Consider the following 57,671-nt stretch of genomic DNA (forward strand, 5'->3'; position numbering starts at 1 on the left):
GCTCAACTGGGAATGGATACGGCTCTTTCTTTTTGCGCGGTTTCTTGGTGGTCATCGTGTCGATCATGGAGCATCCCTTTCGGTATTATTTCATGACCCCGTTTCACACAGAAATTCTTACAGGCTCGGCCAGCATGGCGCAGCTGGAAGCCTGGGCCGACGTCCTGCCGGAGGCGCAGTCGTTGAAAGAGTTCTTCAGCACTTGAATGTGATGGCCTGGTGCAGGATGATTGCGCTATCAACTTCGACTGTCGCATAAAAACCGCGAAACTATAACTTTCAGAATGAAATAAGTGCACGCGCAGAGAGGCTGTTTTTCCCGCATTTTCACTCTGTAACGTAGTGTTGCGCCGCAATCTCCGATATCGCTATAGATATCGGTGTCTATAAATATGTTATTGGCATCAAAATAACGAATCCCCTAAATTCCTAACATCCGCCGACCAAAATGGTTGCGCATCTCATTTTGAGGGGAATCACGCCAATAGACACACTTCAGGGTAGTACCGTCCAGCAGCACTAACGACGCGCCGCAGGCGCGCGAATAAACGGCCACAGAGGCCAATAACAGGAGACATGGATGAACAAGCATATTGATGGGGCGCCTAGCCTCGGGACCGGCCGTGGACGTAACGTTCTGGCACTGACGGTTATGGCGGGCATGATTTCCGCCGCTTGGGCACAGGAGCAGGCGCCGGCACCAGCGCCGGCCGGCCCGCAACCGGCTGCCACCGACGCCGCTTCCACACCGGAAAACGCGCCGCTGGTCAAGAGCGTGACGGTCAGCGGCTACCGCAGCTCGCTGGCCTTGTCCGCCAACGAAAAGCGCGACAACATCGGCCTGAGCGACACCGTCTTTTCCGAGGACATGGGCAAATTCCCCGACCCGAACATCGCCGATGCGCTGGCCCGCGTGCCTGGCGTGCAGGTCACCCGCGGCTCCATCGACGGCGAGGGCCTGAATATTTCGATCCGCGGCATGGGGCCGGCCTTTACCCGTGTGCTGCTGAACGGCGCACCGATGGCGTCGGCGTCGGCCGGCAGTTGGGGGGGCAGCATCAGCGCCAACCGCGAAGTGGACATGGATTTCCTGCCGTCCGAGCTGTTCCGCAGCGCCAGCGTCTACAAGAGCCAGCAGGCCAGCCTGATCGAGGGCGGTATCGCCGGCACGGTCAACATGCGCAGCGTGCGGCCGTTCGACAAGAGCGGCTTCCGCACCGCGTTCACGCTGAGCGGCAACTACCGCGACCAGAATGGCCAGTGGGGCAATACCGGCTCGGCGCTGATCAGCAACACCTGGAACAGTGAGCGCTTCGGCAAGTTCGGTGTGCTGGCGGGCGCCGCCTGGGGCGACACCAAGTACAAGACCGACGCCTTCCAGACGGTGGACATGCGCAACCTGCAGCTGAAATCGTTCCAGGGCCAGCCTGGCTACGCGCTGAACAGCACCGGCGGCGGTTCGCAATCGACGCCGGACACGGTGCCGTCCGGCCTGCCGATGTCCAGCCTGCCGAGCTATGTGCAGTCGGTGCTGGTGCCCGGCAAGCAGATCGACGCCGCGATGTTGCTGGCGCTCAACCCGGGCGCGACCTTGCAGCAGATCGACAATGGCCTGATGGGCCGCCTCGGGCGCCACATCGTGTATCAAGGCGAACGCAAGCGCGCCGGCGAGGTGCTGAGCTTCCAGTGGCAGCCCAACGATCAGTGGGATTTCTATCTCGACACGCTGTTCGCGCAAAAGAAAAACGACATGCTGCAGGAAGGCATGAACGTCGGCACCCGCGCCAACACGGTGATTCCGATCGGCCTGGAATTCGACCGCAGCGACTGCTCGACCGGTTGCACCATCACCAAGGGCACGCTGGCCAACACCTTCTGGGCGCTGGAATTCCGGCCGATGAAGGAGAAGACCCTGTTCCGCAGCTTCAACCCGGGCTTCGAGTTCCGTCCGGCCGACAAGTGGACCATCGACGGTCACGTCAACTACACCAAGAGCACCTTCTACCGCGACATGCCGACGGTGCTGCTTGCGACGCCATCAGCCAACTCGGTCATCCAGTACTACAACACCACGCCGAGCAAGACGCCGGTTTACACCGGCAACCTGGACATCAACAATCCGTCCAACTTCGGCTGGAATCAGGTCGGGCAGGGCTTGTCCGGCATGCGCATGGACCTGTATGAGCGCACCAACACCACCAAGGGCTCGCGCCTGAACCTGAACTGGGGCGACAGCGATTTTGCGATCAAGTTCGGCGGATCGTATGACGATATCGAGCGCCGCTATCGCTCCTACTCAACGGCCGACGCGTGGATGAACGTTGCCTGCGGCAACAACATGAACGTGCGCTTCTTCCAGCCTAACACGCAGCTGCGCACTTGCGACGGCCGCAACGCGCCGGGACCGATGACCGACGCCGCCACCTTCTATCCGGGCTACGGCACCGGCTCGACCGCCGGCGCCACCACGCCGCTGGCCTACCTCGGCTCGGCGATTCCCAACGCGGCGGTGCCCAACTATGCCCATGGCAGCGACCACGGTTTCATCACGGTCGACTGGAACAAGTTCGCCAAGGATACCGATTACCAGTATTTCCGCGACAATATCTACCGCGGCTTCGGCAATTCCAGCGGCGGCTACATCCGCGAGGTGGTCAGCGCCGCTTATACCGAAGTCAATGGCAGCGCCGACTTGTTCGGCCGCAAGTTGCGCTACAACGCCGGCATCCGCTACGCGCGCACCAAGCAGACCATCGGCAACCTGTCGATACAGGCCGATCCGCGTAACGCCACGCTGCAGAACGGCGGCCGCTTCGACGATATCGGCGTCTGGGCGTATGAGAGCACGCAGTACAGCAATACCCTGCCGTCGGCGACGCTGGCCTACAACCTGACGCCGTCGCTGATCATGCGGGCGTCGGCGTCGAAGTCGGTCAACCGCGCCAATCCGGCCGACCTGCGGCAGACCTCGCTGACTTTGGGCGACCAGGGCGCGCGCCAGGGCAGCATCACCAATCCGAAGCTGAAGCCGTTCCAGGCCAATAACTTCGATCTGGGGCTGGAGTACTACTTCACGCGTGAGGCTTATGTGGCGCTGAGTGGCTTTGCCAAGGACCTGGTCAGCCGTCCTGGCTCGCGCATCGTCACCTATTCGCTGGCGCAGCTCGATACGATGTTCGGCACGGTCGGCCTGACGGATGCGCAGACGCAGGCGGTGGCCGCCAGCGGCGGGCGCGACAAGCATCTGGTGGAGATCACCGAGCCGTTCAACATCGACACCAAGCTCAAGGTGCGTGGCGCGGAGTTTACCTGGCAGCAGCCGCTGGACATGCTGCCGGTCAAAGGCTTCGGCTTCACCGGCAACTTCACCTACGCCAAGCAGACCGATGAGGCGCGCAACGCACCGCCGGTATCCGGCGTGCCGCCACGCACCAACAACTTCACGCTGTACTACGAGCGCAATGGCCTGAACGCGCGCGTGTCGCGCCAGTACACGGCGCGCCACGTGGTCAATACCAGCACCGGTCTGAACGTGCCGGGTGGCGCCTATGCCTACACCACCGAGCGCACCCAGGTGGACTTGTCGGTCGGCGCCAACCTGAAAAAGCTGTTCAACTCGTATGATGTGGATCTGACGCTGAGCGTGTGGAACCTGAACAACGCCATCAGCCAGACTTATACGCAGTACAGCAACGCGATCTTTGACGAGTACAAGCCGGGCCGCAGCTACACGCTGTCCGCGCGCACCTCGTTCTGATCTTGTCGTCTCCCGCTTGACAGTCTCGCCTCGGCGAGTTGGCGGCCTCTCGGGGCCGCCTTTTTTTATTTTAGTGGGCGGCGTTCAGCGGTTTGACCGGGGCCTCCACCACCACCTTGCTGCGCACCTTGCGCGCGTCTTCAAACTCTAGCGTCAGCGGCACTTTGTCGCCATCCTTCAGCGGCTGTTTCAGGCCCAGCAGCATCAGATGGTAGCCGCCGGGCGCCAGCTTGACGGCCTGGCCCGCAGGCAGATCCAGCGCCTGCAACTGGCGCATGCGCATCATGTCGTTGTCCATTTTCATTTCATGCACTTCGACCGCGCCTGCGGCCGGCGAGCTGGCGCCGACCAGTTTGGTGGTCTGCGTCGCGGTCAGCGTCATGAAGGCGCCGGTGGCTTGTTGCGCGGCCACGGTGGCGCGCACCCATGGTTCGCCGACGGTCACCTGGGCCAGCGCTGGCAGGGCGGCCATCAGCAGCAGGGAAAGTAGTTTTTTCATTTGAATAGTCCTTTGAGGAAGCTGGTTTCTTTCTTGGGGTTCATCAGCAGGCGCAGGTCGGCTGCGCACTCCTGTGCGGTTTGCGCGTGTTTAAACGCCAGGCGGATCTTGCCGCTGGTGTCGAACACGTAGGTCAGGGCGGTGTGGTCCATGGTGTAGGAACTGCCGCTCGGCACCTTGCGGTAAAAGATCTTGAAGTCCTTGGCGGCCTTGGCGGTCTGCTCCAGGTTGCCGCGCACGGCGACGAAGCTCGGATCGAAGGCGCGCATGTATTCGGTCAACAGCGGCGCGGTGTCGCGTTCCGGATCGATGGTGACGAACACCACTTGCAGCTTGGCGCCGTCGGCGCCCAGCAGGCGCTTGACTTCGACCGCGCGCGCCAGCGCGGTCGGGCAGACGTCCGGGCATTGGGTGAAGCCGAAGAACAGCATCACCAGCTTGCCCTTGAAGTCGCGCAGCGAGGCGGGCTTGCCGTCGGTGTAGAGCAGCTGGTAGTCGGGGCCGATGCTGGCGCCGGTGATGTCGATGGCGGTGAAGCCGGCGGCATGCGCCGATCCGGCCACGAGCGGCAGGGCGGCCAACGACGAGATAAAGGTACGACGTTGCATAATCTATCCTGTGAAACGGATGGTCGGGCACGGCCGCGCGAGGGCGCGGCGGTGCGGTGGGCGGCAAATCAGGCGCTGGCGGGCGGGCCGCGCGGCTGGGCGGCGGACCAGTGGTGATGCGGCCACGGCGTCACCGGGCGCGGCGCCGGGTAGGCGTCGTGGCCTTCCAGCACCGTCAGCAGGCCGGCCGCGATGGGCGGCGGCGCGCCGTGGCTGGCGTGGACGGGGCACAGCATGCAATGCTTGAGCCCGTGGGCGGGAAGGCCGCCCGGCGCGCGTGTTCCGGCGGCCGTATTGACGGCGAGCGGCGTGGCGCGGCAAATCTCGGTGGCCAGCGGGTCGGCGAGCCGCGTGGCCACCGTCTGGCCCAGCGCCGGCGCGAACAGATTCAGCAGGATCGCCAGGGAGACGATCAGGCTGGTCAAGCGCCGGGGCTGAAAAAGAGTGAGCATCCGGCAATTATAAAATAAAAAAGCCGCCATCGTTTTCACGAGGCGGCTCGGGCTGGCCGTTGGACGGCTTATTTCAGTGCCAGATGGCGGCCTTGGCTGATCGCGGGCTGGCCGGCGTTGCTGCCCAGCTTGAAGAGCTGCACCACTTCCTCCAGCTCGTGCGCCTGGTCCTGCAGCGCTTGCGCGGCGGCGGCGGCTTCCTCGACCAGCGCGGCGTTCTGCTGGGTCACCTGGTCCATCTGAGTCACGGCTTCGTGCACCTGGCCGATGCCGACGCGCTGCTCCTCGCTGGCGCTGCTGATCTCGGCCATGATGTCGGTCACGCGGCGCACGCTGTCGACCACTTCCTGCATGGTGGTGCCGGCCTGTTCAACCTGTTTGCTGCCGACTTCGACCTTGGCGACCGAGTCGTCGATCAATTCCTTGATTTCCTTGGCGGCGGTGGCCGAGCGCTGCGCCAGCGTGCGCACTTCCGAGGCCACCACGGCGAAGCCGCGGCCCTGTTCGCCGGCGCGGGCCGCTTCGACCGCCGCGTTCAGCGCCAGGATATTGGTCTGGAAGGCGATGCCATCGATGACCGAGATGATGTCGGCGATCTTGCGCGACGAGTCGGTGATCGAGCCCATGGTGTCGACCACCTGCGCCACCACCGCGCCGCCCTTGACGGCGATGCCCGAGGCGGCTTGCGCCATCTGGTTGGCTTGCGCGGCGTTGTCGGCGTTCTGGCTCACGGCGCTGCTCAGCTGCTCCATTGAGGCGGCGGTTTCCTCCAGACTGGAGGCCTGTTCCTCGGTGCGCTGCGACAGGTCGAGGTTGCCCTGGGCGATTTCGCGCGACGCGGCGGTGATCTGCTCGGCGCCGCGGCGTACCTGGCCGACCACGCCGGACAGCTTGTGGCTGATGTTGTTCAGCGAGTGCAGCACCAGGCCGATTTCATCTTTGCTGTCGATCTGCAGATGCACGTCGAGGTCGCCGGAGGCGATGCGCTCGGCCGCTTCCTCGGCGCGCGCCAGCGGCCGCGACACGATGGCGCGTACCAGCAGGAACAGCGCGGCGGCGAACACCGCCAGCGCGACCAGGCCCAGCAAGGCGTAGCGGTTGCGCAGCTGCGCCGCCTCGCGCGTGATCTCGTCGGTGTAGGTGCCGCCGACGATCATCCAGTTCCATGGTTTGAAGGTGTGGAACTCGACCATTTTTTCGCGTGGCGCGGCGCCGTCCTTGTCGCTCCAGTCATACGTCATGCTGCCTTCCTTCTGCGCCAGCATCTCTTTGATGAAGAGGCGGCCATCGCTGCTCTTGTAGTCCAGCAGGTTGCTGCCTTCCTTGCGCGGATGGACCAGCGCCTCGCCCTGGGTCTTGCCCTCGGCGGCGTTGATCACATAGATGTAGCCGGTCTCGCCGATCTTGATGGCCTTGATCTTTTCCTTCAGCACGGCCATGTTCTTGGCGATGTCGAGGCCGATGAACAGCACGCCGATGGTCTTGCCGCTGCTGTCCTTGATCGGGTCGTACTGGGTGATGAAGGGCTTGCCGAACAGGTTGGCCAGGCCGATGTAGCTGTTACCGGAACGCAGTACCGGATAGCTTGGGTGGGCGCGGTCGAGCTGGGTGCCGACGGCGCGGTCGCCGTTTTCCTTGCGCACGGTGGTGGTCACGCGCACGAAGTCGTCGCCGGTGGCGGCGAAGATGGTGACGATGACGCCGGTGTTGGCGGTGAACTTGTCCGGGATGCTGAAGTCCATGTTCAGCGGCTTGCCGGCGAATTTCAGCGTCGGCGTGGGCTTGCCGCCGATATCGACGGTGCTGGCCGGGTCCAGCGTGAAATCGCCGCCTTTGAATTCGGCCGCGAACAGGCGGGCGAAAGCCGAGGCTTCGTTCATCATCGCCGAGTTGAACACGTCCACCGTGTTGCTGATGCCGTTCAGGTTGAACGCGACGTTGGCGCGCGCGCGTTCCTTCAGCATGGCCGAAGTGTTCAGGCTAATCAGGGTCAGCAGGATCGCCAGAATGGCGCTCATCAAGCCAAAGGTAAAAACGGTAATTTTCGTACCGACACCCCAGTTACGGGGATTCATCGTTATTGTTTTCATTGATCTCTTTAGAGAAAAAAGGTGCTGCGGTTTGAGGTGGCTCGGAATCGAGCTGCTCCGGGGGATGGAGCGCACTGCGTGCGGCTAGGGCGCCGCCGTGAGTGCTGCCTGGCGGGCCGTCAACATGAAACTAAGACCATCATGATATACACTTTTTTGCTTTCGGGCAATCAATTCGAATGAGTTCTCGAAAGATTTCTATTTATAAAACAATGACTTGTGTAGAAAATTGCATTTCAGTAAGTATTTTTACTTAGTGAAAAAGAGGTAAATACTGTTTCGTTTCAGTCATCTTTAAGCTTAGGCGGAGAAACTGCGAAATACCAGACCCGTGTGCGTCCGCCTCCCTGTAGAATGGAATCGCACACATTTACGCAACAAACTCATCTATAAATATGTTTCGGAGTAAGCCGATGAAGAAGCAAATGCTGTTGGTGGCCGTGCTCGCGGCCCTGTCAGTTCAGGCCGGTATAGCCGCGCCGGAGAAGGCGGCCGACACCCCCCTCAAGCCGCTGCCAGGCCAGACGATGGCGGCCCGTTTTGCCGCCGTGGTGCTGAACAAGGCGCACTACAAGCCGCTGCCGCTGGACGATGCGATGTCGGAAAAAATCTTTGACCGCTATTTCAAGTCGCTGGACGCCGAGAAGATGTTCTTCACCCAGGTCGACCTCGACCAGTACGCCATCGTCCGCACGCGGCTGGACGACGCCATCAACAATGAAAACCTCAGTGTCCCGTTTGCCATCTTCAATCTCTACCAGCAGCGCTTCAACGAGCGCATCGCCTATGCGCGTGAGCTGGTCAAACAGGGCAAGTTCGAGTTCGGCAGCGACGAGACCTACCAGTATGACCGCGAAAAGGCCGACTGGGCCAAGAGCGACGCCGAGATCAGGGACCTGTGGCGCAAGCGCGTCAAGAACGAATGGCTGCGCCTGAAACTGGCCGGCAAGGATGACAAGGCGATTCGCGAGACGCTGGACAAGCGCTACGAGGGCTACCTGAGCCCGTCGCGCAAGCTGACCAGCGAGGACGTATTCCAGATCTTCATGAACGCCTATGCGATGTCGATCGAGCCGCACACCAACTACCTCGGCCCGCGGGCGGCGGAAAACTTCGACATCGCCATGCGCCTGTCGCTGGAAGGTATCGGCTGCGTGCTGCAATCGCGCGACGACTACACGGTGGTGCGCGAGGTCGTGACCGGCAGCCCGGCCGGCCTGTCCGGCAAGATCAAGGTCGGCGACAAGATCGTCGGCGTGGCCAAGGACGAGAAAACCCCGATGACCGAGGTGCTGGGCTGGCGCCTGGACGACGTGGTGGCGCTGATCCGCGGACCCAAGGACTCGACGGTCAAGCTGGAAATCATTCCGGTCGACGCCGGGCCGGACGGCAAGCACCAGTTCGTGACGCTGGTGCGCCAGAAGATCAGCATGGAAGAGCAATCGGCCAAGAAGGCCGTCTATGAGGTCAAGGATGGCAACGCCAAGCGCCGCGTCGGCGTGATTTCGCTGCCGACCTTCTACATGGACTTCGAGGCGCGCCGCAAGGGCGACAAGGACTTCAAGAGCGCCACCCGCGACGTCAAGCGCCTGCTGGTCGAGCTGAAGAAGGAAAAGGTCGACAACGTGCTGATCGACCTGCGCAACAACGGCGGCGGCTCGCTGAGCGAGGCGGTCGAGCTGACCGGCCTGTTCATCGACAAGGGACCGGTGGTGATGCAGCGCACCGGCGACAACAAGGTCGAGGTGGAGAGCGACACCGATCCGGGCATGACCTGGGATGGTCCGATGGGTGTGCTGATCAACCGTGGCTCGGCCTCGGCGTCGGAGATTTTCGCGGCGGCGATTCAGGATTACGGTCGCGGCATCATCATCGGCGAGCCAAGCTTCGGCAAAGGCACGGTGCAGACGATGTTCGACCTGAACCGCTTCGCGCCGGGCGAGAAGACCCGCTACGGCGAGCTGAAGTACACCGTCGCGCAGTTCTTCCGCATCAACGGCGGTACCACCCAGCTGCGCGGCGTGACGCCGGACATTAAGTTGCCGACCATGGGCGATTCCGACCAGTACGGCGAATCGAGCTATGAGAACGCCTTGCCGTGGACGCAGATCAAGCCGGCCGTCTACATCCCGGCCGGCGAGATCAAGGACATCCTGCCGCTGCTCGACAAGAAGCACGATGTGCGCGTGGCCAAGGACAAGGACTTCCAGTATCTGACCGAAGACATCGCGCTGGTGAAGAAGCAACGCAAGGAAAACTCGGTGTCGCTGAACGAGGTGGCGCGCCGCAAGGAGCGCGACCAGCAGGAGGCGCGCGCCAAGCTGCGTGAAGCCCGTCTGCTGTCGCCGGTGCCTGGCGCCGACGATCCGATCCTGGTGCCTGATCCGAAAGAGGCGCTGAACAAGGCGATTTCGGCGTCCGCCAAGCCGGCCGGCAAGGCGGCGCAGAAAGTGGCCGGGGTCAAGGGCGCGCTGCGCAGCGACGACGGCCTGCAGGGTTCGGAACGTTCGCTGGCGGCGGAGCTGGAGGCCGAGAAGCAGGCCAAGGCCGCCAAGGATGTGCTGCTGAACGAGGCGGTGCACATCATGGGTGACGAGGTTGGCCTGTTGAAGACCGACACCCGTCTGGCCGCGCGCGTGCTGCCTTACGCCGCCGATAGCAAATAAGGTTACGCGTTACAAAAAAAGCCTGCGGTGCTGAGCAATCAGCCTGCGGGCTTTTTGTTTGCCCTTGATATGCGTTTGGTGAATCTCCACTATTTAAAAGATAAATTGGATTTGTATGCGGCGATGCAGCATACTGCACTTGTCTCCTCTATTCTCCTCCAAGGAAATAGACTTCAGCCCGCTCCCTGAGCGGGCTTTTTTTTGCCTCGCCGGGCCGCTATCGGTTAAACTTTCTACAAGTCAACCTTTGGGTCCGGGCAAGTGTCTCCAACTCAATTCAAGATTATTCTGGCGGCTTTGGCGCTGGGCGGTGCCGCCGTCGGTGGCGGGGTTGCCTATGTGCTGGTGCAACCATCGGCGGACCATGCGGACGTGGTCACGGGCGCCGCGCCCAGGGGTACGCTGGCGCACTGGCACGCGCGCGTCACCGCCATGGCCGGCGATGGCCTGCCTGGCGGCAGCAACGGCAATCCGAAGCGCACGCGCTTTGCCGATCCGTTCGGTGTGGCGCTCGACCGGCAGGGCAATCTGTACATCGCCGATGGCGGCAGTAACAACATCATCCGCAAGATCGATATGAACGGCCTGACGTCGACGCTGGCCGGCGGCGTGGAAGGCTACGCCGAAGGCGCCGGCACGGCGGCCGCCTTCAATACGCCGTCCGGCATCGCGGCCGACGCCGCCGGCAATCTGTACGTGGCCGATACCGGCAACAATGCCATCCGCAAAATCACGCCCGACGGAGTGGTGAGCACGCTGGCCGGCGATGGCCTGGCGGGCGACAAGGACGGCCAAGGCGCCGGCGCCCAGTTCAACGGCCCGGTCGGCGTGGCGGTCGATGTCGCCGGCGTGGTCTACGTCACCGATACCTATAACGACCGCATCCGCCGCATCGCGCCCGATGGCGCCGTCACCACCATCGGCGGCGGCAAGCGCGCCGGTTTAGCCGATGGCCCCGCCGCGCAGGCGCTGTTCGATACACCGACCGGCATCGTGGTCAGCGCCGATGGTGACCTGTTCATCGCGGATACTGCCAACCACGCGATCCGCAAACTGTCCAGGGACGGCACGGTCAGCACCGTTGCCGTCGCCAAGGAGGACGACCGCGATGCGCTGTTGCGCTCGCCGGTTGGCCTGGCGCTGACGCCGGACGGCTACCTCTACACCGCCAGCACCGCGCACGGCCGCCTGGCGCAGATCACGCCCCAGGGCGAGGTGGTGTCGCTGCTGGACGTCGATCACCCGGCCCAGCCGGGCGATGGCTCGGATGGCAGCGTGCGCCTGTATTCGCCGCGTGGTATCGCGCTGTACAAGGATGGCTCGCTGTTCGTCACCGACGCCGCCACCTTCCGCCTGCACCACATCGCCCAGGTCGGCGCCGATGCGCAGCCGGTGACCGAGGCACCGCCGCCAGGCGCGCCGGCGCACAGCGCCACCATGTCGTGGCCGGTGGCGCCGCAGAACAAGGCGCACGAAGTGGTAGGCCTGCTGGGTGAAGTGCGCGGCAATTTCAACGGCGACAGCCGCGATCACTTCCACGCCGGCCTGGACGTGCAGGCTGCCATCGGCACGCCGGTGCTGGCGGTCAGCGCAGGCAAGATCAGCGACCCGCGCGCCAGCTGGGGCTATGGTGATTTGTCGGAGGGGCTGGCGCTGGACGGCATGTATTACGTCCACATGCGCGTTGGCCGCGACGCCCGCGACAAGCCGCTCAGCGATCCGCGCTTCCTGCCCGCGCGCAACGACAAGGGGGCGACCGCCGCCGTGCGCGTCAAGCGCGGCACGCGCTTTGTGGCCGGCGAAACGCTGGGCACGGTCAACCGCATGGCCCATGTGCACCTGGAATACAAGCCGAACGGCGACGCCCTCAATCCGCTGCGCCTGCCGTTCATCGATCTGGACGACACGCTCCGTCCGCAGATCAACAGCATCAGCGTGGTGGACGCCAGCGGCACGCCGCTGACGGAAAAACGCGATGGCCGCCTGCGTATCGCGCGCAGCCTCGGCGAGGTGCAGATCGTGGTCGATGCCAGCGACCAGATCAACGGCAACCAGCAGCGCCGTCGCCTCGGTCTGTACAAGCTGGGTTATCAGTTGCTGAATCAGGATGGCGAGATTATTCCCGGTATGAACCAGCCGATCATCACCCAGCAGTACGACCGTCTGCCGCGCAACCGGGCGGCGGTCAAGCTGGCGTATGCGGCCAGCAGCGGCATTACCGTGCATGGGGCGAGCGAGACGCGCTTCGCCTACGCCATCAACAACAGACTGATCAATGGCAAGCTGACGCCAGGGGCGTGGAAGGTCGGGGAACTGGGGCCGGGCAACTACATCCTGCGCATCACCGCGGAGGACTTTGCCGGCAATGCAGCCGATCGCAACCGCGATCTGGCGGTCATGATCGACTGAGCGGATGGCGACTTAAGCGGCGGCCAGCATGCCGGACAGCAGGAACGGAATCATGGTCTGGGTGCTCTCCACCTGGTGCAGCAGTTCGGTGCGCTCGGAGACGAGTTCCGCCTTCGATGGCAGGCAGATGTCTTCAGGAACATCTTGCGGCGACAGCGTGATCCCCAGAGCGGCCAGTGCGCCGACCGGATCGCTCTGCAGATGCGCGCGGAACTTGTCATCGCTGGCCAGTTTGTCGAGGATGGAGCTGAGTTCGTTCACAGTATGCATGATGAGGTCCTTATAGTGAAGGAGGGTGGGGCGCGACGGTCGTAGCGCACCGGTCCATGCTACGACAAACCTTTCAGGTTGCCAAGACGTGCGTTAGACTCGTGTGCATTGCCATCGAGTCTGGAGGATATGCCCCATGAAGCTACGTCGCTGCGCCGTTTTGTATGTCGAATCTCGGGAAGAACTGGCTATCGATTGGAAAGTCGTACTGTCCGGCGGCAGTGCGCTGGCGGCGAAAACGCAATGGATGGCGCTGGCGCCGCACTTGGATCTGGAGCTGGCCATCGATGCGCGGCAACTGGCCGCGCTGGGCGGTTTGAGCCACACGGTGTGGACCGAACGCGCGGCGGCCGAGCAGCAGTTTGGCGAGGTGTGCGTGGCCAGTCTGCTGGAGCTGGGCCTGCTGATCGGCGATACGCCGCAGTACGCCGCCCAGCGCGAGCGCGACGAGACGCTGCGCGCGGCGCACTGGCGGCCGCTGTCGGCGCTGGCGCACACCTTTGGCCGGTGGCGCGGCGTCACCGAGGAAACCGGCATGGAGGCGCCGACCTTCCAGGCCTTGTTGGAGCGCTACGGCGAACCGCCGCCACCGACTTTTGATCTGGGCGAGGGCGAGGCCGTGAAACTGCCCGGCGCCACCGGCGGACCGATGGACGCGCAACTGCTGCGGCGCTACACCGGCCGCAACTACGATCCGCAAGGCAGCGTATCGCTGGACGTGGCGGCGCGGCTGTTGCAGCGGACTTTCGGGGCGCAGGAAGTGCGCCAGGTCGGGCCGCATGCGTCGGTGTTGAAAAAGACCAGCCCCTCGGGCGGCGGCCTGCATCCGATCGAGGCGTTTGTGCTGGCGCAGCGGGTCGACGGCGTGGCGCCGGGCCTGTATCACTACCATCCGCTGGAACACGCGCTGCGGCCGCTGCGCAAGCTGGACAGCGAGGCGGCGGCGCAACTGGCGCGCTACATGCTGGCCGACCAGCACTGGCTGTCGGGCGCGCCGCTGCAGGTGGTGCTGGTGGCGCGCATGGAGCGCAGTTTCTGGAAGTACCGCAATCACCAGAAGGCCTATCGCGCGCTGGCGCTGGACGCCGGTCATCTGTCGCAGACCTTCTACCTGCTGGCGACCGAGGCTGGCTATCCGGCCTTCATCACCGCCGCCATCAACGATGCCGATATCGAGAAGACGCTGGGACTGGATCATCTGCGCCACGCGGTGGTGGCGATGTGCGGCTGTGGCCCGGCGTCGGACGGCGAGCGCGCCATGGTCGAGCTGCGCTACGGCGAGACGGACGTGATCTAAGTCCGGGGTGTCAGGTCTGACAAAAGCACACGGGCTCAACTGCTACGCAGTTGAGCCCGTGTGCTTTTGTCAGACCTGACACCGTTTTTTACGGAGCGACGGTGGCTTTCAGCGGGTGGGTGGCGCGCGCGGCCATCAGTTTGACCTTGGCTTGCCAGTCGGCGGCGTCCTTGACGTGGCCGGCGCGGTCCCAGGCGGCGCCCAGGTAGTAGCGCAGCGGTTTGCCGGATTCGACCGGGGCGACGATCAGCTCGTTGAGCGGGTCTTCGGTGATGCCGCTTGCCGTCGGCAGCACGATGGCCGTGCCGAACGCGCCGTTGCTGGTCTGCTTGACCCATTGCGTCAGGGCGACGCCGTCGCGGCCGACCGCGATCTGCTCGTTCTGCTTCTTGTCGGCCGGCTTTTTGTTCAGGCCGACCGCGACCGTCAGCTGTTTCGGGCCGCTGAAGGTGAAGGTGCTGTCCATGGTGTCGAAGTCCTGGCCGGCGTCGACCGTGAAGCGTTTCACTTCGCTGACCTTGGTGCCGGCGGCGTCCCAGCTGTCGTAGCTCAGCTCGAATACGCTGCGGATCGGGCCGTTGGCCAGCACTTTCCACGTGGCGTAGTTGGTGCCGACGTACAGTTGCTTGCCGTCCCACACGCCGGTGCCGCCGGCGCCGCGCGACTTGCCGACGTTGTACATGTCCATGCCTTCACCTTCGTCGTGGTGGTAGTGGTCATGGCCCTTGTTGTACCAGCGGTCGACGATCGGATAGGCGACCCGCTTGAACCAGATGTCCAGCCCGCTCGTGACCAGCACTTCCTTGCCGACGCCGGCGCCGTCCGGCGCCGCCAGCGCCGGGCCGTAGGTGCGGTGGGCAACATGGTCGTTTTCCCAGGCGAAGTCATCCAGGCGCTCCGGCACGTAGCGGGCGAACGTCTGCTGCGGGAACGGCGCCGTGACGGTCTCGGTTTTCTCGACGGTGAACGTGGCTTGCCGTTCGCCCTTGGCGAAGCTGTGCTGGAAGTACAGCTCGCCATAGGCGATGCCGACGTTGTTCGGGTCCTTGGCCTGCGGCGCGATATTGCTGACCTGGTAGGGCAGCAGCTTGCCGTGGCTGTCCTTGACCGCGATGCGCTGGATCAGCGCGCCGGGCAGCGCGCGGTTGATCTCGCTCCACGGCACGGCGATGGTTTCCGCTGGGCGCGCCTGGTCCAGGTCGTGGGTGACGGTGATGCGCGCCAGCTCGGCGGCGCTCAGCGTGCCGCTGGCGAGCGCGGCGGCCGCAGCGATCGGTAACAGATACATACGCATTCAGGTGTCTCCTTTATTCGTGGCTGTAGTTGGTGGCGCCGGCGTCTTTCGGCACGTAATGGTAGGTGCGCAACTTGACCTGGATGTCGATCTTTGGATTGTTGAGCAGCTTGATCATCTCGGCGCCGGCCAGCAGCGCCGGGCCGTAGCCGTGCAGCGCGTCGACGCTGGTCGGACGATTGTAATAGTAAATCTGGTCGCTGGCGAAGGTGGTGCCGACGCAGGTGCCTTCCACCTGGCCGCGCGCGTTGATGCGGCCGCTCAGGCCGACCCAGCCGGCCTGGGCGATGGAGCCGTAGGTGGCGGCGCTGATCCAGCCTTCGTTGACGGCGTGCGCGATGACGTAGGTGAACATGGCGCTGGCCGAGGTTTCCAGGTACGAATCGTTACGGTCCAGCATCTGGTGCCACAGGCCGGTGCCCGATTGCCGTTCGGCGATGCCGCGCAGGCTCAGGCGCAGTTGCGCCAGCACTTTCGGGTAGCCGGGATGGTCTTTCGGCAGCACGTCGAGCAGGTCGCTCATGGTCAGCACCGCCCAGCCATTGGCGCGCGCCCAGTAGAAGCGCGGCGCGTCCGGGTTGTTGGCGTTCCAGCCGTGGGTGTACAGGCCCAGCTGCGGGTTGAACAGGTATTGCGTCATCTGCAGCACGTTTTTGACGGCGTCGTCGTAGTACTCGCGCTTGCCCGTCAGGTGGCCCATTTCGGCCAGCGCCGGCACGCCCATGTACAGGTCGTCGGCCCACAGCGACACCGCTTGCGGCCGTTCGCGCGCCAGCGTGCCGTCCGGCAGGCGGAATTGTTTTTTGTAGACCCAGTTGCTGCACGTTTCGATGAACTGGCTCATATCCGGGCCGATCTTGGCGAAGCGGGCGCGGACCATGGCGGCGCACATCGAGCCGGCGTCATCAAGCGAGCGCGGTTCGAGCATGCGCGCGAAGCTGTTGGCGCGCTTCAGCTTGAACTGCTGTTCCTGCGCCTTGAAGTAGGGGTATTTGTCGGCGATGAACTGGAAGTGGCGCGCGGTCATCGCGGTGTATTGCTTGTCGCCGGTAACGGCGGCCGCTTTCATCAGGCCGGCGTGGACGACGCCCATTTCGTAGACCTGGATGCCCCATTCGGCGCTGCTCGGCTCGACCACGGCGTCGGCCACCGGTTTGCTGAAGTCGGTGATCTGGACGCCGCTGTCCTTGTGGATCACCTTGGTTGGGGTGGTCGCTTCCATGTAGCCGCGGATGCGGTCCAGCGAGGCGGTGATTTCCGCCACGGTCGGCTTTTTGTACAGTACCGGGTAGGTGCCTTCGCCGGCGTCGTAGACGCTTTTGTTGTCCGGATTGCGATAAGGACCGTCGGCGTGGGCGGGAAGGGCGAGCAGGGCGGCGGCCACAGCTGCGATCAGGGCGGTTGGAGAGGTCACGGGTTTTCGTCTCTTTGTTGTGGTAAAACGTTTATTTGGTCAGGCCATTCTAGATTGGTCCGGCCACTTTTGCAATCCGGACAGGCCACTTTTGTTGTGCTCGCCCAGAAGGCGAGGGCCGTTAAGCTGAGGCCGGCGCCCAGCAGGCAGACGCCGTTCCAGCCGGCCAGCGCGTGGGCGTGGGTGGCGGCCAGCGCGCCGCCACCGCTGCCAACGGCGTAGAACAGCATGTAGGCGCCGATCAGGCGGCTATGCGCGGTTTGCGTGGTGCGCAGGATCAGGCTCTGGTTGGTGACGTGCAGCGCCTGCACGCCAAGGTCCAGCACGATGATGCCAATAATCAGCGCGGCCAGCGAATGCTGCGCCATGGCCCGCAACATCCTGTCCGACCGCCTGAGCGCGCTGGTCGATGCCGGCCTGCTGACGATCCAGCCCGCCTCCGACGGCAGCGCCTATCAGGAATATGTGCTGACAAGCAAAGGCGAAAGCCTGTTTCCGGCCATCGTTGCCCTGCGCCAGTGGGGCGAGCGCCACCTGTTCGCGGCCGGCGAACCGCATTCCACGCTGATTGAAAAAGCCACCGGCAAGCGCGTGACCGCCATGCAACCGCATGTTCACGAAGCTAAGGTGCTGAAAGCCAGCCAGACCGTGGTAAAAAAACTCACGCCGTAGTGAAGAAATTCCTTGAATCTGTCGCCCTTTTCCAGAACATGGGGGAGTAGAATAGATTTGAACGGTCATGCTTTTTTCGGCCGGATAAACAAGGAGACTGCATGGATTTGACTTACACGGCGGCGGACCTGGCGTTTCGCGACATGGTGCGCGGTTTCCTGGACGCCAACCTGCCCAGCGACCTGCAAAAGAAAGTCCGCAACCACCTGCGCCTGAGCCGGCAAGACTATGTGCGCTGGCACCAGATCGTCGCCCGCCAGGGCTGGTCGGCGCCGGCCTGGCCGGTCGAATACGGCGGGCCGGGCTGGACGCCGACCCAGCGTCACATCTGGGAAGAGGAATGCGCCCGCGCCGGCACGCCGCCGATCCTGCCGTTCGGCGTCAACATGGTGGCGCCGGTCATCATGGCGTTCGGCAACGCCGCGCAAAAAGCCCATTACCTGCCGCGCATCCTCAATTGCGACGACTGGTGGTGCCAGGGTTACTCCGAACCCGGCGCGGGCTCCGACCTGGCCGCGCTGAAAACCAGCGCCGAACGCGTGGGCGAGCACTACATCGTCAACGGCCAGAAAACCTGGACCACGCTGGCCCAGCACGCCGACATGATCTTCTGCCTGGTGCGCACCGACGCCAGTGTGCCCAAGCAGCAAGGCATTTCCTTCCTGCTGATCGACATGAAGTCGCCGGGCATCACCGTGCGGCCGATCGTCATGCTCGATGAAGACCATGAGATCAACGAGGTCTTCTTCGACAACGTCAAGGTGCCGGTGCAAAACCTGATCGGCCAGGAAAACAAGGGCTGGACCTACGCCAAATATCTGCTGGGCCACGAGCGCACCGGCATCGCGGCGGTCGGCCGTTCCAAGCGCGAACTGCTGTGCCTGAAGAAAATCGCCTCCGAGCACTACAAGCACGGCAAGCCGTTGATGCAGGACCCAGTGTTCGCCGCCAAAATCGCCAGTCTGGAAATCGACCTGATGGCGCTGGAAACCACGGTGCTGCGCGTGCTGACCCGCGCAGCGCAGGCGCCGGGGCCGGAAGCGTCGCTGCTGAAAGTGCGCGGCACCGAAATCCAGCAACTGCTGACCGAGCTGATGGTCGAAGCGCTCGGCCCCGCCGCGCTGCCGTTCGACACCGCCTATCTCGACGGCAAGGCCGACCACGCCGTCACCGGCGACGATGCCGGCGCGCCGCTGGCGGCGTACTATTTCAATTACCGCAAGACCTCGATCTACGGCGGTTCGAACGAAATACAGAAAAATATCATCGCCCAGATGATTCTGGGCCTGTAAGGGAGCGCCGATGGATTTCAATTTCAGCCAAGAGCAGCAGCAATTCGCCGACGCCTTGCGGCGTTGGGTCGACAAGGATTACAGCTTCGAGGCGCGCCAGCGCATCGTGCATTCGGCCAGCGGGGTGTCGGACGTGGCCTGGAACACGCTGGTGGAGCTGGGCATGACGGCCTTGCCGGTGCCGGCGGCGCAGGGCGGCTTCAGCGGCAACGCGGTCGACATGTTGCTGGTGATGCAGGAGCTGGGCCGTGGCCTGGTGGTCGAGCCGTACTTCGCCACCGTCTGGGGCGCCCGTTTCCTGCAACTGGCGGGCAACCAGCATCGGCGTCTGGAGGACGTCGCCAAGGGCGCGCTCAAGCTGGCCTGCGCGCTGACCGAAAAACATGCGCGGCATGATCTGGCCGACATCAAGACCATCGCCAGCATCAATGGCGAAGGCTACCGCATCGACGGCACCAAGACCGTGGTGCTGCATGGCGGTCAGGCGGGCGCGCTGATCGTCTCGGCCCGCAGCGCCGGCACGCAGCGCGACACCAACGGCATCAGCCTGTTCGTGGTGGCGGCCGACACGCCGGGCGTGGTGGTCAAGGATTACCGCACCATCGACGGCCAGCGCGCGGCGACGGTGCAGTTCAATCACGCGGCGGTGCCGGCTTCGGCGCTATTGAGCAAACTCGGCGGTGGCTGGGACCTGCTGGAAGAGGCCGCCGACTACGGCGTCAGCCTGCTGTGCGCCGAGGCGGTGGGGGCGATGGACGCGCTGTTCAACGCCACGCTGGACTACCTGAAGACGCGCCGGCAATTCGATGCGCCGATCGGCAGTTTCCAGTCGCTGAAGCACCGCATGGCCGATATGTATGGGCATCTGGAACAGGCGCGCTCGATGGCGATGCTGGTGGCGGCGCGCATGTCGTGCGACGCCGAGGCGCGGCGCCGGGTGGCGTCGGCGGCCAAGGTGCGCATCGGCCAGGCGGCCAAGTTCATCGGCCAGCAGGCGGTGCAGCTGCACGGCGGCATGGGGGTCACCGACGAACTGCCGGCCGCCCATTATTTCAAGCGGCTGACGATGATCGAGCTGACCCTGGGCGACGTCGATCACCACCTGGAACGCTTCACCGCGCAGCGCGGCTTCCAGCAGCACTCATGAGGGCGCGGCGGGCGCTCAGTCCAGACTGATGCAGTAGCGGTCGCGGCCGGTCTGCTTGGCGCGGTAGAGGTTGCCGTCGGCGTTGCGGATCAGCGGGCCGGGGGTGTTGCCTTCGAGCGGCGGCCTGGCCGTCGCCAGGCCCATGCTGATGGTCACGATCGGCGCGGTCGGCGACGCCGCGTGCGGCAGCGCCAGCTTGTGGACTTCGTCCAGGATGCGGTTGGCCACCACCTCGGCGCCGTCCGCGCCCTCCTGCGGCAGCAGCAGGATGAATTCCTCGCCGCCGTAGCGCGCCAGCATGTCCTGCGGGCGCGAGGCGCAGCGTTTCATGGTGGCGCTGATGCGTTGCAGGCAGGCGTCGCCGGCCTGGTGGCCATAGTGGTCGTTGTACAGCTTGAAATGGTCGATGTCGATCATGATCAGCGACAGCGGCAGCCCGGCGCGCGCGCAGCGGCGCCATTCGGCGTCGACGGTGTCGTTGAAGTTGCGGCGGTTGGCGACGCCGGTCAGGCCGTCGGTCATGCTCAGCTCGCGCATGGCGTCAGCCTGGCGCTTGATGGTCAGTTGGCTGCGCACCCGTGCCCGCACCACCGCGACGTTGAACGGCTTGCTGATGAAGTCCACCGCGCCGGCCTCCAGCGCGCGCGTCTCGTCCTCCGGCTGGCTGAGCGCGGTGACGAAAATCACCGGGATATCCTGCAGCCGCGGCGCGGCGCGCAGCGCGGCCACCACCGCATAGCCGTCCATGCCGGGCATCACGGCGTCAAGCAGGATCAGGTCCGGCTGCTGCTCGCGCGCGATTTGCAGCGCCTGCTCGCCGTCCAGCGCGAACAGCACCTCGTGTTCCTCGCGCAGCGCATGGTGCAGGATCTGGATGTTTTCCATGGCGTCGTCCACCACCAGAATGCGTCCGTTCCTGGCCAGGTTGGTCCAAGTCATGCACTGTCCTTTCGCTGTAACATTTGCGCCACCATCTGACGCGCCGTCTTGAAGTCGAGGGTTTCCACCGCTTCGCCCAAGGCCTGTGCTTGCTCGACCGATGCCAGCGCCGGGCGCAGCGCCCGGAAGTGCTCCAGCGCCTTCAGATTGTTATTTTGAAGCAAGCCTTGCAACTCCGCCAGCTTTTGCGCCAGTTCGAACGGCGGCGTGTTGCTTGTTGGAATATTGGGCGCCGGCGCGGCCAACTGGCGGGCGGTGCGCGTGACCAGATCCAGCGCCTGTTCCAGGCGGTTCAGCGCGGCCGGCATGGCTAGCGAGTCGGCGCCGGCGTCGTGCAGCGCCGTTTCGGCCGCCGCCGCCAGGCGGGCCACCTCGTTGGCGCCGAGGTTGGCGGCCACGCCGCGCAGCCGGTGCAGCACCTGCGCCGCCTGCTGGCGCTGGTGGCCGGCGAGCAGCGCGCGCACCTCGTTGACGGCGCCGCCCTGCGACTGGCCGAAGCGTTTCAGCAAGCTGGTCAGCGCCTCTTGGTTGCCGCCCAGCCGGCTCAGCGCGGCGTCGGTGTCGATCCCGGGCAGCGGCGACAGTGGTGCCGTCGGCGGCGGCGCCATGGCCGGCACCGGCGCCACCATTTCACGTGCGGCGTCGCGGATCGTCACCAGCCGCGTCAGCACCGACAGCAGTTCCTCGACATCGATCGGCTTGGCGATGTGGGCGTTCATGCCGGCCTCGGCGGCGCGGCGGCGGTCGTCTTGCAGCACATTGGCGGTCATGGCGATCACCGGCAAGGTCAGCAGACCCTGGCGGCGGATCGCGCGCGTCGCGTCGTAGCCGTTCATCAGCGGCATCTGCACGTCCATCAGCACCACGTCGTAGTGGTCCGGGGCGGCGGCCAGGCGCTCCACCGCCAGCTGGCCGTTGACCGCCACGTCCACCGTGGCGCCGGCGTGCAGCAACATGTATTCGGCCACTTCCTGGTTGATTTCGTTGTCCTCCACCAGCAGGATGCGCATGCCGGCCAGGCGCCCGTGCAATGGCGTATGCTGCATCTGGCTCAGTATGCCGACGCTGGCCTGGTCGCCGGCCAGCAGCGCGCTGACCCGTTCCAGCAGGCGCGCCGGACTGACCGGCTTGGGCAGCACGCCGGCCAGTCCCAGCTCGGCCGATTGTTGCGCCAGCGTGGCGGCCTGGTGTTCCGAGATCATCATCAGCACCGGCGGCAGCGCCAGTTCGGGGGGCAACTGCCGCAGCAACGACGGGCCGTCGCCGCCCGGCATGTCATGGTCCAGCAGCAGCAGGTCGTAGGGGCGGGCGGCGCGCGCGCGTTCGCTCAGCAGCGTGCGCGCGTGGGCGGCGTCGGTGGCGCAGGTGGTGTGCCAGCCGAAGCTGCGTCCGGCCGCCAGCAGCGCCGCGCGCACGCTGGCGTTGTCGTCGACTACCAGCACCGACAGCGTGGTGGTGGTCGGCCGCGGCTCGGGGACGGGTAGCGGCGCCGGGCTTTCCAGCGGGCAGGCGAACAGAAATTCGGCACCCTGGTCGGGCGCGCTGCAAACGCTGATGGCGCCGCCCATCATGTCGGCCAGCTGGCGGCAGATCGCCAGGCCGAGGCCGGCGCCGCCGAAGCGGCGGCTGGTGCTGCTGTCGGCCTGCGAGAAGGCGTCGAAGATCGATGCCTGCTGGTCGGCGGCGATGCCGATGCCGGTGTCGCGCACGCGGAACTCGACCAGCAGCGCATGGTCGCCTGGCTTGGCCGAGCCCGGCACCGGGCGCACCGACAGCACCACCTCGCCGTGCGCGGTGAATTTGAGGGCGTTGCCGATCAGGTTGAGCAGCACCTGCTGCAGCCGCATCGGGTCGCCGGCCAGCGCGGCCGGCATGGCCGGGTCGATGTCGTAGACCAGTTCGACGCCCTTGTCGGCGGCGCCGCCGCTGAGCATGACGCTGATGCTGTCGAGGATGTGCTGCAAGTGGAACTCGGCGTGCTCCAGCACCAGTTGGCCGGCCTCGACCCGCGAAAAGTCCAGCACGTCGTTGACCAGACTCAGCAGGGATTGCGTGGCAAACTGGATCTTGTGCAGGTAGCCGCGCTCGCGCGGCGCCAGCGGCGCCTCCTCCAGCAGCCGGGTCAGGCCGATGATGGCGTTCATCGGTGTGCGGATTTCATGGCTCATATTGGCCAGGAACTCGCTTTTGGCGCGGCTGGCGGCTTCGGCGCGGTCGCGCGCCAGCATTAGTTCCTCATTCACTTGCTGCAGGTGCAATTCGGTTTCCTTCAATTCGGTGACATCGGCAACTAGCACGAAGAAACCCAATACTTTACCAGACTCATCTATGTCAGGGATGTAATTGACCCAGGTATGGATGATCTCGCCCGAGGGCCAGGCCAACTGGCCGGCGAAGCCCTGCGCGTCGCCGGCCAGCGCCGCCTTGACGTAGACCAGGCCGTCCTGATACGCCGGCTCGCCGAGCACGTCTGCCATGGTGGCGCCGATGATCTGCGCGCTGTCGCCCCCATGCCAGTCGAGGAAGTAGCGGTTGGCGAAGCGGCAGCGCTGCCCGGCGTCCCAGTAGGCCACCATGCCGGGCAGGTTGTCGGCGATGGTGCGGATGAAATGCTCGCTGGCGCGCAGCGCCTCCCTGGCCTGTTTGCGCTCGGTGATGTCGAAGGCGATGCCCAGCACGTGGGTGGCGTTGCCGTGCTCGTCGCGCAGCGCCACCTTGCGGGTGGTCAGATAGCGCGTGCCGCCCGGCGTGACCAGCGGTTCCTCAGCGATCTCGGTGACCTCGCCGGGCGCGGTGGCCAGCACCGCGCGGTCGGCCGCCGCGAACAGCGCGGCCTGTTCGGCCGGCACCAAGTCGGCGTCGCGCTTGCCGATCAACTGTTCGCTGGTGGTGGCCAGCATTTGCGCACCGTAGCGGTTGAACATGGCGAAGCGCAGGTCCTCGGCGCGCTTGAGGAAGATCATCGCCGGAATGTTTTCCACCACCGAACTGAGCATTTGGCGCGAGCGCTGCAACTCCGCCTCGACCCGTTTATAGTCGGTTTCGTCGAGCACCATGGACGTGATGCCGGTGATCTGGCCGTCGGCGCCAAACTGCGGATAGTAGTTCATCACCCATTCGCGCCACTGCGTCGGCGCCGACGCCGGCCGGCCGGCGCGGCGGATGCCGGTCAGCGGCTTGCCGCTGTCGAGCACGGCGCGGTAGTCGGCCAGCACGGCCGCGCGCAACGCCGGGTCGGGGATCACGTCGCCGATGTGGCGGCCGAGGTGGGTCGCCACTTTCTCGTCGTTGAGCGCGGCCAGGTATTGATTGATGCGCACCACCCGCAGTTCGGCGTCCACGTAACTCAGGCCGACCGGCGCGGTGGCGTACACGGTTTCCAGCTGGGCGCGGTTGCGTTCCAGCTGGCTGGTGCGTTCCGCCACCAACTGTTCCAGTTGCTGGCGGTGGCGCAGCAGGTCGCCTTCCAGCGCCTGCATCGCGCGCGCGAGCATATCGGCTTCGCGGAACGCGGTGGCCGGCATGGCGAACGGCTTGCCGCTGGCCAGCGCCTGCGCCGGCGCCACCAGGTCGTGCACCGACCTGGCGATGCGGCCGCCGACCGCCCACGCCAGCGTAAAACCGGCCGCCAGCACGGCCAGCATGGTCAGCGCGATCGGCGCCACCGAAGCGAGCAGATCCCGCAGCGCGCCGTCCTGCGGCGTGGCGATGCCGACCGTGGCGCCGCTGACCGGCGCCCGGCTCAGGCCCAGGTACACCGGCGTGCCGGCGCTGTCGCTCATGTCCAGCAATACCTCTCTGGCGTGCCGCAGATGCGCGCGCAGCGCCGGTTCGGCCGCCTGGCCCAGCAGCAGGCGCGGCCCGCCGGCCTGGGCGACCACGTAGCCGTCCGGATCGTACAAGGTCATCGCCTGCGCGGCGCCGATGTGTTCATCGTGCAGGATGCGGGCCAGCCGGTCGGGCTTGAGCAGCGCGGTCAGCGCGTAGTCGACGCGGCTGTCGATAAACACCGGCACGTCGATCGCCAGCAGGGCGCTGCCTTCGACCACGATCACCGACATCTGCGGCCGGCCATGGCCGAACAGCGCGGCCAGCCGGCGGCGGTTGTTGACCGGATTGAGCGTGTCCGGCAGCGGCGCGCCCAGATTGAGCACCGGCTTGCCGTCGCCGTCGCTCAAGATGAATTGCGACGCTGCAAACTGCGGGCTGAGCAGGGCGCCGATCTGCAAGCGCAGCGCCGCCCAGTCGCGCGCGCGCATGCTGGGCGACGACGCCAGCGCGTGCGCCGCGCCTTCGCTCTGCACCAGGTCGCGGTCGATGGCGGCGGCCACCGCGCGCGCGGCCAGTTGGGTGTTGCTTTTGAGGGTGGCGTGTTCGCGGCTGTAGAACTGGCTCACCAGCGCGCCGAAACCGATCACCGTCGGCAGCGCGCAGGCCAGCACCAGCAGCGCGATCTGCGAGCGGATGGAAGGCAGGGGGTGGCGTTCGGTCTCGGGCACGCGGGTGACCTCGGTGATGCGGACAGCTCGATAGTAGCCGAGGCGGGACTTTTCAGAAAGTGCTTTTGTCCGGGCAGGCGACTACCGCCACACCGTCACAGCGCCTTGCCGCAGGCGTAGGCCCAGCCGAGTTCGGCCGTTGGGCCCGCCATCCGGCCCGATTCCAGCGCCTGGGCGCTGGCGGCGGTGCCGTCGACGTGGCGTTTCATAATGCCTTGCATGATGCTCGCCAGGCGAAACATATTGAAGGCCAGATAAAAGTTAAAGTCCGCCAGGCGGATCGTCTTGCCGGTGCGCGCGGCGTAGCTGGCGATATAGTCCTGCTGTGTCGGGATGCCCAGCGCCTTCAGGTCGAGGCCGGCGATGCCGCGGAACTGGCCGGGTGGAATGTGCCAGCTCATGCAGTGGTAGGAGAAGTCGGCGAACGGGTGGCCCAGCGTCGACAGTTCCCAGTCCAGCACGGCCAGGATGCGCGGCTCGGTCGGGTGGAACAGCATGTTATCAAGACGAAAGTCACCGTGGACGATGGCGGTGTCGTCGCCCGGCGGAATGTGGGCCGGCAGCCAGGCGATCAACTGTTCCATGGCGGCGATGGTGTCGGTCTGCGCGGCCACGTATTGTTTGGTCCAACGCTCGATCTGGCGCGCGAAGTAGTTGCCGGGCTTGCCGTAGTCGGCCAGGCCGATGGCGGCGTAGTCGATGGTGTGCAGGCACGCGATCACCCGGTTCAGTTCGTCGTAGATGGCGGCCCGTTCGGCCGCTGTCATGCCCGGCAGCGACTGGTCCCACAGCACGCGGCCCTCGACGTACTCCATCACGTAGAAGGCCCTGCCGATCACTGCTTCGTCGCTGCACAGCGCGTACTGGCGGGCGGCCGGGAAGCCATGCCGCTGCAGCGCATCCATGACCCGGTACTCGCGCTCGATGGCGTGCGCCGACGGCAGCAGCTTGGCCGCCGGCGCTGGCTTGGTGCGCAACACATAGTGCTGGGCGCCGACGCTGAGCTTGAAAGTGGGGTTGGATTGGCCGCCCCTGAACTGCGCCGCCGTCAGCTCGCCGTACGGATAATCTGGCACATGCCGGCGCAGCCAGGCGTTGAGGGTGGCCGTGTCGAACTGGTGGCGCGCCGCCACCGCCTTGGTGCCGGTGAATTCTTCAAACATGCTGTCTCCCGCGTTTTTATCGTGCTGCAGTCATTCTAAACATAATAAGTACGTATGTTCTTTTAGTTGTATAACGTCCTCAGAAAAAGACAGCTTGACTCGCTCTCGCTGCCCATCTGACATAGAATGGCCGCAAGTTTTAGTGATGATAGACAAGGAGTAGGTATGTCGAGGCCCGAGAAAGTGCGGCTGGGGGAAATCCTCGTGCAGCAAAAATTGCTGTCCGAGGAGCAACTGGGACTGGCGTTGGCCGACCAGAAGCGCAGCGGACGCAAGCTGGGCCGGGTGTTTGTCGAGAACGGTTATGTGACCGAGGAGCAGATCGCCGGCGCGCTGGCGCGGCAGCTCGATATTCCGTATCTGAACCTTAAGTTCTTCCATCTCCACCCCGAGATCGTGCGCTTGCTGCCGGAAACCCAGGCGCGCCGTTTCCGCGCGCTGGCGCTGGAAGACCGTCACGGCACGCTGCTGGTCGGCATGTCCGACCCGACCGATCTGTTTGCTTATGACGAGATCACCCGTCTGCTCAGGCAGCCGATCGAACTGGCGGTGGTCAACGAGACCGAGGTGCTGTCGGTGATCGATCGCATCTACCGCCGCACCGACGACATCACCGATCTGGCGCGCGAGCTGGAGCAGGATCTCGGCGACGTCTCGGTCGACTTCGGCGCGCTGGCGGCGGCCAGTCCGAATCTGGAAGAGGCGCCGGTGGTCAAGCTGTTGCAGTCGGTGTTCGAGGATGCGGCGCAGGTGCGCGCGTCCGACATCCACATCGAGCCGCAGGAAGGCCGGTTGCAGATCCGCTTCCGCATCGACGGCGTGCTGCACTTGCAGACCGAGTCCGATATCAAGATCGCGCCGTCGCTGGCGCTGCGCCTGAAACTGATGTCGGACCTGGATATCTCGGAAAAACGCCTGCCGCAGGACGGCCGCTTCGCCGTGCGGGTGAAAAATCAGCGCATCGATGTGCGGATCTCGACCATGCCGACGCAGTACGGCGAGTCGCTGGTGATGCGGCTGCTGAATCAGAGCGGCACGCAGCTGCGGCTGGACGCGATCGGCATGCCGTCCGGCGTACTGGACAAATTCCGCGCCATCATCCAGCGGCCGAACGGGCTGGTGCTGGTGACCGGGCCGACCGGCTCCGGCAAGACCACCACGCTGTATTGCGCGCTGTCCGAGCTGAACTCAGTGGAAAAGAAGCTGATCACGGTGGAGGACCCGGTCGAGTACCGGCTGGCCGGCATCAACCAGGTGCAGGTCAACGACAAAATCGAGCTGAACTTCGCCCGCGTGTTGCGCTCGGCGCTGCGGCAAGACCCGGACATCGTGCTGGTCGGCGAGATGCGCGACCAGGAAACCGCCGCCATCGGCCTGCGCGCCGCGATGACCGGCCACCTGGTGCTGTCCACGCTGCACACCAACGACGCCATCAGCACGCCGCTGCGGCTGATGGACATGGGCGTGCCGCGCTATATGGTGGGCTCGTCGCTGCAGGCGGTGCTGGCGCAGCGTCTGGTGCGGATGATCTGCGAAAGCTGCACCACGCCCTACGCGCCGACGCCAACCGAGCGTGAATGGCTGAGCCTGGAGCTGGGCGACAAGGTCGATGCCGGCCGCTATTTTCACGGCAAGGGCTGCTCGCACTGCAACGGCATGGGCTATCGCGGCCGTACCGGCGTCTACGAGTTGCTGGAAATGACGCGGGCGGTGGTGGACGCCGTCAACGATCCCGATCCGGCCAACTTCCTGCGGGTGGCGGCGCAGCAGATGGCCGGCGCAACCTTGCGCCGCCATGCGGTGATGCTGGTCGTGCAGGGGCGCACCACGATTTCCGAAGCCATGCGCATCAGTAACCAGGTTGAGGAATAAGCCGTGCCTTTCTTCGCGTACAAGGGCCGCAACGCGCGCGGCGAGTTGATGCAGGGCGTGCTGGAGGCGAGCGACAGCGGCGCCGTGGCCGACCAGCTGTTCAATACCGGTGTGACGCCGATCGAGATCATCGTCACGCGGAAAAAAGTGGCGGACGGCGAGCAGTGGTGGGCCAAGCTGCTGGAAAAACCGGTGACGTCGATGGACGTGCAACTGTTCAGCCGGCAAATGTACACGCTGCTCAAGTCGGGCGTGCCCATCATGCGCGGGCTGGCGGGCTTGCAGGAGTCGGCGGTCAGCAAGTCGTTCGGCAAGGTGATCAAGGATTTGCGCGAGTCGCTGGACTCGGGCCGCGAGTTGTCGGCGGCGATGCGCCGCCATGCCAAGGTGTTCACGCCGTTTTACCTGTCGATGGTGCGGGTGGGCGAGATGACCGGCCGGCTGGAGGAGGTGTTCCTGCGCCTGTTCGACCACCTCGAATTCGAGCGCGACATGCGCGAGCGGGTCAAGTCGGCCACCCGCTATCCGATGTTTGTGGTGCTGGCCATGATTGTGGCCATGATCGTGGTGAACATTTTCGTGATTCCGGCGTTTGTCGGCGTGTTCGCCAAGTTCAACACCGAATTGCCGCTGATGACGCGCATTTTGATCGGCACCTCCAAGTTTACCGTGGACTATGGCTGGCAGCTGTTGGGCGCGGCCGTCTTCGGCGTGTGGTTGTTTCTGCGCTGGACGCGCACCCGCATCGGACGGTATCGATGGGATAAGTTCAAACTGAAGATTCCGCTGGCCGGCAAAATCATCCTGAAGGCGACCATGGCGCGCTTCGCCCGCAGCTTTGCGCTGTCCAGCCGCAGCGGCGTGCCGATTGTGCAGGCGCTGACGGTGGTGTCGCAAACGGTCGATAACGCTTATCTGGCGGCGCGGGTGGAGCAGATGCGCGACGGCGTCGAGCGCGGCGAAAGCATTCTGCGCACGGCGGCGGCGGCCAATGTGTTCACGCCGGTCGTGTTGCAGATGGTTGCGGTGGGGGAGGAGAGCGGCGCCATTGATGATCTGATGGACGAGATCGCGCAGATGTATGAGCGCGAGGTCGATTACGAGTTGAAGACTTTGTCGGCGCAGATTGAGCCGATACTGATCGTGTTCCTTGGCATCATGGTGTTGATCCTGGCGCTGGGCATTTTCCTGCCGATCTGGGACCTGGGTCAGGCGGCTTTACATAGATGATTGTTAAATAATGATTTTCTCGGCAATTTTTGTATCAAGGAAACAACGCGGTTTTAGTTTTTTTGAGCTCACGATCGCCGTGATTGTGGTGGCTATTTTGAGTGGTTTGTTGCTTCTGCGGATACGAAATTTCCAGGTGGAAGCTGAGCATGCTGCGGTGAAAATGATTGTAAGCAACATACGTTCTGCGATAGAAATTACGGCAATGCAAGCAAAATTGTCGTCTAGTAGCGAAGATTTAACCTTATTAACCGAAGAAAATCCGTTTAATTTACTAAAAGTCAAGCCAGCCAATTACGTGGGGGAATTGTACAGCCCGAGCGCAGAAGAGATTGGCAAAGGCAACTGGTGCTTTGATCGGGCGGATAAATCCCTGATTTATTTGTTAAATCATGAAAATGCGTTTAAAAATTCCCCGATGAAAATGCTGAGATTCAAGGTAGAATTGCGCCGCTTGCCCCAAAATCCCGCCAAGCCGCCAGGTGCGCCCGAGTTTTACGGCGTGGCCTTTGAGCAAGTTAGCGACTAGCGTGGATCACGCGTAGATTTTTATACGATTTGGAGAAAATAATGAACAAGCACGTACGTAATGCAATTCCTCAACGCGCCGCCCAGAGCGGTTTCACCCTGATCGAACTGATCGTTGTGATCGTCATCCTCGGTATCCTGGCGGCCACCGCCCTGCCTAAATTCAGCGACCTGAGCGGCGACGCTCGCGTTGCCTCGCTGAGCGCCGCTGGCGGCGCGGTAAAGTCGGCGATGGCCATCTCGCACGGTGAGGCACTGATGAAGGGCCAGGCTTCGAGCGCGACTTACAGCACCACCATGGAAGGTACTGCGGTCAGCATGGCATTTGGCTATCCTGATGCGACCTCGATTGCCGCCGCTGCGGGCCTGAGCTCCCAGGACTACGTGGCCACGGTTGGCCCTGTGGCGACCGCAACGGCGACTACGCCAGTGTTGACCGCTACTCAGGTGGCGATTCAGCCTGCCCAGAGCCCTAAGGCTGGCTGCGCAGTCATTTACAACGTGGCGACTTCCGCTACTGTTCCAGCTACTGTAAGCACCAGCACGGTTACCGCAGCCAATTGCAAGTAAGTTCCTGCTTGCGGGGGAGGTTGTCGTGCGCACTGGTCTGCCGGTGAGCCGCGCCGCCGGCTTCACCATGGTGGAGCTGATCACGGTGATCGTCCTGATGGGCATCTTGGGTGCAATCGGCGCGTCCCGGTTCTTCAATCAGTCAACGTTTGAGAGCCGGGCCTACGCCGATCAGGCCAAGACCATCCTGCGTTACGCGCAGAAACTGGCGATCACCCAAAACCGGTATATCTTCGTCCGCACAGACGGCAACAGTTTTGCCGTCTGCACCACCGCCGCCTGCGGTGCTGGCAGCCTCATCTCAGCACCCGGCGGCAGCAACAGCGGCAGCAGCGTCACGCGCGCCAGCTGCTTGCTGAACAACAGCTACAACGCCAACTGGCTGTGCGAAGGCCGGCCCAGCACCGTCAATGTCACGGGCCTGGGGGGCAGTAGCGTGGTTTTTGACGCGCTCGGCCGTCCTTACACCGTCAACAACGGCACCCAGGCGCTGCTTGCCGGCGTCATGACCATTACTTTCACCAATGGCAGCAACAGCAGCCAAATCACTGTCTGGCCGGAAACTGGCTATGTCCAATAAGCGTCGCCGTCAGAAGGGTCTCACCATCGTCGAGCTGGTGCTGTTCATCGTTATTGTCGGTGTGGCTGCGGCCGGCATCCTGCAAGTGATGAACCTGACCAGCCGTGGCAACACCGACCCGATCCGCCGCAAGCAAGCCATGCTGATTGCCGAAGCCTATATGGACGAAGTCCAGCAAGCCCAGTTCACCGCCTGCGATCCGGCCGATGCCAACGCCAGCACCGCTACCAACAGTGCCCTCGCTCCGGCCAATGCGAATCCCGGCTTATACTGCGCGGCAGATGCCACGATTGAGCGTTGGGGGCCGGAAGCCAACAACGTCCGGCCATTCGACAACGTCAATGACTACGTCACCAACAACTATGCTGCGGGCACGCCCGTGCGCGCCTTCGCTAACGCCGCCGGTGTCGATACCGACGTGGCCGGCGTCCCGCTCGGTGCAGGCTTGGGTAACGTGCCGCTGACCGGTTACACCACCACGCTGGCGTTGCGCAATGTCGCCCTGGATAGCGTGCAAGCTTCCGACACACTGGAAATCACCATCACCGTCAACTACGGCGTCAATGAGTCCGTCGTGTTGCAGGGCTATCGCACCCGCTACGAGCCGAGGGCGCTATGATGAAACGTGCTCGCGGCTTCACCTTGGTGGAGGCCATCGTGGTCATCGTGATCACGTCCATCCTGGCCGGCGTGATGGTGCTGTTTATCCGCCGCCCGGTGCAAAGCTATGTGGACACCGCCGCCCGCGCCGACATGGCAGACGTCGCGGAAATTGCGCTGCGCCGCATGTCGCGCGAGCTGCGCGCCGCTGTCCCCAACAGTATTCGTCTCAGCACCAACGGCACCACGACCTTGCTGGAGTTCATTCCCGCCAATTCGGGCGGACGTTATCTTGATGTCGCCGATGGCGCCGATCCGACCGACGCCACATTGCCGGCGCTGCGCTTCGCCAATACGCCCGCCGCAGCACCGATCAACCAGTTTTATGTGGTCACGCCGATGCCGGCCGCACCGTATGTCATTACGCCCGGCGACGCCATCATCGTCTATAACCTGGGGAGTGGCATTGTCGGCTCCGACGCCTACGAAGCGAACGCCGCCAACCGCGCCACGGTGGCGCCGGCCGGCGTCAATGGCAAGATCGTCACGCTGACGCAGAATACCTTCGTCAACGGCGCGACCTCCTCGCCGGGCAGGCACTTCATGGTGGCGCGTCAGCCGGTCACGTTTGCCTGCGTCGGCAGTGCCAACGGCGCCGGCACGCTGCGCCGCTACTGGAACTACGGTTTCCTTCCCAATCAGCCGACTATCGCGGGGCTCTCTGGCGCGACCAGCGCGCTGATGGCGGATAATGTGCTGGGCTGCACGTTCACCGTCCAGCAACTGGTCAACCGCAACACGGCCCTGATCGGCATGGCCATCGCCTTGGCGCGTTCGAGCACCATTGCCGGCAATGTGCTGGAGACGGCCACGCTGGCCCAGCAAATTCAAGTGAATAACACGCCATGACGCCATCGGTATTCATGCGTCTGCGCAGACGCCAACAATCCGCCGGGGTCGCCATGGTGACCGCCATCTTCCTGGTGGTCGTGGTGGCGGGGCTGGCGGTGGCGGCGGTTACGCTGAGCACTGCCCAGCAGGACGCCTCGGCCAGAGACTTGCTGGCGCAACGAGCCTATCAGGCGGCGAAAGCCGGCGTTGAATGGGCGGCCTACGACGGCTTGTCCAATGGTCGGCAACCGGCGGTGCGATTCGGCTGCACGCCGGCCGTACTGACCCCGCCCGCCCGCAACCTGGCGCTGCCGCCCAATACCACCTTGTCCGCGTTCACCGTGACCGTGCGCGTGACGTGCGCGCTGGATTTTCAGGGTGTGGCCGGAGGGGGCGCGGAGGACCCGACCGCCGGGCATGTCATTGTCGAGTCGACGGCTTGCAATCAGCCAGCTGCGAATGGCTGCCCGAACCCGGCCCCGGGGACGGACTACGTGCAGCGCGTGATCACGGTGCAGCTGTAAAGCGGCGCGTGTGCAAATGCCTGTTTTTTTACAGAGCGATTTTTATTTAACGCGTGAATTGCGCGGAAGTTGAATATAATCAACTATCTAGCGTGTTTACGTCGTGTACTGGATTATGGGTTTTTTCAAAAGAGCTAAGAAAACGGATGGCTGGCTGACAGTCGCTTTTTTGCGTGATGGCATCTGCGCTGGCCGCGTACGGCGCGTGCGCGACGCCAAAGCGGTGGTGGAAGTGGCGGCGTTCTATCCGTCGGACACCAGCTTTTCGCCCGAAGCGCTGGAGCGTCTGCACAAGGACCTGAAGGCCGGCGCTTACCACTGTGGCACGCTGCTCAACGGTGGCGAGTACCAGTTGCTGATGGTCGACGCCCCCAATGTGCCACAGGACGAGCTGAAAACCGCCGTGCGCTGGCGCTTGAAGGACATGCTCGACTTTCATATTGATGACGCCACCATCGACGTGCTCGATATCCCGGTCGATACCGGCGCCGCATCGCGCGGCCACTCGATGTTCGCGATCGCCGCGCGCAACGTGCTGATCCAGTCGCGCCAGGCGCTGTTCAGCGAAGTCAAACTGGACCTGAACCTGATCGACATTCCGGAAATGGCGCAGCGGAACATCTCGGCGCTGCTGGAAACCGAAGGCCGCGGCCTGGCCATGCTGTCGTTCGACGCCGACGGCGGCCTGCTGACCATCACCTACAAGGCCGAGCTGTATCTGTCGCGCCGCATCGACGTCACGCTGGCGCAATTGCTGGAACACGATGCCGGCCGTCAGCATGCGCTGTTCGACAAGATCACGCTGGAGCTGCAACGCTCGCTCGATCACTTCGACCGCCAGTTCTCCTATGTCAACGTGCTCAAATTGATGCTGGCGCCGACCGTTGCCGAGGGCCTGCACGCCCATCTGGCGACCAACCTGTATATGCCGGTGGCAGCGATGACTTTGGACGATGTGTTCGACCTGAGCAAGGTGCCGGCATTGCAAGCGGTCGCCCAGCAGCAGCGTTTCTTCCTGACCCTCGGCGCGGCCCTGCGGCATGAGGAGGTGAAGCTGTGAGCCAGCAAATCAATCTGTTCAATCCGATCTTCCTCAAGCAGAAGAAGATTTTCTCCGCCTTGCCGATGCTGGAGGCGCTGGGCGCCATCATCGTCGGCGCACTGTTGCTGAACTGGTACGCCGCGCAGACCGTGGATGAGCTGGAGCGGGTGGCGACCGAAGGCAAGGCCACGCTGGCCAAGCGCGAGCAGCAACTGGCCAAGGCCAGCAAACAGTTCGCGCCGCGCGCCAAGGACGCGGTGCTGGAGACCGACCTGGCCGAGGCCGAGGCCGAGCTGGTCGCGCTGCGCGAGGTCTCGACGGTGCTGCAAAGCGGATCGCTGGGCAACACCCTGGGCTATGCCGAATACTTCCGTGCCTTCTCGCGCCAGAACGTCAATGGCCTTTGGCTGACCGGCCTGACCATCAGCGGCGCCGGCACCGACATCGGTGTGCAGGGCAGGGCGATGCACGCGACCCTGATACCGAACTACATCTCGCGCCTGACCGCCGAGCGCGTCATGCATGGCAAGACTTTCGCCAGTCTCGACATCGGGCGGCCGGGAGCGACTGCGCCGCCCGCGCCGCAGGCGCCGCCCGTGCTGGCCGCGACCTTGGCGGGGCTGACGCCTGCGGACCCTGTCACCCCGGCCACCCCGGCCGCCCCCGCCGTCCCTGCCGTCCCTGCCGCGCAGGAACCGCCGTTTGTGGAATTCAATCTGCAATCGACGCTGGCCGAGGAGGCGGACAAATGAAACAGCGGTTCCAGCAACAATGGCTTAAGCTGAGCACCAAATTGGATGGCATGACGCTGCGCGAGCGCGTCATGATCTTCGGGACGGTGGTGGCCGGCATGCTGTTCCTGATTTACGTGGTGTCGGTGCAGCCGCTGCTGAGCCGGCAGAAAGTGCTGAACCAGCAGATCAAGACGCAGCAGAAACAGATCGCCGGCATCGAGATGGACATCGCCGCCCGCGCACAGGGCTTTGTGCTGGACCCGGACGCCGAAACCCGCGCCCGCCTGAAAACGGTGCGCCAGGAAATCGACACCACCAGCGCCGGCCTGCTGGCCGTGCAAAAAGGCCTGGTGGCACCGGACAAGATCGCGCCGCTGCTCGGGCATCTGCTGCGCGGCAACGGTAAGTTGAAGCTGATCTCGCTGAAGACGCTGCCGGTCACCGGCTTGAACGAGGCGGCGCATGCCAAAGCCCAGACAGCACGTCCGAAGGCTGAAGTGGCGCAGCAGAAGGCCGAAGCGGCGGCGGCCGCCGTGGTCGCCGCCGCCGCGTCCGGCATCGTCGGCAAGCCCAAGACTGTCGTGCAGGTCAAGCCGCGTGAATTATTGTATCGTCACGGCGTGGAAATTGTATTACAAGGTACTTATCTGGACATGATCAGCTACATGGACGCGCTGGAGGCGCTGCCGCTGCAACTGTTCTGGGGCAAGGCCCAACTGGACGCCCAGCAGTATCCCAACTCGCGCCTGACGCTGACGTTGTACACGCTGAGCCTGGACCAGAAATGGATGAAATTATGAAACACGCACTGAGCTTTTGCCTGCTGATGTTGTCCGGCCTTGCCGGTGCGCAAACACTGACCGATCCGACCCAGCCCCCGCCGGAATCGCGCCTGCAGCCCGCCAATGCGTTGGATGTGCAGGTATCCCGGGGCCCTGTGCTGCAATCAGTGCTGATCGGTTCGAATGGCCGCCAAGTGGCGGTGATCGACGGTCAGACCGTGCGCAAGGGCGAAAAATTTAACGGCGCTACGCTGGTGCAGGTCAGCAAGAACCAGGTGGTGCTGCAAAACGGTAAGAACAAGCAAATTCTGACGCTGTTCCCCGAGGCGGCCGACAAAGCCGCACATTAATGCGAAGAATGAGTATGGAAAAAATCCGGATCATCGCGCTCGTGACGACTGCGCTGCTGCTGAGCGGCTGCCAGACCGCGTCCACGCGTGATACTTACGATAAGATCAGCGGCGAGGTGCGCGCCGCTGCCGCCAAGCCGTCCGTGGTGACGCAGAACGAAGCCGTGTCCGCCGCGTTGCTGCCACCGGTGTCGCAACTGGGCGTACAGCTGCCCAAGGCGCGCGCGGTGCTGGAGGAGCGGTTCAACGTTTCCTTCAACAATGTACCGGTGCAGCAGTTCTACAATTCGATCGTGGCGGGTACCCGCTACAACATGCTGATCAACCCTGAAGTGACCGGCAACATCACCGCCAACCTGAAGGATGTGACGCTGTTCGAGGCGCTCGACGCGATCCGCGAACTGTATGGCTATGATTACAAGGTGGAGGGCACGCGCATCTACATTCGTCCGCTGACCATGCAGACCAAGATGTTCAAGGTGAACTACCTGACGGCGGTGCGCAAGGGGGAGTCCAGCCTGCGTGTCAACTCGACCTCGGTTGCCAACTCCGGCAACAATAACAACAATCAGGGTGGCGGCTCGAACAACAATAGCAACAACAACGGCAATAACAACGGCAATAACAACAATAGAAACAACAATAACGATCCGAACAATCCGAACGGCCAGTCCCAGCGCGATTCGGCCAACGTCGCCACCGTGTCGGAGAGCGACTTCTGGCTGGAACTGAAGACCTCGCTGGAAGCCATCGTCGCCATCGGCAAGGATGGCCGCAGCGTCACCATCAGCCCGCAGTCGGGCGTGATCGTGATCCGCGCCATGCCGGACGAGTTGCGCAATGTGGACATGTACCTGAAAGCCACCCAGTTGTCGGTCGACCGCCAGGTGATCCTGGAGGCCAAGATCCTGGAAGTGGAGTTGAACAGCAACTTCCAAAGCGGCGTCAATTGGTCGGCGTTCGGCAAGTTCGCGGCCGGTGGCAATAACCGCTTCTCGCTGGGCGCGCTGCAGCCGGGGGCCACGCTGCGCCCGGTCGGATCGGCGCTGAGCAGCCCCGGCGCCACCGGCATCAACACCACCCCGGACTCCGTGGGCAAATCGCTGGGCGCGTCGAGCGACGCGGCGAGCGCGCTGTTCGGCATGGCTTTCCAGACCAGCAATTTCGCCGCGCTGATTTCCTTCCTCGAAGGACAAGGCACGGTGCATGTGCTGTCGAGCCCGCGCATCGCCACGCTGAACAACCAGAAGGCGCTGCTGAAGATCGGCACCGACGAATTCTTCGTGACCGGCGTCAGCACCAGCACCACCACGAGCGGCAACGGCACCGGCGTGACCTCGCCGACCGTCAACCTGCAGCCATTCTTCTCCGGCGTGGTGCTGGACGTGACGCCGCAGATCGATGAGGACGGCAATATCATCCTGCACGTCCATCCGTCGGTGAGCCAGGTGTCGACCATCAATAAATCGCTGAACCTGGGTTCGCTGGGCAACTACAACCTGCCGCTGGCGGCGTCGTCGACGTCGGAAATGGACAGCATGGTGCGCGGCCAGAACGGCCAGGTGGTGGCCATTGGCGGCCTGATGCGCCAGGCGACCACCACCGACAATTCCGGCCTGCCGGGCGTGGCCAAGCTGCCGGTGATCGGCGCGCTGTTTGGCAGCAAAAGTGAAGTGGTGCAGAAGCGCGAGCTGGTGGTGCTGATCAAGCCGACCATCGTTGAAACTTCGTCCGACTGGAACCGCGACCTGCTCGACAGCGGCCGCCGCATGCGGGAGCTGGACCCGGGCCAGACCGGGGGCTACTGATCATGTACAGCAAACACTTCGGCCTGCGTGAGGCGCCGTTCGGCATTACGCCCGACACCAGCTACTTCTTTACCAGCCCGCATTCGCAGGAGGCATTGAACACGCTGCTGGTGGCGGCCAAGAGCGGCGAGGGCTTCATCAAGATCACCGGCGAGGTGGGCACCGGCAAGACGCTGCTGTGCCGCAAGTTCATCGCCACCATCGGCCCGGATTTTGTGACGGCCTATATTCCGAATCCCTATCTGGAGCCGCGCACCCTGATGCTGGCCCTGGCGGACGAGCTGGAACTGCCGCTGGAGAAGGATGTCGATCAGCATCAATTGCTGAAGTCGATTACGCACCGGCTGATGGATCTGGCGCGCGAGGGCAAACAGGTGCTGCTGCTGTTGGATGAGGCGCAGGCGATTCCGGTCGAGAGCCTGGAGGCGTTGCGCCTGCTGACCAATCTGGAAACCGAAAAACGCAAGCTGCTGCAGATCGTGCTGTTCGGCCAGCCGGAGCTGAACCAGCATTTGCAGGCGAACTCGATACGCCAGCTGGCGCAGCGGATCACCTTCCACTATCACCTGGGGCCGTTGTCGCGCGATGACATCGAGTATTACATCGCGCACCGGTTGCGCGTGGCCGGCTACACCGGCGGGCGCCTGTTCAGTCGCGCGGCGATTTCACGCCTGTACAAGGCCAGCGGCGGGATTCCGCGACTGGTGAACATCATGGCGAACAAGGCGCTGATGCTGTGCTTTGGCGAAGGCAAGCAGCAGGTCAGCGGGCGTCACGTCCGCCTGGCGGCGCGCGACACGGTGGCGGCGGGGCGCAAGGCGCGTTGGCCATGGCTGGCGGCGGGTGTCAGTCTGCTGATCGCCGCTGGCGGTTTGACGTGGGCGCTGACCAAATGAGCTTGATTAATAAAATGCTGCAGGATCTGGACGCGCGCGGCGGTGCCGGGGAAGACGCCGTGCATCAGCAGGACGTGAAAGCCGTGCCGCCGGCCGAGCGCGACCGCCGGCCGTTGCTGATCGGTGGTGTCGCGGTCGGCGTGCTGGTGTTGGCCGCCGGTGGCTGGTATGGCTGGCAATATTGGAAGTCGCATCGCGTCCCGCCGGGACCGGTGCCGAATATTATGCAGAGCCGTGCGCCGGGCGCGCGTCCGCCTGCCGCCGCGCCGCCAGCGGCCGCTGCAACCGTCGCCAATGCTGTGACCCAGGCCGCATCCGTGGCTCCCATGCCGTCAGCGCCGCCAGCCGCGCCGGCGCCGGTCGTGGTGACCGAGCATGCGCCGACCACCACCGTCAGCCCGGCCCCGGCAACCGAGCGCGTGCCGGTTGCGGCCCGCGCCGAGGTGGCTGACACCTCACGCGCACGCAAGCCGGCAAGCGCCACGCATGCGGCGCCTGGCGAAGGTGTGGTCATGCGCGATCTGACGCCGAAGCAAATGTCGGAAAACAGTTACCGCCGTGCGCTGGCGGCCTTGCAGGAAGGTCGCATCAACGCCGCGCTGGCCGATCTGGACAAGGCGGTCGACATCGATCCGCACAACGACGCCGCGCGTCAGACCTACATCAGCCTGCTGTTGGAAGGCCGTCGCACCGACGACGCCATGCGGCAACTGAGCACGGCCTTGAGTGTGGACGCGCGCCAGCCCGGTCTGGCGATGGTGCTGGCCCGGCTGCAACTGGAGAAGGGCGGCCCGGCGCTGGAAACCCTGCAGAAGACCTTGCCATACGCGGGCAATAATGCCGACTATCTCGGCTTTCTGGCCGGCGTGTTGCAGCGCGAGCAGCGCCATGCCGAGGCCGCCGAGCAGTACCGCGCCGCGCTGGCGCTGGTGCCGGATAAGGCGGTGTGGTGGATGGGCTTGGGTATCTCGCTACAGGCGGAACAGCATTTGCCGGAGGCGCGCGAAGCGTATCGCCATGCGCGCACCGGCGCCGGCTTGACGCCGGAGTTGAAGTCCTTTATCGACCGCAAGCTGGACCAACTGTCGCGTTAGCCCCGTTGCCGCGATGGCGGCGCGCTCAGAGGCTCGCTTGCGGGCCCCAGATCTGCTTCATGCTGAAGCGGGTCGCGGCCTGGTCCTCGCTGAGCCCGGTGCTGATGCCGCCCAGGCCGGTGTTGCAGCAGCGCGGCTGGGCCGGCGTCAGCAGCGCGCCGTCCGCATCGCGCAGATAGTGTACCTGCAAGCCCTTGCTGCAGCCCTGGCGACGGCTGACCACGCCAATCTCGCCGCCCTCCAGCCGCACCAGGCAGCCAGGCGGAAAATCGCCCAGCTCACGCTGGAAACTGGCGGCCAGCAGCGGGTCGACCGGCGCCGCCGTATCCTCGATCAGATTGCGTAACGCCATGCTGGGCAGCACGGACTTGCGATAATTGCGCGCCGATACCTGCGCACAATAGCGGTCGGCGAAACTGAGTAGCTTGGCGTTGAGCGTCACCTCCGGACTGGCGATGCCGGCCGGATAGCCGCTGCCCTCGTCGTTCTCGTGGTGCATCAGCACGCAGGAAATCCAGTCGTCATCGTCCACGCCCACGCAGCGCAGCATGTCCGCGCTTTGCTCCGGGTGGCGGCGCACGATGGCCATTTCCTCGCGGTTCAGCGAGTGTTGATTCTGGAATTCCTCTTGATGGCGCAGCATGCCGACATTCATGGTCAGCGCGGCCGCAGCCACGGTCAGTGTGTTGGCCTTGCGCATCTGCAGACTGTCGGCGATCACCACCGTCACCACGGCGGTTTCGATACAATGTCGCACCGCATAGCTGCCGTTGATCTGGCTAAGGAAGATGCAGGCCAACGCGACATCGGGATTGGCGTCGACCGCACGGATGAGATCGGCTGCGATCTGGCGGACCTCGGCCTCGGCGTTGTCCTCGTTGCGCAGGTTATGCAACAGGCGCTCAAGCCGGCGGTTGCACAGGTTGAGCTGCTGCAGCACCGACGGTGTGTCATTGCTTGGCGTGGTGTCGGCCATGTCCATCCCGATCTTAAACTGTGGCCAGCCGCTCCAGCGCAAGCGCCAGGGTGTTGTCCTGTTTGGCAAAGCAGAAGCGCACGATGCCGGACTCTTTGCCTTGCTGGTAAAACGCCGAGACCGGAATCGCCGCCACCTTGATTTCCGTGGTCAGCCATTCCGCGAATGCGGCTTCCGTCTGTGTAGAGATTTTATCGTAGCGCACGCATTGGAAGTAGGTTCCGTCGGCTGGCAACAACTCAAATCGCGATTTTTTCAAGCCGTCGCGGAACAGGTCGCGTTTGCGCTGGTAAAACGCCGGCAGGTCGAGATACGGTGTCGGATCGGCCATGTAGCTGGCGATGCCATGTTGCATCGGCGTGTTGACGCTGAAAACATTGTATTGGTGCACCTTGCGGAATTCCGCCATCAGCGCCGCCGGCGCGGCCACGTAGCCGATCTTCCAGCCGGTCACGTGGTAAGTCTTGCCGAAGCTGGAGACCACGAACGCGCGCTCCGCCAGCGCCGGATAGCGGCTGACCGACTCGTGCCGGTGGCCGTCATAGACCATGTGTTCGTAGACCTCATCCGACAGGATCAGCATCCCGGTGCCGCGCACGATATCGCTCAGCGCCTGCAGGTCGGCGGCGCGCAGCACGGTGCTGGTCGGGTTGTGCGGGGTGTTGATGATGATCAAGCGCGTCTTGCGGTTGACGGCGGCCGCCACCTTCGACCATGGCACCGCGTAGCCGGTGGCGGTGACTTCCATCTCCACCGCCACCGGCACGCCGCCGGCCAGCGTAATCGCCGGCACATAGCTGTCGTACACCGGCTCGATGACGATCACCTCGTCGCCCGGATGCACGCAGCAGAGGATGGCGGTGGTCAGCGCCTGGGTGGCGCCGGCGGTGACGGTGATCTCGCTGTCAACGTTGTACGCGTGGCCGTACAGCGCGCCGATCTTGGTGCCGATGGCCTGCCGCAGCACCGGTGCGCCGCTCATCATCGGGTACTGGTTGAAGTCGGCCAGCATGGCGTCGTTGACGGCGCTGATCAGGCTGCGCTCGCAGCCGAAATCGGGAAAGCCCTGGCCCAGGTTGACGGCGCCGGCCTGCGCGGCCAGTTGGGACATGCGGGTGAAAACGGTGGTTCCGACCGCGGGCAAGCGTGTCGTCAGTTGAGGCGTCATCGGCGAATGCTGGGTAGTGGACAGGAGGCCTATTCTAGCGCAATCCATTTTTCCGGCAACATGACCTGGAACATGCCTTCGCGGGCGAGGCGGCGGGCCAGTTTCAGCAGCGCCTTGTCCTTGGTGATCAACACGTCGGCCTGGGCGTCGCGGGCGATTTCGAGGAATTTCTGGTCAGCCTTGTCGCTGCACACCGGCAGTTTTACGCCGGACTCGGCCGCCGCGACCACCTTGATCAGCTGGTCGAAGCGGGCGCTGGCCAGCGGGCGGCTGTGGTCGTCCAGCGGCAGGTGCTTGTAGTGCAGCACGATATTGTATTCGTCGCGGCAATCCGAACGCGTGACCGCCTCCACCGCGCCGCGCTCGATGTCGCTGACCAGCCTGGCCCAGCGCGGGTCGTTGAACACGAACAGGTCGAGGCAAACGTTGGTGTCGATAACGACTTTCTTGGGAACAGGTATCATGTAGGGCTAGTAACGTAAAAATGTCTTTGGAATCTTATGCTGATAGTGCTTTCCCCGGCAAAAAGTCTCGATCTGGAGACTCCGCCAACCACCAAGCTGCACACCGAACCCGCGTTTCTGGATCACTCCGAGCAACTGATCGACCGCCTGCGGGCGTTCTCGCCGGCCGAACTTAGCGAACTGATGGACTTGTCCGACAATCTGTCGGCGCTCAACGTGGCCCGCTACGCCTCGTGGACCAAGGACACCCGTGAAGCGCGCCAGGCCGTGATGACCTTCAACGGCGACGTCTACGACGGCCTCGACGCCCGCACGCTGGCGCCGAAGCAGTTGGCCTACGCGCAAGCGCGCATCCGCATCCTGTCCGGCCTGTACGGCATGTTGCGGCCACTGGACCTGATTCACCCGCACCGTCTGGAAATGGGTACACGCCTGAGCACGCCGCGCGGCAAGAATCTGTACGATTTCTGGGGCGACACCATCGCCCACGCGCTCAACAAGACTGCCGAGGAGCAGGGCGCCGATACGCTGGTTAATCTGGCGTCGGAGGAGTACTTCAAATCGGTCAAGCCTAAAGCGCTGGGCCTGCCGGTGATCACGCCGTTGTTTGAAGACTGGAAGAACGGCAAATACAAGATTATCTCGTTCTATGCCAAGCGCGCGCGTGGCCTGATGGCGCGTTATGCCGCCGTCAACGGCGTCACCGACCCGCAGCAATTGAAGCACTTCGACGTGGACGGCTACCGCTACGTGGCCGATGCCTCAAACGATAAAACCTGGCTGTTCCGCCGCAAACTGGCGGCCTGAAAATGGCATTCCGGCTTGCGCCGGAAGTCATTTCGCCCAGTGGGCGAAATGACGGCGGGGATTACATGCTGGCGTTGGAGCTCCAGAAGCGCCACCATTTGCGCTCCTGCTTCTTGCCCTCATCGAGGAACTTGGAGTTCGGGTAGTTCAGCTTGAAGACGCGCTCGGTGTCGTTCTTCAGCTCGGTCATGCCCAGCTTGTCGTAGCTGCGGATCATGATGAACAGCGCTTCTTCGATCACCGGGGTGTCGCGGAAGTCGTTCATGATGCCCATCGCGCGGTTGGCGGCGGCCAGGTAGGCGCCACGACGGTAGTAGTAACGCGCCACGTGGACTTCATACGACGCCATCGCGTTCAGCAGATAACGCATGCGGTCCAGCGAATCCGGCGTATACTTGCTGTTTGGGAACTTGGTGACGAGTTCCTTGAAGGCCGCGTAGGCTTCACGCGTGGCTTTCGGGTCACGCTCGGTGACGTCCTGTTCGTAGATGAAGTTCAGGAAGCCGATCTGATCGTTGAAGTTGATCAGGCCACGCAGGTAGTACATGTAGTCAACGTTGGCGTGGTTCGGGTGCAGCTTGATGAAGCGCTCGACCGCCGCCAGCGCCTGCGCCTGGTCCTGAGATTTGTAGTAGGCATAGGCGATATTCATCTGCGCCTGTTGGGCGTAGGTGCCGAACGGATAGCTCGATTCCAGGCGCTCATACAACTGAATTGCACGCTCGTAGTGCTGGCCATCCAGTTCTTCGTTCGCCTCCGAGTATAATTTCGCTGCGCTCCAACCTTTCGTTTCGTCGGCTTTTTCCGAGAAAAGGCCGCAACCGGACAAACCAAGCAGGACTACTGTTGCTGCGACTACCGATAATTTTTTTTGCATATCTTTTGCAAGAAACTGTTTAACCAAAGTTTTACGAGGCTAATTATAGCCGATAGGATTACCGTGATATTAAACGCAAAGCCGAATTTGGCCGAATCTTCCTCCGAACACGATGCCGACACCGATCTGGTGGTCAACGACGGCGATTTTGGCGACGATGACGACGGCCTCGGCCCGATCGAACTGCATCTGGCCCCGGAACACTGCGGCCAGCGCCTCGACAAAGTCATTTCCGGCCTGGTGCCGCAGTTTTCCCGTGGCCGCCTGCAGACCTGGATCACCGACGGTTTCGTCACGGTGGACGGCAAACCGGCGAAAAGCACCAAGGATACCGTGTATGGCGACGAGAAGGTCATCATTCTGCCGCAACCGGAGCCGGAAGACGAGGCTTTTAAGCCGGAACCGATCGAACTTAACATTGTTTTTGAAGATGAGCACCTGATTGTGGTCAACAAGCCGGCCGGCCTGGTGGTCCATCCGGGCGCCGGCAACTGGTCCGGCACCTTGCTCAACGGCTTGCTGCACCACTGCCCGCAGCTGGCCGGCGTGCCGCGCGCCGGCATCGTTCACCGCCTGGACAAGGACACCAGCGGCCTGATGGTGGTCGGCAAGACGCTGGCCGCGCAGACCGATCTGGTGCGCCAGCTGGCCGCGCGCACCGTCAAGCGCGAGTATTTCGCCGTGGTCTGGGGCACGCCGCGCATCAGCGGCACCATCGACGCGGCCATGGGCCGCCACCCGCGCGACCGCGTCAAGATGGCGGTCTCGACCGGTATGGGCTCGAAGCCTGCCATCACCCATTATCAGCTACTGGGGAGCGGCAAGCTGGGCGAAGGCCGTCCGGTCAGCCTGGTGCAGTGCCGCCTGGAAACGGGCCGCACCCACCAGATCCGCGTGCACATGCAGTCGATCGGTTTCCCGCTGGTGGGCGACACCGTGTACGGCAAGCAGCACCTGGCCGATTATTTCCCGCGCCAGGCGCTGCAAGCGCGCCGCCTGGGGCTGGTGCATCCGGCCACCGGCGAGCAGTGCGAGTGGCGGGTGCCGCTGGCCACCGATTTCGCCGAACTGCTCAAGCGAGCCGGCATCGAGGAACCGGAACACCTCTGATGTCGAATCCATGGTTGCTCCCGCACTGGCCGGGCCTGCCAGACAATATCGGCGTGCTGTCGACCACGCGGCGCGGCGGCGTCAGCCCGGCGCCGTATGACGACGGCCACGGCGGCGGCGGCCTCAACCTGGGCACGCATGTCGGCGACCTGCCGGCCCAGGTGGCCGCCAACCGCGCGCTCCTGCGCGCCGCGCTGCCGGCCGATCCGCTCTGGCTGTCGCAGGTGCATGGCACGGCGGTGCTCAATGTGGCCGAAGCCGATCCGCGGCAGGTGCCGGAGGCGGACGCCTGCATCGCCACGGCGCCCGGCAAGGTGTGCGTCATCATGACCGCCGATTGCCTGCCGGTGCTGTTTGCCGACCGGCAGGGCAAGACGGTCGGCGCGGCGCATGCGGGCTGGCGCGGGCTGGTGTCCGGCGTGCTGGAAAACACGGTGGCGGCGATGCGCGCCGCCGGCGCCGGTGAACTGACTGTGTGGCTGGGACCGGCCATCGGCCCGGATCAATTCGAGGTGGGCCCGGAAGTCCGGCAGGCTTTCCTCGGCGAAGCCGGCGACGCGGCCGGCGCCCAGCGGGTCGAGGCGGCCTTCCGCGCCATCGCCGGCAAGCCGGGCAAGTACCTGGCCGACATCTACGCCCTGGCGCGCGCGCGCTTGCAGGGCGCCGGCGTGACGGACGTCCATGGTGGCGAGTTCTGCACCGCGTCCAGCGCGGCGCGTTTCTATTCCTACCGGCGCGACGGCGTCACCGGCCGACAGGCCAGCTTAATCTGGCTCAAATGAACGCGCTTCCCGCGCGGCTTGCTCAGCAGCTCGCCGCCGGGCTTTGCGTTTGCCGGTGCCGGCGATATAAATCAATGTTCCTAACGGCAGCACGCAATAGAACAAAAACGTTACAATTCCCGCAACCACGGAAGTTTCTGTCAACGCCATCAGGCCGACGACGTAAATCCAAGCAATCGCTACAATCAGCATCGTGTTTAACTCACTACTTTAGGGAACCACACATGAATTTGCCCGATCCGCACGCTTTCAACGCCTGGATGCAGTCCAATCCGATGGCCGCCATGATGCAGGATGTCGGCGCCCACATCAAGCCGGAAGCGATGGCGCAACTGAAGGACGATTACCTCAAGGATTTCGGCGCATTGTGGCAGGACTTTGTTTCCGGGAAAACGCCGCCGGTCAGCGACCGCCGTTTCACGTCGGCCGCCTGGCAGGGCAATCCGATGTCGGCGTTCAACGCCGCCGCCTACCTGCTGAACGCCAGGTTCCTGATGGCCATGGTGGACACGGTGGACGCCACGCCGCAGCAACAACAGAAGATCCGCTTCGCCGTGCAGCAGATTGTCGACGCCATGTCGCCGGCCAACTTCCTTGCCACCAATCCGGAAGCGCAGCAGAAACTGATCGAAACCAAGGGCGAGAGCCTGACCCGGGGCCTGGTCAACATGCTGGGCGACATGAACAAGGGCCATATTTCCCTGTCCGACGAATCGGCGTTCGAGGTCGGCCGCAACCTGGCGGTGACCGAAGGCACGGTGGTGTACGAGAACCCGCTGTTCCAGCTGATCCAGTACACGCCGAAAACCGCCACCGTCAGCCAGACGCCGCTGCTGATGGTGCCGCCGTGCATCAACAAGTTCTACATCCTTGACCTGCAGCCGGAAAATTCACTGGTGCGTTACGCGGTGGAGCAGGGCAACACGGTGTTCCTGGTGTCTTGGAGCAATCCGGACAAATCGCTGGCGCGCACCACCTGGGATGACTACGTCGAGCAAGGCGTGATCCAGGCGATCCGCGTGGTGCAGGACATCAGCGGCCAGGACAAGCTGAACATGTTCGGCTTCTGCGTCGGCGGCACCATCGTCTCGACCGCGCTGGCGGTGTTGGCCGCGCGCGGCGAACAGGTCGCCAACAGCCTGACGCTGCTGACCACCTTCCTCGACTTCCGCGACACCGGCGTGCTGGACGTGTTTGTCGATGAAACCCAGGTGGCGCTCCGCGAGCAGCAGCTGAAGGATGGCGGCCTGATGCCGGGCCGCGACCTGGCCAGCACCTTCTCCAGCCTGCGTCCCAACGACCTGGTGTGGAACTACGTGCAGTCCAACTACCTGAAGGGCAACGATCCGGCCGCCTTCGACCTGCTGTACTGGAACTCGGACAGCACCAATCTGCCGGGCCCGATGTTCTGCTGGTATCTGCGTAACACCTATCTGGAAAACAAGCTCAAGACTGGCGAGCTGGTGGTGGCCGGCGAAAAAGTCGACCTGCGCCGCATCGACGCGCCGGCCTTCATCTACGGCTCGCGCGAGGACCACATCGTGCCGTGGCCGTCGGCGTTCGACTCGCTGGCGATCCTGAGTGGCCCAACGCGCTTCGTACTGGGCGCATCCGGCCACATCGCCGGCGTCATCAATTCGCCGGCCAAGAACAAGCGCAACTACTGGACCAATGACGACGGCAAGGCCAAGAGCGCCGATGCCTGGTTCCAGGGGGCGGCCGAGCATGCTGGCAGTTGGTGGCCCGAATGGGCGAAATTCCTCAGCGATCACGGCGGCAAAAAGCTCAAGCCCAAGACCAAGCCTGGCAACGCCAAATACAAGGCGATCGAACCGGCGCCGGGCCGTTACGTCAAGGTAAAATCCGACTAAATTGTTTTAATTGAAAATTGGTTGCGTTGCAATAAGGGCTAAAACTTATCTCAGATTGTGCAAGCCAATCAGTTTCACCTCTATAATAAGTACAGTAGGCACGCGGAGGAGGGACTCGCCGTCCCTTTTCTATCCGATTTTGAAGAGACATGCGCTGCGGCGCAATAAACGGACTTGTGATGAGTAGTGCGAAAAAAAATGCTGACCGCCTGATCAAAAAATATCCGAACCGCCGTCTGTACGATACGCAGACCAGTTCCTACATTACCTTGACCGACGTTAAACAGCTGGTGCTGGACAACGAGGAATTCACCGTTGTCGACGCCAAGACCAATGAAGATCTGAGCCGCAGCATCCTGCTGCAGATCATTCTGGAAGAAGAAGCCAGCGGCGCGCCGATGTTCTCCAGCGACGTGCTGGCGCAGATTATCCGCTTCTACGGCCACGCGATGCAGGGCATGATGGGCTCGTACCTGGAAAAGAACGTCCAGGCCTTTACCGACATCCAGCGCAAATTCACCGGCAGCGCGGTCGGCGGCCAGCCGTTCAGTCCTGAAATGTGGACCCAGTTCATGAACGTCCAAGGCCCGATGATGCAGGGCATGATGAACAATTACATCGACCAGAGCAAGAGCCTGTTCGTGCAGATGCAGGAGCAGATGCAGAACCAGAGTAAGAGCCTGTTCGGCACCTTCCCGTTCGCGCCGGTACCGCCAGCGCCGACCGATAAAAAGTAATTTCGCTACGTCCTTCGTAGTGCGCTACGGCACGACTCACGCAAGTGGTCGTGCCGTTTTTGTAACTTAATTACAATTCGGTTGACCGTCAAATTCTTCGGTAGTACCATCGGCAACATTGAAAATGGAATCGATTCCATCAATGCTTGCGGAAAGTGCTTAGACACGTCACAAGCGATACGCATAGAATGAGCGCTCGACGCTCACAGGGAGACAAACAGAATGCATCAGGCCACAAAACTGGGCTGCGCGATCGCGCTGGCGCTGTGGGCGGGCGCCGCTGTGGCGCAGACGCCGCTGAAGGCGACCGTCTCGCACTGGTGGACCTCGGGCGGCGAATCGGCCGCCGTCAAGCAGTTCGCGGATGCATATAACAAGGCCGGCGGCCAGTGGGTCGATCAGGCGATCGCCGGCGCCGATCAGGCGCGCGCCATCACCATCAACCGCATCGTCGGCGGCAACGCGCCGGTCGCGGCGCAGTTCAATACCTCGCTTCAGTTCCGGGATTTCGTCGAGCAGGGCCTGCTGAACAATGTCGACGACGTGGCCGCCGCCGGCAAGTGGGAGCAGATCATGCCGCCGTCGATCCTGCAGGCGATCAAGATCAACGGCCATTTCTACGCCGCGCCGGTGGACATCCACATGCCCGCGTGGTTCTTCTATTCCAAGGCCGCCTACAAGAAAGCCGGCATCACCGCCGAGCCGCAGACGTGGGCGGAATTTTTGCGGCAGTTGGCCAAGCTGAAGGCGGCCGGCGTGGTGCCGCTGGCCTTCGGCGGCCAGGTGTGGCAAGAGAAGATCACCTTCGACGCCATCTTCGCCATGGTCGGCGGCGCGGACCTGTACCTGAAGGTGTACCGCGACCGCGACCAGCAGGCGGTGATGTCGCCGGCCTTCAGGCAGGTGCTGGTCGAGTTCAAAAAGCTGAAAGGCTTTGTCGATGCCGGCTCGCCGGGCCGCAACTGGAACGACGCCACCGCCATGGTGGTGCAGGGCAAAGCCGGTGTGCAGATCATGGGCGACTGGGCCAAGGGCGAATTCGCCGCCGCCCGTCAGGTGGCCGGCAAGGACTATGGCTGCTTTCCCGGCTTCGGCCCGAAAGCGCCGTACATCGTGGCCGGAGACGCCTTCGTCTTCCCGAAAACGAACGACGCCAATGCTGTCAAGGCGCAAAAGCTGCTGGCCAATGTGATCACCTCACCGGCGACCCAGGTGGCCTTCGCCGCACGCAAGGGCGCGATCCCGATCCGTGGCGATGTCGATGAATCGCAACTGGACCTCTGCGCGCGCCTGGGGCTGGCCATCATGAAGGACAAATCGCGCCAGCTGCCGAATACCGAAATGCTGGCGTCGCCCGACACCACTGGCGCGCTACAGGATGTGCTGACCAAATACTGGAACAAGAACCAGTCGCCGGAAGATGCGCAAAAAGCCTTCTCCCGCGCCATCCGGGACGAATAATTGATGACCCGGAAACGTCAAAGCGTTTCATTCGCGGCCTACATCGCCATGATTCCGATGGCGCTGACGGTGCTGCTGGCCTATCTGGGCACGATGCTGTGGACGGCCCGCGTGTCGGTCAGCAGCTCGCGCACTTTCCCGTCCGGCGATTTTGTCGGCGCCTCGCAGTACATCCGCCTGTTCAACAACGAGCGCTGGCTGCTGTCGCTGCAGAATGTCGCCGTGTACGGCTTGCTGTTCATCGTCGCCTGTCTGGTGATCGGCTTTCTGCTGGCGGTGTTCATCGACCAGAAAGTGATGGCGGAAGGCGCATTGCGCACCGTGTTCCTGTATCCGTATGCGATGTCCTTCGTCGCCACGGGGCTGGTATGGCAGTGGATATTGAATCCGGAACTGGGCGTGCAGCAGGTGCTGCGCCAGCTGGGATGGGCCGATGCGCAATTCGACTGGATCGTCGATCAGGACATGGCGATTTACACCATCGTCATCGCCACCGTGTGGCAGGCTTCCGGCCTGGTGATGGCGCTGATGCTCTCCGGCCTGCGCGGCGTGGATGAGGAAATCTGGAAGGCGGCCCGCATCGACGGTATTCCGCGCTGGCGCGTCTACGTCAGCATCGTGCTGCCGATGCTCAAGCCATCGCTGTCGACCGCCTTCGTGCTGCTGTTCGTGATGGTGGTGAAAGTGTTCGACGCCGTGGTGGCGATGACGCAGGGCGGGCCGGGCACCGCCAGCGAGGTGCCGGCCAAATTCATTATGGATTATCTGTTCGGCCGCGCCAATATCGGCCTGGCGTCGGCCGCCTCGATCGTGCTGCTGCTGACGGTGCTGGCCATCGTCGCGCCATTGTATTTTGTGCGCAGCCGCCGTGCCGCGTCGGGGGCGTGATGGACCACTTGATTGATCACGACAGGATCGCCGCCGCGCCGCGTCCGCGCCGCAGCCTGGCCTGGACGCCGGCGCGCATCGGCGTGTATGCCTTCCTCATCTTGGCCGCGCTGTTCTTCCTGCTGCCGCTGTACGTGATGCTGGTGACATCGGTGAAGCCGATGGAGGAAATCCGCCTTGGCACGCTGTTCGCGCTGCCGCACAACCTGACGCTGGAGCCGTGGCGGCAGGCCTGGTCGTCCGCCTGCACCGGGCTGGAATGCGATGGCATACGCGGCGGCTTCTGGAATTCGGTCGCCATCGTGGTGCCGAGCACCGTCCTGTCAATCGCCATCGGCGCGGTGAATGGTTATGCGCTGTCGTTCTGGCGTCCGCGCGGCGCCGGCGTGCTGTTCGCGGTGCTGATGATGGGCGCCTTCATCCCGGCGCAGGTGATGATTTATCCGCTGGTGCGCATGCTGGCGGCGGCCAGTTTGTTCAGTTCTTTGCCGGGCATCATCATCATCCACACCATCTTTGGCATGCCGGTGATGACGCTGCTGTTCCGTAACTACTACGCGGCGCTGCCGCTGGAGCTGTTCAAGGCGGCGCGCATCGACGGCGGCGGTTTCTGGCGCATCTTCCTGCAACTGATGCTGCCGATGTCGACGCCGGTGATCGTGGTCGCGGCCATCATGCAGGTGACGGGCATCTGGAATGACTTCCTGCTTGGCCTGGTGTTCGCCGGTTCCGAGCACTTGCCGATGACGGTACAGCTGAATAACATCATCAACACCACCACCGGCGAGCGGCTGTACAACGTCAACATGGCGGCGACGATACTGACGTCCATCGTGCCGCTGGCGCTCTACTTTATTTCCGGCCGCTGGTTCGTGCGCGGCATCGCCTCCGGCGCTGTGAAGGGTTAAACATGTCTAACGTCGCTATTCGTGATCTGCAGATTCAGTTGGGTGGTAACAAGGTGATCGAGTCGCTCAGCCTTGACGTCAAAGCGGGTGAGTTCGTGGTGCTGCTGGGCCCTTCGGGCTGCGGCAAATCGACGCTGTTGCACAGCATCGCGGGCCTGATCGACAGCGCCGGCGGCCAGATCGAAATCGGCGGCAAGGACATGACCTGGGCCGATCCCAAGGATCGCGGCATCGCGCTGGTGTTCCAGTCCTACGCGCTATATCCGACCATGAACGTCGAGGCGAATATGTCCTTCGGCCTGCGCATCAGCGGCACGCCGAAGGCGGAGATCGCGCGGCGGGTATCGCGCGCGTCGGAGATGCTGCAACTCGGTCCGCTGTTGAAGCGCAAGCCGGCCAACCTGTCCGGCGGCCAGCGTCAGCGGGTGGCGATCGGCCGCGCCATCGTGCGCGAGGCGCAGGTGATGCTGTTCGACGAGCCGCTATCCAATCTGGACGCCAAGCTGCGCACCGAGTTGCGGCGGGAGCTGAAGCAGCTGCACAAGCAGCTGGGCGCAACCATGATCTACGTCACCCACGACCAGGTCGAGGCGATGACGCTGGCGCAGCGCATGGCGGTGATGAAGGGCGGCGTGGTGCAGCAGTTCGACACGCCGGACATCGTCTACAATGAACCGGCCAATCTGTTCGTGGCCGGCTTCCTTGGTTCGCCGGGCATGAACCTGTTCAACGGGACGGTCGAGCGGCGTGACGGTGGCGTCATCTTCAGCAACCAGCACCTGTCGGTTGACGTCAGCGGCTATGCGTTCAAGCATGCATTGACGGGCAGGCAGGCCTGCGTGCTGGGCGTGCGGCCGGAGGATATCGACATCGGCGCTGGCTTGGCCTGCGCCTCGGTATCGCTGATCGAGGCGATGGGCGCGCAGCGGGTGGTCTGGCTGGACTTCCACGGCACGCAGGTGGCGGCCCTGGTGCAGGATCAGTCGCGCATCGAGACTGAGAGCGTCATCGGCTTCTCGGTGCGACCACAGCGCGTTTCGCTGTTCGACAGTGTTAGCGAGCTGAGAATGTAATGCTGAACCGCGCGCCGCCGCCGGGGTGGTTGGCGGCCTCGATGCCGCCGCCTTGCGCCTGCATGATCGTCTGCGACAGCGCCAGGCCAAGTCCAAAGCCATCGACTTCGCCGGCGCGACTGCCGGCGCCACGGAAGAAGCGGTCGAACACGAACGGCAGCTCGGCCGGATCGAGTCCGGGGCCCTGGTCGGTGACGCTGACCCGCATCTGCATGCCGGCTTGCTCCAGCTGGATCTCGATGCGGGAATCCGGCGGCGAAAATTTGATCGCGTTGTCCAGCAGGTTGCCCAGCACCAGTGACAGCGAGCGCTGATCGGCCAGCGTGTCGCGCCGCAGTTCATCGCGCAGCGCCAGCGTGATGCCGCGTTCCCGCGCCACCGGCTCCATGCGGCCAATGAGGTCTTCCGCCAGTTGCCGCAGCGGCGTCAGGTCGGCGGGGGCGCGTTCCAGGCCGGCGTCCAGCCTGGCCAGCATCAGCAGCTCTTCCACCAGGTGCGTCAGGCGTTCGACTTCCTCCAGGCAGGAACGTAGCGCGGTGACGTAATCGCCACTGTCGCGCGGGCGCCGCAGTGTGATTTCAATCTCGGCCCGAAGGCGCGACAACGGCGAGCGCAGTTCATGCGAGGCGTCTGCGGTGAAGCGTTGCTGCGCCTGGAACGCGTGCTCGATGCGTTCCAACATGGCGTTCAAGGTATCGACCAGATGGCTGATCTCATCGTCGCCGCCCGGATGCGGCAAGCGCTGATGCAGATTGCTGTCGCCGATTTCGTGGGCCCGTCCAACGATGTTTTCAATCGCGACAAACAGTTTGCTGGACAGGCGCGCGCCGGCCCAGGCCATGGCCGCCGTCAACGCCACCGCCATGCCGGCGAACAGAATGGCCGCCGATTGCAGGATGCTGTTTACATCGTCCAGCGAGCCGGCCACCTGGACCGCGTAGCGGCGGCCATGCGCCAGCGTCGGCACGGACACCATGCGCAGCGGTTCCTCGCGCAGGTCGGGCAGGGTGTCGAACACGGTGATGCCGGTCGCCAGCCGGGGCAACAGCGTGGCGTCGACCGGCAGCGTCTCCGTGCCAAGATTGGCGCTGCGCCCCAGGATCTGTCCTTTGCCGTCGACGATTTGCACCAGCCGGTCAATGCGCGTCAGCGCGGGCGGGGCGCTGCCGACAGGTGCTTCGTGAACGCGAACGGTCACGCCGTCGCTGTCCGCCAGCATTGCCACCTCGGCCTCGGCAAGCGCCAGCAGCGCGGCGTCGAGCTGGCGGTTGACCGATTGCGACAGCATCCACCATCCGGTGGCCGCCGTCACGCCCACCGCCAGCAGCACCGCCAGCAGATGCAGCAGCACCAGCCGCCGGCGCAGGCTAAGCATCGCCGCCTTCCGGCTGCGCCAGCAGGAAGCCGCGCCCGCGCACCGTCGTGATCAGCGTCGGCAGGCCGGCGGGATCGACCTTGCGACGCAGGTTCTTGAGATGGACGTCCATCAGGTTGTCGATCGCGATCAGGTCGGCGTGCCAGACGTGTTCCGCCAGTTGCTGGCGGGTGACCACCGCGCCGGTGTGGCGCATCAACAGCTCCAGAATCGCGTATTCCTTCGGCGTCAGGTCGAGCCGTTCGCCGGCGCGGTTGACCGCGCGCGTGGCCGGATCGAGCGTCAGGTCGGCCACCTGCAGTATCCCGTGCTGGGCGCGCACCGCCCGGCGCAGCAGGGCGCGGATGCGTGCCAGCAGCTCGTCGAACGCAAAGGGTTTGGTCAGGTAGTCGTCGGCGCCGGTATTCAGGCCGACGATGCGGTCGGCGACGGCGTCGCGCGCCGTCAGCATCAGCACCGGCAACTGGTGCTGCGCCTGCCGCCATTCGGCACACAGGGCGACACCGTCCTTGGCCGGCAGCATCCAGTCGAGGATGGCCATGTCGAAGCGCCACATGGCGTGGGCGTGGCTACTCGCTTCCGCCGCCGTATGGGCGACCGTCACCGCGAAGCCTTCTTCTTCCAGGCCACGCGCCAGCAGCCGGGCTGCCTTGTGATCGTCTTCTACCAACAGGATATGCATGCCCCGAGTATAGCAGCGCCGCGCGCCTCCTTTCCTGAAGAAGAATTCAGGATGCGACAACATCAAACTCAGTACCATGCGTGCAAGATCGGCGCCGCGTTAACGGCAGCCGCTTCGCTCCCCTATCCATTCATCTCATCCCGCCCGTGAGGGCGGTGGCCGGAGTATCGCCATGAAAAACAAAACCTTGCCAAATTTTTACATACCGAGCCTGCTGGGCGTCGCCTGTTTTAGCCTGATCGGCTGGAGCATCAGTGGCTTGCACGCCAAGGAAGCGCAGGCGCCGGAGGCGCCGGCCGCGCTGGTGCGCGAGGGCGACTTGCTGCGCATACCGGAGCAGTCGCCGTTGCGCCGCTCGTTGGCGGTGGTGGCGGTACCGCAACAAAGCGTGGCCGTGCCGTTCACGCTGCCGGCCGTGGTGGAAGCCGATCCCGCGCGTCTGGTGCGGGTGTTGCCGCCGCTGGCCGGGCGCATCGTCCGTCTCAACAAGCATCTGGGCGACGCGGTCAAGGCTGGCGAGGTGCTGTTCGTGATCGATGCGCCGGACTTCGCGCAGGCAGGCGCCGACGTGGCCAAGGCGCAGGCTGCGCTGACGCTGGCCCGCAGCAATCTGGAGCGCCAGCGTGAACTCGATAAATCGGAGATCGCCACGCGCCACGATCTGGAGCAGGCGCAGAGCGACTACGAGCAGGCAAGGAGCGAGGCCGCGCGCGCGAATGCGCGTCTGAACCAGGCCGGCGGCGCCTCGGCCAATCCGAAGTCGGAAGGTGGCACGGTGGCGGTGCGGTCGCCGATCAGCGGCCGCGTGGTCGCGCTGGCCGCCGCCGAGGGCGGGTACTGGAACGACGCCACCGCGCCGCTGATGACGGTGGCCGATTTGTCGCGGGTGTACGTCAGTGCCAACGCGCAGGAAAAAGATGTGGCCCAACTGTATGTCGGCCAGTCCGCCCAGGTCAAGCTGGATGCTTATGCCGATCCATTGCAGGGCAAGGTCGGCTACGTGGACGAGATGCTGGACCCCGACACCCGGACCGTCAAGGTGCGCCTGCCGTTCGATAACCGCGATGGTCGTCTGAAGCCGGGTATGTTCGCCGAGACAACGCTGCTGGCGCGCCCCCATCCGGGCCTGCTGATTCCGATGTCGGCGGTGATTCAGAGCGGCTTTTCCAGCCGCGCCTTCGTGGAAGTGAAACCGTGGCAGTTCGCGCCGCGTGAACTGAAGCTGGGGACCCAGATCGGCGAACAGGTGGAAGTGCTGGCCGGCCTGAAGGCGGGCGAGCGCGTTGTGGTCAAGGATGGAGTGCTGCTGAATGATTGAACGTCTGGTTACCCTTTGCTTCAACCGGCGCGGCATCTTGTCGCTGGTGTTCCTGCTGGTGGCGCTGTATGGCGCCTACTGCTGGACGCAACTGCCGCTGGAAGCCTATCCCGATATCGCCGACACCACCTCGCAGGTGGTGACCCAGGTGAACGGTCTGGCCGCCGAAGAGGTGGAGCAGCAAATTACCATCCCGCTGGAGCGCGAAATCATGGGCACGCCCGGCATGCATGTGATGCGCTCGAAGTCCACCTTCGGTCTGTCGCTGATCACCGTGGTGTTCCAGGACGGCGCCGAGGACTACTGGTCGCGCCAGCGCCTGCAAGAGCGCATCTCCGGCGTCAGCCTGCCGTATGGCGCGCAGCCGTCGCTCGATCCGCTGACATCGCCCATCGGCGAGATTTACCGCTACACGCTGGAGTCGAAAACGCGCAGCCTGCGCGAGCTGTCGGAACTACAGCGCTGGAAAGTCATACCGCGCCTGAAGCAGGCGTCGGGCGTGGTCGATGTCGGCAACTTCGGCGGACTGACCACCCAGTTCCTGCTGGAGTTTGATCCGGCCCGGCTGTCCAAATACAACCTGTCGCTGGCGCAGGTCACCCAGGCCATCGCCGCCAACAACGCCAATGCCGGCGGCAGCGTGCTGACGCGCGGCGAGCAGGGACTGGTGGTGCGCGGCGTCGGCCTGATTCACAGCCTGGACGACCTGGCCAACGTTGTCGTCGCGCAGAAGGATGGTGTGCCGGTGCTGGTGCGGGATCTCGGCAGTGTGACGCTCGGCGACCAGGAGCGCCACGGCGTGTTGGGCAAGGACCATGTGTCGGACACCGTGTCCGGCATTGTGCTGCTGCTGAAAAACGAGAATCCGTCGCGCGTGATCGGCGGCGTGCACGATGCGGTGCAGGATCTGAACGACCATCTGCTGCCCAAGGATGTGAAGGTGGTGCCCTATATGGACCGCAGCACGCTGGTTGACGCCACCGTGCATACGGTCGGCAAAACGCTGGTGGAGGGCGTGGTGCTGGTCACGCTGGTGATGGTGCTGTTCCTCGGCAGCCCACGCGCGGCGCTGATCGCGGCGGCGGCGATTCCTGTCTCGCTGATGATCGCCTTCATCCTGATGCATCACTTCAAGATCCCCGCCAATTTGCTGTCGCTGGGGGCGATCGACTTCGGCATCATCGTCGACGGCGCCATTTTTGTGC

General features: G+C 63.9%; 50 protein-coding genes and 2 pseudogenes (1 of these 52 running past the window's edge). 34 read left to right on the forward strand and 18 right to left on the reverse strand.

Annotation, left to right across the window (positions count from 1 at the left end):
* Together GTP44_RS21425 and GTP44_RS21430 are read left to right on the forward strand one after the other, a co-directional pair.
* Positions 1-206: hypothetical protein (locus tag GTP44_RS21425; protein ID WP_161021007.1), on the forward strand; the 206-nt coding region annotated here is incomplete at its 5' end.
* A 374-nt stretch (positions 207-580) separates the two neighbouring features.
* Positions 581-3,757: a TonB-dependent receptor gene (locus GTP44_RS21430; protein WP_161021008.1), complete on the forward strand. Its 3,177-nt coding sequence runs from the start codon at positions 581-583 to the stop codon at positions 3,755-3,757.
* 70 nt (positions 3,758-3,827) lie between these two features.
* Here the strand turns inward: GTP44_RS21430 and GTP44_RS21435 are convergent, their stop codons facing one another.
* From GTP44_RS21435 to GTP44_RS21450, 4 genes are all read right to left on the reverse strand, one after another.
* Positions 3,828-4,256 carry a copper chaperone PCu(A)C gene (locus GTP44_RS21435; protein ID WP_160989940.1) on the reverse strand — a complete coding sequence of 143 codons (429 nt, stop codon included), beginning with the start codon at positions 4,254-4,256 and terminating at the stop codon, positions 3,828-3,830.
* Entirely contained in the window at positions 4,253-4,864 is a 612-nt protein-coding gene (locus GTP44_RS21440; RefSeq protein ID WP_160989941.1) for an SCO family protein, read from the reverse strand. The genes GTP44_RS21435 and GTP44_RS21440 overlap by 4 nt, the downstream gene beginning before the upstream one ends.
* Positions 4,865-4,932: 68 nt before the next feature.
* On the reverse strand, positions 4,933-5,316 hold the full coding sequence (locus GTP44_RS21445; protein WP_202424175.1) for a DUF2946 domain-containing protein: 384 nt from the start codon (positions 5,314-5,316) through the stop codon (positions 4,933-4,935).
* Between the two features lie 68 nt (positions 5,317-5,384).
* Positions 5,385-7,406 carry a methyl-accepting chemotaxis protein gene (locus GTP44_RS21450; RefSeq protein WP_371867292.1) on the reverse strand — a complete coding sequence of 674 codons (2,022 nt, stop codon included), beginning with the start codon at positions 7,404-7,406 and terminating at the stop codon, positions 5,385-5,387.
* Between the two features lie 413 nt (positions 7,407-7,819).
* Here GTP44_RS21450 and GTP44_RS21455 point away from each other — a divergent pair, with 413 nt between their 5' ends.
* Positions 7,820-10,072, forward strand: coding sequence for a carboxy terminal-processing peptidase (locus GTP44_RS21455; protein WP_161021010.1), 2,253 nt, complete (start codon positions 7,820-7,822; stop codon positions 10,070-10,072).
* A 261-nt stretch (positions 10,073-10,333) separates the two neighbouring features.
* Positions 10,334-12,481 carry an SMP-30/gluconolactonase/LRE family protein gene (locus GTP44_RS21460; protein ID WP_161021011.1) on the forward strand — a complete coding sequence of 716 codons (2,148 nt, stop codon included), beginning with the start codon at positions 10,334-10,336 and terminating at the stop codon, positions 12,479-12,481.
* A gap of 12 nt (positions 12,482-12,493) precedes the next feature.
* On the opposite strand, the gene GTP44_RS21465 is transcribed toward GTP44_RS21460, so the two are convergent.
* Entirely contained in the window at positions 12,494-12,751 is a 258-nt protein-coding gene (locus tag GTP44_RS21465) for an NHLP-related RiPP peptide (RefSeq protein WP_160989945.1), read from the reverse strand.
* 136 nt (positions 12,752-12,887) lie between these two features.
* Between GTP44_RS21465 and GTP44_RS21470 the strand changes: the two genes are divergently transcribed.
* Entirely contained in the window at positions 12,888-14,048 is a 1,161-nt protein-coding gene (locus GTP44_RS21470; RefSeq protein WP_160989946.1) for a putative peptide maturation dehydrogenase, read from the forward strand.
* An 88-nt stretch (positions 14,049-14,136) separates the two neighbouring features.
* On the opposite strand, the gene GTP44_RS21475 is transcribed toward GTP44_RS21470, so the two are convergent.
* From GTP44_RS21475 to GTP44_RS21485, 3 genes and pseudogenes are all read right to left on the reverse strand, one after another.
* Positions 14,137-15,342 carry a DUF4861 family protein gene (locus tag GTP44_RS21475; RefSeq protein ID WP_161021012.1) on the reverse strand — a complete coding sequence of 402 codons (1,206 nt, stop codon included), beginning with the start codon at positions 15,340-15,342 and terminating at the stop codon, positions 14,137-14,139.
* Between the two features lie 13 nt (positions 15,343-15,355).
* Complete coding sequence (locus GTP44_RS21480) at positions 15,356-16,756, reverse strand: glycoside hydrolase family 88/105 protein (RefSeq protein WP_161021013.1); 1,401 nt, start codon at positions 16,754-16,756, stop codon at positions 15,356-15,358.
* Positions 16,753-17,127, reverse strand: a pseudogene (locus GTP44_RS21485) (hypothetical protein); the annotation flags it as partial. The pseudogene GTP44_RS21485 and the gene GTP44_RS21480, both read right to left, overlap by 4 nt.
* Here GTP44_RS21485 and GTP44_RS21490 point away from each other — a divergent pair.
* From GTP44_RS21490 to GTP44_RS21500, 3 genes and pseudogenes are all read left to right on the forward strand, one after another.
* Positions 17,123-17,428: pseudogene (locus tag GTP44_RS21490) on the forward strand (winged helix-turn-helix transcriptional regulator); the annotation flags it as partial. The pseudogenes GTP44_RS21485 and GTP44_RS21490 sit on opposite strands and share 5 nt — an antisense overlap.
* Before the next feature lie 101 nt (positions 17,429-17,529).
* On the forward strand, positions 17,530-18,720 hold the full coding sequence (locus tag GTP44_RS21495) for an acyl-CoA dehydrogenase family protein (protein ID WP_161021015.1): 1,191 nt from the start codon (positions 17,530-17,532) through the stop codon (positions 18,718-18,720).
* Between the two features lie 10 nt (positions 18,721-18,730).
* Complete coding sequence (locus GTP44_RS21500) at positions 18,731-19,867, forward strand: acyl-CoA dehydrogenase family protein (RefSeq protein WP_161021016.1); 1,137 nt, start codon at positions 18,731-18,733, stop codon at positions 19,865-19,867.
* 15 nt (positions 19,868-19,882) lie between these two features.
* On the opposite strand, the gene GTP44_RS21505 is transcribed toward GTP44_RS21500, so the two are convergent.
* The 3 genes from GTP44_RS21505 to GTP44_RS21515 all read right to left on the reverse strand — a co-directional run bounded on the left by GTP44_RS21505 (position 19,883) and on the right by GTP44_RS21515 (position 26,468).
* Positions 19,883-20,806 carry a diguanylate cyclase domain-containing protein gene (locus GTP44_RS21505; RefSeq protein WP_161021017.1) on the reverse strand — a complete coding sequence of 308 codons (924 nt, stop codon included), beginning with the start codon at positions 20,804-20,806 and terminating at the stop codon, positions 19,883-19,885.
* Positions 20,803-25,305 carry a PAS domain-containing protein gene (locus GTP44_RS21510; RefSeq protein ID WP_161021018.1) on the reverse strand — a complete coding sequence of 1,501 codons (4,503 nt, stop codon included), beginning with the start codon at positions 25,303-25,305 and terminating at the stop codon, positions 20,803-20,805. Before GTP44_RS21510 ends, GTP44_RS21505 begins: the two co-directional genes overlap by 4 nt.
* Positions 25,306-25,400: 95 nt before the next feature.
* A complete protein-coding gene (locus tag GTP44_RS21515) occupies positions 25,401-26,468 on the reverse strand; it encodes a phosphotransferase (protein WP_161021019.1) in 1,068 nt (355 codons plus the stop codon).
* A 165-nt stretch (positions 26,469-26,633) separates the two neighbouring features.
* Here GTP44_RS21515 and GTP44_RS21520 point away from each other — a divergent pair, with 165 nt between their 5' ends.
* The 15 genes from GTP44_RS21520 to GTP44_RS21590 all read left to right on the forward strand — a co-directional run bounded on the left by GTP44_RS21520 (position 26,634) and on the right by GTP44_RS21590 (position 39,969).
* Complete coding sequence (locus GTP44_RS21520; protein ID WP_161021020.1) at positions 26,634-28,340, forward strand: GspE/PulE family protein; 1,707 nt, start codon at positions 26,634-26,636, stop codon at positions 28,338-28,340.
* Between the two features lie 3 nt (positions 28,341-28,343).
* Positions 28,344-29,570, forward strand: a complete 1,227-nt coding sequence (locus tag GTP44_RS21525; protein ID WP_161021021.1) for a type II secretion system F family protein — start codon at positions 28,344-28,346, stop codon at positions 29,568-29,570.
* A gap of 10 nt (positions 29,571-29,580) precedes the next feature.
* A complete protein-coding gene (locus GTP44_RS21530) occupies positions 29,581-30,099 on the forward strand; it encodes a type II secretion system protein (protein WP_161021022.1) in 519 nt (172 codons plus the stop codon).
* Between the two features lie 41 nt (positions 30,100-30,140).
* On the forward strand, positions 30,141-30,668 hold the full coding sequence (locus GTP44_RS28055; protein ID WP_161021023.1) for a prepilin-type N-terminal cleavage/methylation domain-containing protein: 528 nt from the start codon (positions 30,141-30,143) through the stop codon (positions 30,666-30,668).
* A gap of 25 nt (positions 30,669-30,693) precedes the next feature.
* Entirely contained in the window at positions 30,694-31,248 is a 555-nt protein-coding gene (locus GTP44_RS21540; protein ID WP_161021024.1) for a pilus assembly FimT family protein, read from the forward strand.
* Positions 31,238-31,867, forward strand: coding sequence for a type II secretion system protein (locus tag GTP44_RS21545; protein WP_161021025.1), 630 nt, complete (start codon positions 31,238-31,240; stop codon positions 31,865-31,867). The genes GTP44_RS21540 and GTP44_RS21545 overlap by 11 nt, the downstream gene beginning before the upstream one ends.
* Complete coding sequence (locus GTP44_RS21550; RefSeq protein WP_161021026.1) at positions 31,864-32,757, forward strand: prepilin-type N-terminal cleavage/methylation domain-containing protein; 894 nt, start codon at positions 31,864-31,866, stop codon at positions 32,755-32,757. Before GTP44_RS21545 ends, GTP44_RS21550 begins: the two co-directional genes overlap by 4 nt.
* A gap of 53 nt (positions 32,758-32,810) precedes the next feature.
* Positions 32,811-33,263, forward strand: coding sequence for an agglutinin biogenesis protein MshP (locus GTP44_RS21555; protein WP_229257021.1), 453 nt, complete (start codon positions 32,811-32,813; stop codon positions 33,261-33,263).
* 205 nt (positions 33,264-33,468) lie between these two features.
* Positions 33,469-34,323: a type IV pilus biogenesis protein PilM gene (locus GTP44_RS21560; protein ID WP_371867293.1), complete on the forward strand. Its 855-nt coding sequence runs from the start codon at positions 33,469-33,471 to the stop codon at positions 34,321-34,323.
* Positions 34,320-35,057 (forward strand): MSHA biogenesis protein MshA, encoded by a 738-nt coding sequence (locus tag GTP44_RS21565; protein WP_161021028.1) that lies wholly within the window; start codon positions 34,320-34,322, stop codon positions 35,055-35,057. Before GTP44_RS21560 ends, GTP44_RS21565 begins: the two co-directional genes overlap by 4 nt.
* On the forward strand, positions 35,054-35,839 hold the full coding sequence (locus GTP44_RS21570) for a type II secretion system protein GspM (RefSeq protein WP_161021029.1): 786 nt from the start codon (positions 35,054-35,056) through the stop codon (positions 35,837-35,839). Before GTP44_RS21565 ends, GTP44_RS21570 begins: the two co-directional genes overlap by 4 nt.
* Complete coding sequence (locus GTP44_RS21575; protein WP_229257022.1) at positions 35,836-36,171, forward strand: DUF2531 family protein; 336 nt, start codon at positions 35,836-35,838, stop codon at positions 36,169-36,171. The genes GTP44_RS21570 and GTP44_RS21575 overlap by 4 nt, the downstream gene beginning before the upstream one ends.
* 14 nt (positions 36,172-36,185) lie before the next feature.
* Positions 36,186-37,979, forward strand: a complete 1,794-nt coding sequence (gene mshL, locus GTP44_RS21580) for a pilus (MSHA type) biogenesis protein MshL (RefSeq protein WP_161021031.1) — start codon at positions 36,186-36,188, stop codon at positions 37,977-37,979.
* 2 nt (positions 37,980-37,981) lie between these two features.
* Positions 37,982-38,875, forward strand: coding sequence for an ExeA family protein (locus GTP44_RS21585; protein ID WP_161021032.1), 894 nt, complete (start codon positions 37,982-37,984; stop codon positions 38,873-38,875).
* Positions 38,872-39,969, forward strand: coding sequence for a tetratricopeptide repeat protein (locus GTP44_RS21590; RefSeq protein ID WP_229257023.1), 1,098 nt, complete (start codon positions 38,872-38,874; stop codon positions 39,967-39,969). Before GTP44_RS21585 ends, GTP44_RS21590 begins: the two co-directional genes overlap by 4 nt.
* A gap of 25 nt (positions 39,970-39,994) precedes the next feature.
* Here the strand turns inward: GTP44_RS21590 and GTP44_RS21595 are convergent, their stop codons facing one another.
* The 3 genes from GTP44_RS21595 to GTP44_RS21605 are packed head-to-tail and all read right to left on the reverse strand — an operon-like array spanning position 39,995 to position 42,577.
* Complete coding sequence (locus tag GTP44_RS21595; protein ID WP_229257024.1) at positions 39,995-40,951, reverse strand: HD-GYP domain-containing protein; 957 nt, start codon at positions 40,949-40,951, stop codon at positions 39,995-39,997.
* A gap of 7 nt (positions 40,952-40,958) precedes the next feature.
* On the reverse strand, positions 40,959-42,113 hold the full coding sequence (locus GTP44_RS21600; RefSeq protein WP_161021033.1) for a pyridoxal phosphate-dependent aminotransferase: 1,155 nt from the start codon (positions 42,111-42,113) through the stop codon (positions 40,959-40,961).
* A 29-nt stretch (positions 42,114-42,142) separates the two neighbouring features.
* A complete protein-coding gene (locus tag GTP44_RS21605) occupies positions 42,143-42,577 on the reverse strand; it encodes a putative toxin-antitoxin system toxin component, PIN family (RefSeq protein ID WP_161021034.1) in 435 nt (144 codons plus the stop codon).
* 36 nt (positions 42,578-42,613) lie between these two features.
* On the opposite strand from GTP44_RS21605, the gene yaaA reads away from it, so the two are divergent.
* On the forward strand, positions 42,614-43,384 hold the full coding sequence (gene yaaA / locus GTP44_RS21610) for a peroxide stress protein YaaA (RefSeq protein ID WP_161021035.1): 771 nt from the start codon (positions 42,614-42,616) through the stop codon (positions 43,382-43,384).
* A gap of 61 nt (positions 43,385-43,445) precedes the next feature.
* Here the strand turns inward: yaaA and GTP44_RS21615 are convergent, their stop codons facing one another.
* On the reverse strand, positions 43,446-44,261 hold the full coding sequence (locus GTP44_RS21615) for an outer membrane protein assembly factor BamD (protein WP_160989973.1): 816 nt from the start codon (positions 44,259-44,261) through the stop codon (positions 43,446-43,448).
* An 87-nt stretch (positions 44,262-44,348) separates the two neighbouring features.
* Here GTP44_RS21615 and GTP44_RS21620 point away from each other — a divergent pair, with 87 nt between their 5' ends.
* Together GTP44_RS21620 and pgeF are read left to right on the forward strand one after the other, a co-directional pair.
* Entirely contained in the window at positions 44,349-45,371 is a 1,023-nt protein-coding gene (locus GTP44_RS21620) for an RluA family pseudouridine synthase (protein ID WP_202424178.1), read from the forward strand.
* Positions 45,371-46,153, forward strand: coding sequence for a peptidoglycan editing factor PgeF (pgeF, locus tag GTP44_RS21625; RefSeq protein WP_161021037.1), 783 nt, complete (start codon positions 45,371-45,373; stop codon positions 46,151-46,153). The genes GTP44_RS21620 and pgeF overlap by 1 nt, the downstream gene beginning before the upstream one ends.
* Here the strand turns inward: pgeF and GTP44_RS21630 are convergent.
* A complete protein-coding gene (locus GTP44_RS21630; protein WP_161021038.1) occupies positions 46,136-46,345 on the reverse strand; it encodes a hypothetical protein in 210 nt (69 codons plus the stop codon). The genes pgeF and GTP44_RS21630 overlap by 18 nt on opposite strands.
* Before the next feature lie 32 nt (positions 46,346-46,377).
* On the opposite strand from GTP44_RS21630, the gene phaC reads away from it, so the two are divergent.
* The 6 genes from phaC (at position 46,378) to GTP44_RS21660 (ending at position 53,091) form a co-directional block, all read left to right on the forward strand.
* A complete protein-coding gene (phaC, locus tag GTP44_RS21635; RefSeq protein WP_161021039.1) occupies positions 46,378-48,024 on the forward strand; it encodes a class I poly(R)-hydroxyalkanoic acid synthase in 1,647 nt (548 codons plus the stop codon).
* Between the two features lie 179 nt (positions 48,025-48,203).
* On the forward strand, positions 48,204-48,761 hold the full coding sequence (phaR, locus tag GTP44_RS21640) for a polyhydroxyalkanoate synthesis repressor PhaR (RefSeq protein WP_160989978.1): 558 nt from the start codon (positions 48,204-48,206) through the stop codon (positions 48,759-48,761).
* 222 nt (positions 48,762-48,983) lie between these two features.
* On the forward strand, positions 48,984-50,222 hold the full coding sequence (locus tag GTP44_RS21645) for an ABC transporter substrate-binding protein (RefSeq protein WP_161021040.1): 1,239 nt from the start codon (positions 48,984-48,986) through the stop codon (positions 50,220-50,222).
* A 3-nt stretch (positions 50,223-50,225) separates the two neighbouring features.
* The gene (locus tag GTP44_RS21650) at positions 50,226-51,110 is read left to right on the forward strand and encodes a carbohydrate ABC transporter permease (protein ID WP_160989980.1); all 885 of its coding nucleotides are present in this window, start codon (positions 50,226-50,228) and stop codon (positions 51,108-51,110) included.
* Positions 51,110-52,018 carry a carbohydrate ABC transporter permease gene (locus tag GTP44_RS21655; protein ID WP_161021041.1) on the forward strand — a complete coding sequence of 303 codons (909 nt, stop codon included), beginning with the start codon at positions 51,110-51,112 and terminating at the stop codon, positions 52,016-52,018. The genes GTP44_RS21650 and GTP44_RS21655 overlap by 1 nt, the downstream gene beginning before the upstream one ends.
* Positions 52,019-52,020: 2 nt before the next feature.
* Entirely contained in the window at positions 52,021-53,091 is a 1,071-nt protein-coding gene (locus tag GTP44_RS21660; protein ID WP_161021042.1) for an ABC transporter ATP-binding protein, read from the forward strand.
* Here GTP44_RS21660 and GTP44_RS21665 read toward each other — a convergent pair.
* Positions 53,072-54,466, reverse strand: coding sequence for a sensor histidine kinase (locus GTP44_RS21665; protein ID WP_161021043.1), 1,395 nt, complete (start codon positions 54,464-54,466; stop codon positions 53,072-53,074). The genes GTP44_RS21660 and GTP44_RS21665 overlap by 20 nt on opposite strands.
* Entirely contained in the window at positions 54,459-55,148 is a 690-nt protein-coding gene (locus GTP44_RS21670) for a response regulator transcription factor (protein WP_160989984.1), read from the reverse strand. Before GTP44_RS21670 ends, GTP44_RS21665 begins: the two co-directional genes overlap by 8 nt.
* A 172-nt stretch (positions 55,149-55,320) precedes the next feature.
* Here GTP44_RS21670 and GTP44_RS21675 point away from each other — a divergent pair, with 172 nt between their 5' ends.
* Both GTP44_RS21675 and GTP44_RS21680 read left to right on the forward strand, forming a co-directional pair.
* Positions 55,321-56,466, forward strand: a complete 1,146-nt coding sequence (locus tag GTP44_RS21675; protein ID WP_161021044.1) for an efflux RND transporter periplasmic adaptor subunit — start codon at positions 55,321-55,323, stop codon at positions 56,464-56,466.
* On the forward strand, positions 56,459-57,671 hold the 5' end (the start) of the coding sequence (locus tag GTP44_RS21680; protein WP_161021045.1) for an efflux RND transporter permease subunit. Its footprint extends 1,913 nt past the window's final position; only the first 1,213 of its 3,126 coding nucleotides appear in the window; it begins with the start codon at positions 56,459-56,461; its stop codon lies off the right edge, out of view. Before GTP44_RS21675 ends, GTP44_RS21680 begins: the two co-directional genes overlap by 8 nt.

Source organism: Duganella lactea, from assembly GCF_009857505.1.
GTDB classification, from domain to species: Bacteria; Pseudomonadota; Gammaproteobacteria; order Burkholderiales; family Burkholderiaceae_D; genus Rugamonas; species Rugamonas lactea.

Bases quoted from the DNA above. Each gene is read 5' to 3' on its own strand.
- GTP44_RS21590 (WP_229257023.1), top strand. From the start codon at position 38,872: ATGAGCTTGATTAATAAAATGCTGCAGGATCTGGACGCGCGCGGCGGT.
- phaR (WP_160989978.1), top strand. From the start codon at position 48,204: ATGAGTAGTGCGAAAAAAAATGCTGACCGCCTGATCAAAAAATATCCG.
- GTP44_RS21645 (WP_161021040.1), top strand. From the start codon at position 48,984: ATGCATCAGGCCACAAAACTGGGCTGCGCGATCGCGCTGGCGCTGTGG.
- GTP44_RS21585 (WP_161021032.1), top strand. From the start codon at position 37,982: ATGTACAGCAAACACTTCGGCCTGCGTGAGGCGCCGTTCGGCATTACG.
- GTP44_RS21505 (WP_161021017.1), bottom strand. From the start codon at position 20,806: ATGACTTGGACCAACCTGGCCAGGAACGGACGCATTCTGGTGGTGGAC.
- GTP44_RS21500 (WP_161021016.1), top strand. From the start codon at position 18,731: ATGGATTTCAATTTCAGCCAAGAGCAGCAGCAATTCGCCGACGCCTTG.
- GTP44_RS21570 (WP_161021029.1), top strand. From the start codon at position 35,054: ATGAAACAGCGGTTCCAGCAACAATGGCTTAAGCTGAGCACCAAATTG.
- GTP44_RS21595 (WP_229257024.1), bottom strand. From the start codon at position 40,951: ATGGACATGGCCGACACCACGCCAAGCAATGACACACCGTCGGTGCTG.
- GTP44_RS21600 (WP_161021033.1), bottom strand. From the start codon at position 42,113: ATGACGCCTCAACTGACGACACGCTTGCCCGCGGTCGGAACCACCGTT.
- GTP44_RS28055 (WP_161021023.1), top strand. From the start codon at position 30,141: ATGAACAAGCACGTACGTAATGCAATTCCTCAACGCGCCGCCCAGAGC.
- GTP44_RS21520 (WP_161021020.1), top strand. From the start codon at position 26,634: ATGTCGAGGCCCGAGAAAGTGCGGCTGGGGGAAATCCTCGTGCAGCAA.
- GTP44_RS21670 (WP_160989984.1), bottom strand. From the start codon at position 55,148: ATGCATATCCTGTTGGTAGAAGACGATCACAAGGCAGCCCGGCTGCTG.
- GTP44_RS21615 (WP_160989973.1), bottom strand. From the start codon at position 44,261: ATGCAAAAAAAATTATCGGTAGTCGCAGCAACAGTAGTCCTGCTTGGT.
- GTP44_RS21550 (WP_161021026.1), top strand. From the start codon at position 31,864: ATGATGAAACGTGCTCGCGGCTTCACCTTGGTGGAGGCCATCGTGGTC.
- GTP44_RS21430 (WP_161021008.1), top strand. From the start codon at position 581: ATGAACAAGCATATTGATGGGGCGCCTAGCCTCGGGACCGGCCGTGGA.
- GTP44_RS21675 (WP_161021044.1), top strand. From the start codon at position 55,321: ATGAAAAACAAAACCTTGCCAAATTTTTACATACCGAGCCTGCTGGGC.
- GTP44_RS21605 (WP_161021034.1), bottom strand. From the start codon at position 42,577: ATGATACCTGTTCCCAAGAAAGTCGTTATCGACACCAACGTTTGCCTC.
- GTP44_RS21575 (WP_229257022.1), top strand. From the start codon at position 35,836: ATGAAACACGCACTGAGCTTTTGCCTGCTGATGTTGTCCGGCCTTGCC.
- GTP44_RS21530 (WP_161021022.1), top strand. From the start codon at position 29,581: ATGATTTTCTCGGCAATTTTTGTATCAAGGAAACAACGCGGTTTTAGT.
- GTP44_RS21515 (WP_161021019.1), bottom strand. From the start codon at position 26,468: ATGTTTGAAGAATTCACCGGCACCAAGGCGGTGGCGGCGCGCCACCAG.
- GTP44_RS21495 (WP_161021015.1), top strand. From the start codon at position 17,530: ATGGATTTGACTTACACGGCGGCGGACCTGGCGTTTCGCGACATGGTG.
- pgeF (WP_161021037.1), top strand. From the start codon at position 45,371: ATGTCGAATCCATGGTTGCTCCCGCACTGGCCGGGCCTGCCAGACAAT.
- GTP44_RS21470 (WP_160989946.1), top strand. From the start codon at position 12,888: ATGAAGCTACGTCGCTGCGCCGTTTTGTATGTCGAATCTCGGGAAGAA.
- yaaA (WP_161021035.1), top strand. From the start codon at position 42,614: ATGCTGATAGTGCTTTCCCCGGCAAAAAGTCTCGATCTGGAGACTCCG.
- GTP44_RS21655 (WP_161021041.1), top strand. From the start codon at position 51,110: ATGGACCACTTGATTGATCACGACAGGATCGCCGCCGCGCCGCGTCCG.
- GTP44_RS21660 (WP_161021042.1), top strand. From the start codon at position 52,021: ATGTCTAACGTCGCTATTCGTGATCTGCAGATTCAGTTGGGTGGTAAC.
- GTP44_RS21650 (WP_160989980.1), top strand. From the start codon at position 50,226: ATGACCCGGAAACGTCAAAGCGTTTCATTCGCGGCCTACATCGCCATG.
- GTP44_RS21475 (WP_161021012.1), bottom strand. From the start codon at position 15,342: ATGCGTATGTATCTGTTACCGATCGCTGCGGCCGCCGCGCTCGCCAGC.
- GTP44_RS21455 (WP_161021010.1), top strand. From the start codon at position 7,820: ATGAAGAAGCAAATGCTGTTGGTGGCCGTGCTCGCGGCCCTGTCAGTT.
- phaC (WP_161021039.1), top strand. From the start codon at position 46,378: ATGAATTTGCCCGATCCGCACGCTTTCAACGCCTGGATGCAGTCCAAT.
- GTP44_RS21450 (WP_371867292.1), bottom strand. From the start codon at position 7,406: ATGAAAACAATAACGATGAATCCCCGTAACTGGGGTGTCGGTACGAAA.
- mshL (WP_161021031.1), top strand. From the start codon at position 36,186: ATGGAAAAAATCCGGATCATCGCGCTCGTGACGACTGCGCTGCTGCTG.
- GTP44_RS21545 (WP_161021025.1), top strand. From the start codon at position 31,238: ATGTCCAATAAGCGTCGCCGTCAGAAGGGTCTCACCATCGTCGAGCTG.
- GTP44_RS21555 (WP_229257021.1), top strand. From the start codon at position 32,811: ATGGTGACCGCCATCTTCCTGGTGGTCGTGGTGGCGGGGCTGGCGGTG.
- GTP44_RS21630 (WP_161021038.1), bottom strand. From the start codon at position 46,345: ATGCTGATTGTAGCGATTGCTTGGATTTACGTCGTCGGCCTGATGGCG.
- GTP44_RS21440 (WP_160989941.1), bottom strand. From the start codon at position 4,864: ATGCAACGTCGTACCTTTATCTCGTCGTTGGCCGCCCTGCCGCTCGTG.
- GTP44_RS21665 (WP_161021043.1), bottom strand. From the start codon at position 54,466: ATGCTTAGCCTGCGCCGGCGGCTGGTGCTGCTGCATCTGCTGGCGGTG.
- GTP44_RS21445 (WP_202424175.1), bottom strand. From the start codon at position 5,316: ATGCTCACTCTTTTTCAGCCCCGGCGCTTGACCAGCCTGATCGTCTCC.
- GTP44_RS21435 (WP_160989940.1), bottom strand. From the start codon at position 4,256: ATGAAAAAACTACTTTCCCTGCTGCTGATGGCCGCCCTGCCAGCGCTG.
- GTP44_RS21465 (WP_160989945.1), bottom strand. From the start codon at position 12,751: ATGCATACTGTGAACGAACTCAGCTCCATCCTCGACAAACTGGCCAGC.